At 71.7% G+C, this 56466-nt stretch carries 52 protein-coding genes, 1 rRNA gene and 1 pseudogene (1 of these 54 only partly in view); 25 read left to right on the top strand and 29 right to left on the bottom strand.

Annotated elements, in window-relative coordinates; all coding sequences use genetic code 11:
- Both ABZ806_RS14910 and ABZ806_RS14905 read right to left on the bottom strand, forming a co-directional pair.
- A protein-coding gene (locus ABZ806_RS14910) for a histidine phosphatase family protein (RefSeq protein ID WP_500217822.1) crosses the window boundary here: on the bottom strand, positions 1-170 show its 5' end (the start). 526 nt of this gene lie to the left of the window's left edge; 170 of the gene's 696 nt are visible here — the first part of the coding sequence; it begins with the start codon at positions 168-170; its stop codon lies off the left edge, out of view.
- A gap of 94 nt (positions 171-264) precedes the next feature.
- Entirely contained in the window at positions 265-2814 is a 2550-nt protein-coding gene (locus tag ABZ806_RS14905) for an AAA family ATPase (protein WP_500217821.1), read from the bottom strand.
- A 184-nt stretch (positions 2815-2998) separates the two neighbouring features.
- Here ABZ806_RS14905 and ABZ806_RS14900 point away from each other — a divergent pair, with 184 nt between their 5' ends.
- From ABZ806_RS14900 to ABZ806_RS14870, 7 genes are all read left to right on the top strand, one after another.
- A complete protein-coding gene (locus tag ABZ806_RS14900; RefSeq protein WP_500217820.1) occupies positions 2999-3934 on the top strand; it encodes an ABC transporter ATP-binding protein in 936 nt (311 codons plus the stop codon).
- Complete coding sequence (locus ABZ806_RS14895) at positions 3931-4659, top strand: ABC transporter permease (protein WP_500217819.1); 729 nt, start codon at positions 3931-3933, stop codon at positions 4657-4659. The genes ABZ806_RS14900 and ABZ806_RS14895 overlap by 4 nt, the downstream gene beginning before the upstream one ends.
- Positions 4660-4754: 95 nt before the next feature.
- Positions 4755-5954 carry a sensor histidine kinase gene (locus ABZ806_RS14890; protein ID WP_500217818.1) on the top strand — a complete coding sequence of 400 codons (1200 nt, stop codon included), beginning with the start codon at positions 4755-4757 and terminating at the stop codon, positions 5952-5954.
- Between the two features lie 5 nt (positions 5955-5959).
- Positions 5960-6565 (top strand): response regulator transcription factor, encoded by a 606-nt coding sequence (locus ABZ806_RS14885; RefSeq protein ID WP_500217817.1) that lies wholly within the window; start codon positions 5960-5962, stop codon positions 6563-6565.
- 33 nt (positions 6566-6598) lie between these two features.
- On the top strand, positions 6599-7507 hold the full coding sequence (locus ABZ806_RS14880; protein ID WP_500217816.1) for a haloalkane dehalogenase: 909 nt from the start codon (positions 6599-6601) through the stop codon (positions 7505-7507).
- Between the two features lie 48 nt (positions 7508-7555).
- The gene (gene rnhB / locus ABZ806_RS14875) at positions 7556-8299 is read left to right on the top strand and encodes a ribonuclease HII (RefSeq protein WP_500217889.1); all 744 of its coding nucleotides are present in this window, start codon (positions 7556-7558) and stop codon (positions 8297-8299) included.
- Between the two features lie 63 nt (positions 8300-8362).
- Entirely contained in the window at positions 8363-8995 is a 633-nt protein-coding gene (locus tag ABZ806_RS14870) for an HhH-GDP family DNA glycosylase (RefSeq protein ID WP_500217815.1), read from the top strand.
- Positions 8996-9002: 7 nt separating this feature from the next.
- Here the strand turns inward: ABZ806_RS14870 and ABZ806_RS14865 are convergent, their stop codons facing one another.
- The 3 genes from ABZ806_RS14865 to lplAB form a co-directional block, all read right to left on the bottom strand.
- Entirely contained in the window at positions 9003-9665 is a 663-nt protein-coding gene (locus ABZ806_RS14865; RefSeq protein ID WP_500217814.1) for a nitroreductase family protein, read from the bottom strand.
- A 98-nt stretch (positions 9666-9763) separates the two neighbouring features.
- Positions 9764-11248 (bottom strand): TerD family protein, encoded by a 1485-nt coding sequence (locus ABZ806_RS14860; protein ID WP_500217813.1) that lies wholly within the window; start codon positions 11246-11248, stop codon positions 9764-9766.
- Positions 11249-11364: 116 nt separating this feature from the next.
- Positions 11365-12414, bottom strand: coding sequence for a lipoate-protein ligase LplAB (lplAB, locus tag ABZ806_RS14855; RefSeq protein ID WP_500217812.1), 1050 nt, complete (start codon positions 12412-12414; stop codon positions 11365-11367).
- A 104-nt stretch (positions 12415-12518) separates the two neighbouring features.
- Here lplAB and ABZ806_RS14850 point away from each other — a divergent pair, with 104 nt between their 5' ends.
- The gene (locus tag ABZ806_RS14850; protein ID WP_500217811.1) at positions 12519-13484 is read left to right on the top strand and encodes a pirin family protein; all 966 of its coding nucleotides are present in this window, start codon (positions 12519-12521) and stop codon (positions 13482-13484) included.
- Position 13485: 1 nt separating this feature from the next.
- Here ABZ806_RS14850 and ABZ806_RS14845 read toward each other — a convergent pair whose 3' ends face one another.
- Entirely contained in the window at positions 13486-13947 is a 462-nt protein-coding gene (locus tag ABZ806_RS14845; RefSeq protein WP_500217810.1) for an OsmC family protein, read from the bottom strand.
- 104 nt (positions 13948-14051) lie between these two features.
- Between ABZ806_RS14845 and ABZ806_RS14840 the strand changes: the two genes are divergently transcribed.
- A complete protein-coding gene (locus ABZ806_RS14840) occupies positions 14052-14729 on the top strand; it encodes a DoxX family protein (protein ID WP_500217809.1) in 678 nt (225 codons plus the stop codon).
- A gap of 14 nt (positions 14730-14743) precedes the next feature.
- On the opposite strand, the gene ABZ806_RS14835 is transcribed toward ABZ806_RS14840, so the two are convergent.
- The 4 genes from ABZ806_RS14835 to ABZ806_RS14820 form a co-directional block, all read right to left on the bottom strand.
- Entirely contained in the window at positions 14744-15490 is a 747-nt protein-coding gene (locus tag ABZ806_RS14835; RefSeq protein ID WP_500217808.1) for an Imm10 family immunity protein, read from the bottom strand.
- A gap of 123 nt (positions 15491-15613) precedes the next feature.
- Positions 15614-19498, bottom strand: coding sequence for a vitamin B12-dependent ribonucleotide reductase (locus ABZ806_RS14830; protein ID WP_500217807.1), 3885 nt, complete (start codon positions 19496-19498; stop codon positions 15614-15616).
- Positions 19499-19615: 117 nt separating this feature from the next.
- Positions 19616-20089, bottom strand: a complete 474-nt coding sequence (gene nrdR, locus ABZ806_RS14825; protein WP_067636063.1) for a transcriptional regulator NrdR — start codon at positions 20087-20089, stop codon at positions 19616-19618.
- 286 nt (positions 20090-20375) lie between these two features.
- Positions 20376-20708: a LysM peptidoglycan-binding domain-containing protein gene (locus ABZ806_RS14820; RefSeq protein ID WP_500217806.1), complete on the bottom strand. Its 333-nt coding sequence runs from the start codon at positions 20706-20708 to the stop codon at positions 20376-20378.
- 172 nt (positions 20709-20880) lie between these two features.
- On the opposite strand from ABZ806_RS14820, the gene lexA reads away from it, so the two are divergent.
- Positions 20881-21579: a transcriptional repressor LexA gene (gene lexA, locus ABZ806_RS14815; RefSeq protein WP_346049241.1), complete on the top strand. Its 699-nt coding sequence runs from the start codon at positions 20881-20883 to the stop codon at positions 21577-21579.
- Positions 21580-21722: 143 nt separating this feature from the next.
- Here lexA and leuS read toward each other — a convergent pair whose 3' ends face one another.
- The gene (gene leuS, locus ABZ806_RS14810; protein ID WP_500217805.1) at positions 21723-24191 is read right to left on the bottom strand and encodes a leucine--tRNA ligase; all 2469 of its coding nucleotides are present in this window, start codon (positions 24189-24191) and stop codon (positions 21723-21725) included.
- 363 nt (positions 24192-24554) lie between these two features.
- On the opposite strand from leuS, the gene ABZ806_RS14805 reads away from it, so the two are divergent.
- Positions 24555-26099, top strand: a complete 1545-nt coding sequence (locus ABZ806_RS14805) for a long-chain-fatty-acid--CoA ligase (protein ID WP_500217804.1) — start codon at positions 24555-24557, stop codon at positions 26097-26099.
- A gap of 22 nt (positions 26100-26121) precedes the next feature.
- On the opposite strand, the gene ABZ806_RS14800 is transcribed toward ABZ806_RS14805, so the two are convergent.
- Positions 26122-26964, bottom strand: coding sequence for a helix-turn-helix transcriptional regulator (locus ABZ806_RS14800; protein ID WP_500217803.1), 843 nt, complete (start codon positions 26962-26964; stop codon positions 26122-26124).
- Between the two features lie 114 nt (positions 26965-27078).
- Here ABZ806_RS14800 and ABZ806_RS14795 point away from each other — a divergent pair, with 114 nt between their 5' ends.
- Positions 27079-27822: an SDR family oxidoreductase gene (locus tag ABZ806_RS14795; protein WP_500217802.1), complete on the top strand. Its 744-nt coding sequence runs from the start codon at positions 27079-27081 to the stop codon at positions 27820-27822.
- An 8-nt stretch (positions 27823-27830) separates the two neighbouring features.
- Here the strand turns inward: ABZ806_RS14795 and ABZ806_RS14790 are convergent, their stop codons facing one another.
- Together ABZ806_RS14790 and ABZ806_RS14785 are read right to left on the bottom strand one after the other, a co-directional pair.
- On the bottom strand, positions 27831-29078 hold the full coding sequence (locus ABZ806_RS14790) for a cytochrome P450 (RefSeq protein WP_500217801.1): 1248 nt from the start codon (positions 29076-29078) through the stop codon (positions 27831-27833).
- 148 nt (positions 29079-29226) lie between these two features.
- Positions 29227-30615, bottom strand: a complete 1389-nt coding sequence (locus ABZ806_RS14785) for an aspartate aminotransferase family protein (protein ID WP_500217888.1) — start codon at positions 30613-30615, stop codon at positions 29227-29229.
- A 167-nt stretch (positions 30616-30782) separates the two neighbouring features.
- On the opposite strand from ABZ806_RS14785, the gene ABZ806_RS14780 reads away from it, so the two are divergent.
- Complete coding sequence (locus ABZ806_RS14780) at positions 30783-31661, top strand: alpha/beta fold hydrolase (protein WP_500217800.1); 879 nt, start codon at positions 30783-30785, stop codon at positions 31659-31661.
- 127 nt (positions 31662-31788) lie between these two features.
- Here ABZ806_RS14780 and ABZ806_RS14775 read toward each other — a convergent pair whose 3' ends face one another.
- Complete coding sequence (locus ABZ806_RS14775) at positions 31789-32796, bottom strand: ATP-dependent DNA ligase (RefSeq protein WP_500217799.1); 1008 nt, start codon at positions 32794-32796, stop codon at positions 31789-31791.
- A gap of 285 nt (positions 32797-33081) precedes the next feature.
- Here ABZ806_RS14775 and ABZ806_RS14770 point away from each other — a divergent pair, with 285 nt between their 5' ends.
- On the top strand, positions 33082-33453 hold the full coding sequence (locus ABZ806_RS14770) for a DUF4267 domain-containing protein (RefSeq protein WP_500217798.1): 372 nt from the start codon (positions 33082-33084) through the stop codon (positions 33451-33453).
- 118 nt (positions 33454-33571) lie between these two features.
- On the top strand, positions 33572-34066 hold the full coding sequence (locus ABZ806_RS14765) for a cupin domain-containing protein (RefSeq protein ID WP_500217797.1): 495 nt from the start codon (positions 33572-33574) through the stop codon (positions 34064-34066).
- A gap of 166 nt (positions 34067-34232) precedes the next feature.
- Here the strand turns inward: ABZ806_RS14765 and ABZ806_RS14760 are convergent, their stop codons facing one another.
- The 4 genes from ABZ806_RS14760 to ABZ806_RS14745 all read right to left on the bottom strand — a co-directional run bounded on the left by ABZ806_RS14760 (position 34233) and on the right by ABZ806_RS14745 (position 38322).
- Positions 34233-35498 (bottom strand): class I SAM-dependent methyltransferase, encoded by a 1266-nt coding sequence (locus tag ABZ806_RS14760; RefSeq protein WP_500217796.1) that lies wholly within the window; start codon positions 35496-35498, stop codon positions 34233-34235.
- Positions 35499-35574: 76 nt separating this feature from the next.
- The gene (locus tag ABZ806_RS14755) at positions 35575-36942 is read right to left on the bottom strand and encodes an FAD-binding oxidoreductase (RefSeq protein WP_500217795.1); all 1368 of its coding nucleotides are present in this window, start codon (positions 36940-36942) and stop codon (positions 35575-35577) included.
- Between the two features lie 199 nt (positions 36943-37141).
- Positions 37142-37651, bottom strand: coding sequence for a DUF1707 and DUF4870 domain-containing protein (locus tag ABZ806_RS14750; protein ID WP_500217794.1), 510 nt, complete (start codon positions 37649-37651; stop codon positions 37142-37144).
- A gap of 35 nt (positions 37652-37686) precedes the next feature.
- Positions 37687-38322 carry a polysaccharide deacetylase family protein gene (locus tag ABZ806_RS14745; RefSeq protein WP_500217793.1) on the bottom strand — a complete coding sequence of 212 codons (636 nt, stop codon included), beginning with the start codon at positions 38320-38322 and terminating at the stop codon, positions 37687-37689.
- Positions 38323-38681: 359 nt separating this feature from the next.
- On the opposite strand from ABZ806_RS14745, the gene ABZ806_RS14740 reads away from it, so the two are divergent.
- On the top strand, positions 38682-39053 hold the full coding sequence (locus ABZ806_RS14740) for a hypothetical protein (protein ID WP_500217791.1): 372 nt from the start codon (positions 38682-38684) through the stop codon (positions 39051-39053).
- Between the two features lie 112 nt (positions 39054-39165).
- Here ABZ806_RS14740 and ABZ806_RS14735 read toward each other — a convergent pair whose 3' ends face one another.
- Positions 39166-40143, bottom strand: a complete 978-nt coding sequence (locus ABZ806_RS14735) for a DUF4192 domain-containing protein (protein WP_500217789.1) — start codon at positions 40141-40143, stop codon at positions 39166-39168.
- Between the two features lie 190 nt (positions 40144-40333).
- On the opposite strand from ABZ806_RS14735, the gene ABZ806_RS14730 reads away from it, so the two are divergent.
- On the top strand, positions 40334-42409 hold the full coding sequence (locus tag ABZ806_RS14730; protein WP_500217887.1) for an ATP-dependent DNA helicase: 2076 nt from the start codon (positions 40334-40336) through the stop codon (positions 42407-42409).
- A 45-nt stretch (positions 42410-42454) separates the two neighbouring features.
- Here the strand turns inward: ABZ806_RS14730 and ABZ806_RS14725 are convergent, their stop codons facing one another.
- The 3 genes from ABZ806_RS14725 to ABZ806_RS14715 form a co-directional block, all read right to left on the bottom strand.
- Positions 42455-43666 (bottom strand): pyridoxal phosphate-dependent aminotransferase, encoded by a 1212-nt coding sequence (locus ABZ806_RS14725; RefSeq protein ID WP_500217787.1) that lies wholly within the window; start codon positions 43664-43666, stop codon positions 42455-42457.
- 177 nt (positions 43667-43843) lie between these two features.
- Entirely contained in the window at positions 43844-46354 is a 2511-nt protein-coding gene (locus tag ABZ806_RS14720; protein WP_500217785.1) for an ABC transporter permease, read from the bottom strand.
- Entirely contained in the window at positions 46351-47121 is a 771-nt protein-coding gene (locus tag ABZ806_RS14715; protein WP_500217783.1) for an ABC transporter ATP-binding protein, read from the bottom strand. The genes ABZ806_RS14720 and ABZ806_RS14715 overlap by 4 nt, the downstream gene beginning before the upstream one ends.
- Positions 47122-47324: 203 nt before the next feature.
- On the opposite strand from ABZ806_RS14715, the gene ABZ806_RS14710 reads away from it, so the two are divergent.
- The 4 genes from ABZ806_RS14710 to ABZ806_RS14695 all read left to right on the top strand — a co-directional run bounded on the left by ABZ806_RS14710 (position 47325) and on the right by ABZ806_RS14695 (position 51618).
- Positions 47325-48038, top strand: a complete 714-nt coding sequence (locus ABZ806_RS14710) for a TetR/AcrR family transcriptional regulator (protein WP_500217781.1) — start codon at positions 47325-47327, stop codon at positions 48036-48038.
- Between the two features lie 82 nt (positions 48039-48120).
- Positions 48121-49122, top strand: a complete 1002-nt coding sequence (locus ABZ806_RS14705) for an AurF N-oxygenase family protein (protein WP_500217779.1) — start codon at positions 48121-48123, stop codon at positions 49120-49122.
- 2 nt (positions 49123-49124) lie between these two features.
- Positions 49125-50726, top strand: a complete 1602-nt coding sequence (locus ABZ806_RS14700) for a flavin-containing monooxygenase (RefSeq protein WP_500217777.1) — start codon at positions 49125-49127, stop codon at positions 50724-50726.
- A 73-nt stretch (positions 50727-50799) separates the two neighbouring features.
- Entirely contained in the window at positions 50800-51618 is an 819-nt protein-coding gene (locus tag ABZ806_RS14695; RefSeq protein WP_500217775.1) for an SDR family NAD(P)-dependent oxidoreductase, read from the top strand.
- 20 nt (positions 51619-51638) lie between these two features.
- On the opposite strand, the gene ABZ806_RS14690 is transcribed toward ABZ806_RS14695, so the two are convergent.
- Positions 51639-52835 (bottom strand): PP2C family protein-serine/threonine phosphatase, encoded by a 1197-nt coding sequence (locus ABZ806_RS14690; protein ID WP_500217773.1) that lies wholly within the window; start codon positions 52833-52835, stop codon positions 51639-51641.
- Between the two features lie 145 nt (positions 52836-52980).
- Here ABZ806_RS14690 and ABZ806_RS14685 point away from each other — a divergent pair, with 145 nt between their 5' ends.
- From ABZ806_RS14685 to ABZ806_RS14675, 3 genes are all read left to right on the top strand, one after another.
- Positions 52981-53478 carry a 2-thiouracil desulfurase family protein gene (locus ABZ806_RS14685; RefSeq protein ID WP_500217771.1) on the top strand — a complete coding sequence of 166 codons (498 nt, stop codon included), beginning with the start codon at positions 52981-52983 and terminating at the stop codon, positions 53476-53478.
- A gap of 409 nt (positions 53479-53887) precedes the next feature.
- Entirely contained in the window at positions 53888-54112 is a 225-nt protein-coding gene (locus ABZ806_RS14680; protein WP_500217770.1) for a hypothetical protein, read from the top strand.
- Positions 54112-54306: a hypothetical protein gene (locus tag ABZ806_RS14675; RefSeq protein ID WP_500217768.1), complete on the top strand. Its 195-nt coding sequence runs from the start codon at positions 54112-54114 to the stop codon at positions 54304-54306. The genes ABZ806_RS14680 and ABZ806_RS14675 overlap by 1 nt, the downstream gene beginning before the upstream one ends.
- 197 nt (positions 54307-54503) lie before the next feature.
- Here ABZ806_RS14675 and ABZ806_RS14670 read toward each other — a convergent pair whose 3' ends face one another.
- From ABZ806_RS14670 to ABZ806_RS14655, 4 genes and pseudogenes are all read right to left on the bottom strand, one after another.
- Positions 54504-54710, bottom strand: coding sequence for a DUF397 domain-containing protein (locus ABZ806_RS14670; RefSeq protein ID WP_500217766.1), 207 nt, complete (start codon positions 54708-54710; stop codon positions 54504-54506).
- Positions 54711-54842: 132 nt separating this feature from the next.
- Positions 54843-55283 (bottom strand): zinc-binding dehydrogenase, encoded by a 441-nt coding sequence (locus ABZ806_RS14665; protein WP_500217765.1) that lies wholly within the window; start codon positions 55281-55283, stop codon positions 54843-54845.
- A 42-nt stretch (positions 55284-55325) separates the two neighbouring features.
- The gene (locus ABZ806_RS14660; protein WP_500217763.1) at positions 55326-55478 is read right to left on the bottom strand and encodes a hypothetical protein; all 153 of its coding nucleotides are present in this window, start codon (positions 55476-55478) and stop codon (positions 55326-55328) included.
- Positions 55479-55498: 20 nt separating this feature from the next.
- Positions 55499-55693: pseudogene (locus ABZ806_RS14655) on the bottom strand (hypothetical protein); the annotation flags it as partial.
- Positions 55694-55846: 153 nt separating this feature from the next.
- Here ABZ806_RS14655 and ABZ806_RS14650 point away from each other — a divergent pair.
- Complete coding sequence (locus ABZ806_RS14650; RefSeq protein ID WP_500217761.1) at positions 55847-56194, top strand: hypothetical protein; 348 nt, start codon at positions 55847-55849, stop codon at positions 56192-56194.
- Positions 56195-56389: 195 nt separating this feature from the next.
- Here the strand turns inward: ABZ806_RS14650 and rrf are convergent.
- Positions 56390-56466, bottom strand: a 5S ribosomal RNA gene (rrf, locus tag ABZ806_RS14645); the annotation flags it as partial.

The following is a 56466-nucleotide window of genomic DNA, read 5'->3' as shown; positions in this document are numbered from 1 at the left end:
CGCCCTTCGGGGGCGAGGTCGGGGTCGGCCTGGCCGTCCACGGCCGGGAACGGCCGGTCGGCCCGCGCCGGTGCCGAGGCGCCGTGCCTGACCAGAAGGATCTCGGTCGCGCCGTCCGGTGCCTTGTACCGCGTCTGCCGGTACTCGACCGGCTCATCCCGCTCGTCCACGGACCGCACCCTAGACGACCGATCCGACGCCGCGGCGAACGGCCCTCGCCCTGCCGCCGAAGACCATCGCAACGGCGGCGGCCGGACGGGGTCGTCAGGCCAGGCGGTGGGCCAGGTCGGCGAACGCGTCGCGCACGTCGTCCGCGGTGAGGAGCGTGAGGTCGTCGGCGGTGGCCCGGTCGCCCAGCCCGGCCGCCCGCAGCGCGCGGCACGCGCACGCCTTCTCGTACATGGAGCGGGCGAAGCGGCCGTTGCCGAACTCGTCGATGCGGCCCGTCCCGCAGGCGCGCTGGAAGACGAGGGCGAGGTCGTCCAGGGCGCCGTCCTCCCAGCGGTCACCGCCCTGCTCGGCGATGAGCTGGGCGATGCGGAGCAGCTCGTCCGGCCCGTAGGACGGGAAGTCGACGCGCACGTCGAACCGGGACGCGAGCCCCGGGTTGGACGCGAGGAAGCGGTCCATGTCGGCCTCGTAGCCCGCGAGGACGACGACGAGCCGGTCGCGGTCGTCCTCGGCGCGCTTGAGCAGGGTCTGCACGGCCTCGGCGCCGAACGCGTCGCCGCCGGCGTATCCGGCGTTGCTCAGGGCGTACGCCTCGTCCACGAACAGGACGCCGCCGAGCGCCGAATCCACGACCTTGTTCGTCTTGAGCGCCGTCGCCCCGAGGTGCTCGCCGACGAGGTCGGCGCGCTGTGCCTCGACCACCTCGGGACGGGCGAGCAGCCCCGCCGCGGCGAAGATGCGGCCGAGCACGCGCGCGACGGTGGTCTTGCCCGTCCCCGGCGGGCCGGTGAAGACGAAGTGGCGGGTCGGCGGGCGGGTGACCAGGCCCTGCTCCTGCCGCATCCGGGCCACCTGGAGCTGCGCGGCGATCTCCCGTACCTGCCGCTTCACCGGTTCCAGCCCGATCATCGCGTCGAGCGAGCCGAGCGCCTCGTCCAGCGTCGGCGTCTCGGCGTAGCCGCGGTACCGCTCGGTGACCTCCGCGAAGGCGGCCTCCACGTCCTCGGCGCGGAGGGTGACGAGGTCGTCGGCGCTGGGCGTGGCCGGTCCCCCGGACGCGGCGGCGGCGTCCACCACGCGGACGTCCCGCGCGCGCGCCGCCGCCTCGGTCAGCGAGCGGACGAACCGCCCGTTGCCCAGTTCGTCGACGATGCCGCGCCGTTCGGCCTCGTCGAAGCGCACGGCGAGGCGCCGCCGGGCCTCCGGGTCGAGCCGGTCTTCGCGGAGGCCCGTGTGGTAGTCGGCGATCAGCAGCAGCTCGGCCGGACGGTAGGAGGGAAAGTGCACGCGCGTCCCGAAGCGCGAGGCCAGCCCGGGGTTGGAGTCGAGGAACTCGGCCATCTGCGCGTCGTATCCGGCGAGGATGACGACCAGGTTGTCGCGGTCGTCCTCGGCGCGCTTGAGCAGCGTCTGGACGGCCTCGTCACCGAAGCGGTCGGGCTGCCCTTCGGCGGAGTTGACCAGGCTGTACGCCTCGTCGATGAACAGCACGCCGCCCAGGGCCGAGTCGACGAGCCGGTTGGTCTTGAGGGCGGTCGCGCCGAGGAACTCGCCGACGAGGTCCGCCCGGTGGGCCTCGACCAGGGCCGGCTCCGGCAGCAGCCCGAAGGCGTAGAAGATCTTGGCCAGCACGCGCGCGACGGTGGTCTTGCCCGTCCCCGACGGGCCGACGAACACGAAGTGCCGCATCGGCTTCTCGGTGGGCACGCCGGCGGCGGCCCGCATGTGCGCGGCCTCGATGGACGCGGCGATCGAGCGGACCTGCCGCTTGACCGGCTCCAGCCCGATCATGTTCTCCAGTTCGGCGAGCGCCTCGGCGACGGAGATGTCCGGCGCCGCGTCCGCCCGCCGCTCCGGCGGCGGGGCGGGCGGCGGGGCGGGCACGGCCTCGGCGGCCTGCGCGGCGGCGCGCTGCTCGTGCGCAGCCTGCGCGGCCGCCCCGGCGGCTGCGGCCGGGCGGTCGGGCCGGGGCCGGTCCCGCTTGTCCGGTTTATCGAGGTTGGGCGGGTTCTTTCGCGGCCCGGTCATGGCGTCCCCCTTCGGGCTCGCCTGCTCCTGCACCCAGCCGGTCTCGTACGCCTCGGCGGGGACCGTGCGGCGGGCCCGGTCCCAGCGGTAGGCCAGGACCGCCAGGGCGGCGGCCCAGCCGGGCGCCGCGTTCGCCTCCGGCAGCGACCGGGCGGTCGCCGCCGTCGCCACCCCCGCGGCGGCCAGGGCGAGCAGGGTCGTGCTCCACGGCGCGTAGCCGCGCAGCCGGAACGCGACCACCGCCACGGGCAGGGCGAGCACGGCCAGCAGGAGTGCCGGGCTCAGGCGGGACAGGTCGTCGCCGTCCGGGAAGAGCCCGCCCAAGGGCACCGACAGCGCGAGCCAGGACCCGATGACCGCGACGACCGCCATCCCCGTGGGCGAGCGCAGCGTCAGGTGGACGACGACCAGCAGGACCACCGCGCACGCCGCCGCGCCCAGGACCGGCCCGTCGGCGACCACCGCGGCGGCCAGCACGACGGCGGTCAGGAACAGCCCGCCGAGGAACCTCAGCCCCGGCGTGATCTGGAAGTAGCGCACCCGCAGGCGCTCGAAGAGATCCCGCGTCGCGGCGTCCTTCGCCGGGCGGGAGCGGGACCTGCCGAACAAAGCCATCAGAAGCGAGTAAAGCGCAGGACCGCCCGGAACGGGACTCCCCGCACGCGGTTCGTTGCCGCCCGCCCGGCCCGCCTGGTGCGGAGCGCGGCGCCACCGGTCCCGGGACCAGGACATTTGTACTGTCCAGAAGTGGAGGTTCGGATCTGCTGCCGGCACCGGCCGGATACGTAACGTCCCGACCATGGAAGGCAGAACGAGGGAGGCGGCCGCCGAAGCCGCCGTGGTGTTCACCGGCGCGGTCAAGGACTACGGGACGGTCAGGGCGGTCGACGGGCTCGGCCTGCGCCTCGACCGGGGGACGTCCGTGGCGCTGCTCGGCCCGAACGGCGCGGGCAAGTCCACGACGATCGCGATGCTGCTCGGGCTCGTCCCGCCCGACGCGGGGACCGTGCGGGTGCTCGGCACGACGCCGCAGCGTGCCGTGCGGGACGGCCGCGTCGGCGCCATGCCGCAGAGCGGGCGGCTGATCGGCGGGGTGACCGTCCGGGAGCTGCTCGGCTTCGTCCTCCGCTCCTACGCCGCCAAGGCGCGCGGCCGGGCCGTCCCACCGCTGGCGGAGACGATGGAGATCGCGCACATCACGGACCTGGCGGGGCGGCGGGCCGACCGGCTGTCGGGCGGGCAGGCGCAGCGCGTCAGGTTCGCGATCGCGGTGGCGGGCGCACCCGAACTCCTCGTCCTGGACGAGCCCACCACCGGCCTCGACATCGAGGCGAGGCGCGAACTGTGGGCGAGCGTGCGCTCCTACGCCGAACTCGGGCGGACGATCCTGTTCTCCACCCACTACCTGGAGGAGGCCGACGACTACGCGGACCGGATCGTCGTGATCGACCGGGGCCGCGTCATCGCCGACGGCACCAGCGAGGCCATCAAGCGGCGGGTCCCCGGCCGGACCGTCGGCTTCGACCTGGACGGCCCGATGACCGTGCTGGACGGCCTGCCGGGCGTGGTCGGCAGCGAGGTGCGCGGCGGCCGCGTCCGGCTGCACACCACCGACTCGGACGCGACGGTCCTGGCGCTGGCCGAGGCCGGGATGGTCCGCAACCTGGAGGTGGCGGGGGCGGGCCTGGAGGAGGCGTTCCTCGCCCTCACCGAACGGAAGGAGGCAGTGCGATGATCCTGCGCTACGTCCGGCTCGAAATGGTGCGGCTGCTGCGCGACCCCGGCTACCTGGTCATGAGCCTGATCTCGCCGCTCACCATGTACCTGGTCTTCACCAGCCTCGACATCACCGGACGGTCCGGGGACGCGGGCGCGGTGTACGCGATGGTGGGCATGGCGGGGTTCGGCGCGGTCGGCGCCGTGCTGAACAACGGCGTGTCCATCGCCGAGGACAAGCCGCTCGGGTGGATACGGCAGCTGCGGCTGCTGCCGCTGCGGCCGTCCGAGGTGGTCGTCGGCAGGACGCTGTGCGCGATGGCCGTCACGCTGCCGCCGATCGTCTCCATCTGCCTGGCCGGCGGCCTCGTGAACGATGTGGCGCTCGGCGCGGGCCAGTGGGCGGCCGTGTTCGTGCTGCTCTGGGCGGGCATCGCGCCGATGGCGGTCCTCGGGATCGGCCTCGGCTACCTGCTCTCCGCGCAGCAGGCGCAGATGGCGGCGCTGACCTGCTACATGGGCCTGTCCCTGCTGGGCGGCCTGTGGGTGCCGATCGCCCGGTTCCCCGAGTGGCTGCAGCACATCGCCGCCGCCACGCCGATCAACCGGTACGGGGAGCTGTCCTGGCGCGTCACCGACGGGCACGCCCCGACGATCACCGGTGCCGCGCTCCTCCTGGCGTGGGCCGCCGTGTTCGCCGTGTTCGCCGCCTACTGCTACCGGCGCTCGGCCCGCACCCCGTGAACGGCGGCCCTGGGCACGGCGGCCCTGGGCACGGCGGCCCTGGGCACGGCGGCACCGTCATACCGTGGTTTCGTGAGGATGATGGAGAACGACGGGTGATCTCCTGGAAGGGCGCTCCGCACCGGCGTGTTCCCGACCTCGACCTGGAGAAGGTCGACCGCGACGGGCCGGGCGGCCACGCCTTCGTGTTCTGGCTCATCGTCCTGGTGTGGCCCCTGTGGGACGTCGCCGACGGCGGCGCGCACCCCGTGTGGCTCGCCGTCGCCGCGCTGCTGGGCTTCGCGCTCCTGCACGTCGCCGTGATCCGGACCTCGTTCGACGGGCGCGTCCCGATACGGGTGCCGATCGTGCTGCTGGTCGCCGAAGCGGGCGTCGCGTCCGCCGCGTCACTGGCCTTCCACGGCCACTGGTTCACGATGTTCCCGCTGCTCGGGCTCGCCGCCGGCGTCCTCGTCGGGCACATGCCGCGGAACGGGCGCGGGCCGGAGCTTCCGATGCTCATCGGCATCGGCGGCGTGTCGGCCCTCGGCGTCCTGGTGGGCTGGGCGGGCGGCGAGGACGCCGGCGCCCTCGTCGCGAACTGGTACGGCACCGCGACAGCGGGCGTGGTGACCGCGGTCATCCTGCGGCTGTTCACCGTCATCGGCATGCTCCGCGACGCCCGCGAGGAGCTCGCCGAGGCGGCCGTGGCCCGCGAGCGGCTGCGCTTCTCCCGCGACCTGCACGACCTGCTCGGCCACACGCTGTCGCTCATGGTGGTCAAGGCCCAGGCGGTGCGCCGCGTCGCCGCGCGCGACCCGGCGGTGGCCGCCGAGCAGGCCGCCGACATCGAGACCGTCGGACGCCGGGCGCTGGACGAGGTGCGGCAGGCGGTCGGCGGCTACCGCGGCCGCGGCCTGGCCGGCGAGCTGGACGCCGCCCGGACGGCGCTGTCGGACGCCGGTGTCGACGCCGCCGTCCGGCGCACCGGGCCCGCGCCGCCGCCCGACGCGGACGCGCTGCTCGGCTGGGCCGTGCGCGAGGGGGTCACGAACGTGATCCGGCACAGCGGCGCCGCGCACTGCGAGATCACGGTCCGCGCCGACGAGCGGACGGCCGCCCTGACGGTGCTGGACGACGGAGCGGGCAAGGGCGCGACGAGCGGCGGCAGTGGCGGCGGCGGTGGCCTCGGGCTGCGCGGCCTCGCCGAACGGCTGGCGGCGGCCGAAGGGACCGTCGAGGCCGGTCCCGCGCCCGGCGGCGGCTTCCGGCTCGTGGTCGAGGTCCCCCTGCGGACGGGCGCGGGTGGACAATGAGCGGTGTGATCAGGGTTCTGCTCGCCGAGGACCAGGGCATGATGCGGGGCGCGCTCGCCCTGCTGCTCGGCCTGGAGGAGGACGTCGAGGTCGTCGCCGAGGTCGGCGACGGCGCGCGGGTGCTGCCGGAGGCGCTGCGGACCGTCCCCGACGTCGCCGTGCTCGACATCGAGATGCCCGGCCGCAGCGGCCTCGACGTGGCCGCCGACCTGCGCCGCGAGCTGCCCGCCTGCAAGGTGCTGATCGTCACAACGTTCGGGCGACCCGGCTACCTGCGCCGCGCCATGGACGCCGGGGCGAGCGGGTTCCTGGTCAAGGACGGCCCCATCGAGGACCTGGTCGCGGCCCTGCGGCGCATCCTGGCCGGGGAGCGGGTCGTCGACCCGGCGCTGGCGGCGGCGGCGCTGTCGGTGGGCCCGAACCCGCTGACCGGCCGGGAGCGGGACGTGCTGGCGGCCGCGGCCGACGGGTCGACCATCGCCGACATCGCCGGGCGCCTGCACCTGTCGGAGAGCACCGTCCGCAACTACCTGTCCGCCGCGATCGGCAAGACCGGGACGCGCAACCGCATCGAGGCGGTCGGCACCGCGCGGCGCAACGGCTGGCTCTGACCCGCGCCCGCGGGCCGCTGCCATGATGGGCCGATGCGGATCCTGCGTACGCCCGACGAACGCTTCGGCGACCTCCCGGACTTCCCCTACGAACCGCGCTACGCCGACGTCCCGTCCCAGGATGGCGGCGGAACCCTGCGGATGGCCTACGTCGAGGCGGGCCCGCCGGACGGCCCCGTCGTCCTGTGCCTGCACGGCGAGCCGAGCTGGTCGTTCCTCTACCGCCGCGTGATGCGCGTCCTGGCCGGCGCGGGGCTGCGCGTCATCGTGCCCGACCTGGTCGGTTTCGGCCGTTCGGACAAGCCCGCCGAGATGACCGACCACACCTACGCGCGCCACATCGAGTGGACGCGCTCGCTGGTGTTCGACGCCCTCGGCCTGCGGGACGTGACCCTCGTCGGGCAGGACTGGGGCGGCCTCATCGGCCTGCGCCTGGTGACCGCGCACCAGGACCGGTTCTCCCGCGTCGTCGCCGCCAACACCGGACTGCCCACGGGCGACTTCCCGATGCCGGAGACGTGGCTGAAGTTCCGCCAGTCCGTCCGCACCGCGCCCGAGTTCGACATCGCCCGCAACATCGCCTCCGGATGCCGCACCACCCTGTCCGGCGACGTGCGCGCCGCCTACGACGCGCCGTTCCCCGACGAGTCGTTCAAGGCGGGGCCGCGCGCCATGCCCGCGCTCGTCCCGGCCGAGCCCGGCGACCCGGAGGCGCAGCCCAACCGCGACGCCTGGGACGTCCTGCGCGCGTGGGACAAGCCGTTCCTGGTGGCGTTCAGCGACAAGGACCCCATCACCGGAGCGATGGCCCCGCTGTTCGAGCAGCTGGTTCCCGGCGCGCGGGGCATCGAGCACCCTACGATCGACGGCGCGGGCCACTTCCTCCAGGAGGACGACGGGGAACGGCTCGGCCACGCGATCGCCGCGTTCGTCCGTCCCTGAGGAGCCTCCTTGACCCACCCGAGCGACCCGACCGGCCCCACCGACGCCCTGCCGGGACTCGGCGCCGCCCCCGCCCGTTCCGCGGGGACATCCCGTGCCGCGGGCTACGAGATCGAGGATGAGCTCCACGCGGCGCGTCCGGTCACGATCGCCGGGGTGGACGAGGTCGGCCGCGGCGCCTGGGCGGGCCCCGTCGTGGTGTGCGCCGCGGTCACCGACCTGACCCCGCCGCCCGTCCTGCAGGGGCGCGGTAAGAGGACCGTCGCGCTCACGGACTCCAAACTCCTCACCCAGGCGCACCGCGAATCGTTCGCCGGCGTGCTTCCCGGATGGCTCACCGGGCACGCCATCGGCGCGTCGTCCCCTGAGGAGATCGACGAGGTCGGCATGACGGAGGCGCTGCGGCGCGCCGCCGTCCGCGCGCTGGAGTCGCTGCCCGTCCAGCCCGATGTGGTCATCCTGGACGGCAAGCACGATTTCCTGGGCCGTCCCTGGCGCGTGCGGTGCGAGGTCAAGGCCGACCAGAGGTCGGTCACGGTCGCGGCCGCCTCCGTCCTGGCGAAAGTCCACCGCGACCGGCTGATGGCAGGGCTGGACGGCGAATTCCCCGGATACGCGTTCGCCGACAGTGCCGGGTATCCGTCGCCCGTCCACCAGAAGGCCCTCGAAGAGCAGGGGCCCACACCCCACCACCGGATGTCCTGGTCGTACCTGGACGACCTTCCGCGCTGGCGGCACCTGAAGAAGCACCGCGACCCCCTCGCCGGGGAAGGCCAGCTCAGCCTTCTGTGAATCGGCCTCCCGTGAGTCATCGCCCGCCGGCCGGGTAGGCGCCATCCACGGGAGGTACATGCCATGGATGCCGTCGTGAGGAAGCTGCTGCGCGAGTCCGGCCGGACGTTCGCCGAGGAGGCCGGCATAACGCTCAAGGACCAGCCGGCCGCACTGTTCAAGCTGCTCGTCCTGGCCAACCTGCTGAGCGCGCGCATCTCGGCGGAGATCGCGGTCTCCGCCGCCCGCGAGCTCTTCGAGGCCGGCGGCGGAACGGCGCGCGGCATGGGCAGACTGTCCTGGCAGGACCGGGTGGACGCGCTCGGGCGCGGCCACTACGTCCGCTACGACGAGTCCACCGCGTCACGGCTGGGCGACACCGCCGAGATCGTCCAGGACAGGTACAAGGGCGACCTGCGGCGCCTCGCCATCGAATCGGGGCGCGACACCGGGAAGGCCGCCGGCCTGCTCCAGGAGTTCCCCGGCATCGGCCCCACCGGCGCGGACATCTTCTGCCGCGAGGCCCAGGCCATCTGGCCGTGGCTCCGCCCCTACATCGACGACCAGGTGAAGAAGGGCGCCGACCGGCTCGGCCTTTCGACCGACGCCGGCCAACTCGCCAAGGAGGTCCCGGACAAGGACCTCGCCCGGTTCACCGCCGCCCTGGTGCGGGTCGCCCACGACAAGAAGCTGGCCGACCAGCTCAAGGCCGCGTGAACGCCGGTCATATGCGGACGATGACCTCGTCCACCGGCTTGCGGGTGATGTCGGGCACCATCGCCTCGTCCGCCGGATAGCCGACGGGGATCACGACGTAGGCGCGTTCCTCCTGCGGGCGCTCGCACACCTCGTTCAGGAACCGCATGGGGCTCGGCGTGTGCGTGAGGGTCGCGAGCCCGGCCTGGTGGAGCCCGGCCAGCAGGAAACCGACGGCGATGCCGACGGACTCCTTCACGTAGTACGGACGCGGTGTCTCCGGGCCCTTGTGTACTTCGAAGACGACGATGACCGCCGGGGCGTCCTCCAGGAACGGCTTGCGCCAGTCGGTGCCCAGCGGGGCCAGCGCGTCCAGCCATTCCGGGGAGGCGCGCCGCTCGTAGAACTCGCGCTCCGCGTCCTCGGCCGCCCTTCTGAGCCGCCTCTTGCGCTCGGGATCGGTGACGACCACGAACCGCCACGGCTGCAGGTTCGCGCCGCTCGGCGCGGTCGCCGCCGCCCGGATCGCGTGCTCGATGACGTCCGGCGGCACCGGGCGGCCGGCGAAGTCCCGCACCGTGCGGCGCAGCGCCATCGTGTCGGCGAACGCCTCGGCGCGCCGTGCCGCCTCCGCCGCCGGGACGTCGAAACGGGGTGCCGGGACGACCGGATACTGCCGCTGAGTGCTCATGCGATCGTTCCTACCGCCCCCGCCGGGCCCGGGACAATCGGCATGATCAGCCAACATTCCGGGCCCGTCGCGAGCACATGCGCGAACCGGCGGGTCGGTCAGTCCTTGCCGCGCGAGGCGACCCACTCCAGGTTCCAGGCGTAGGCCTGGTCGACGGCCATCTTGCCCCAGCGCGGGCGGCCGGGCGGTGGCAGGACGAACCGGCCCTCGCGGCGGACGACCAGCTCGCCGTTCACGTTCTCGATGAGCGCCAGGACCGCGTCGCGGGAGGCGTCCATGCAGTCGTCCATCCGCATCTCGATCGGCGGCGCGCCCACCGGGAACAGCGTGGCGATCGCGTCCAGGCCGCGGAAGTCGTCGGCGCCCTCGTAGATCTCGGCGAACACCAGGATCCGCTTGAAGTCCCTGGTGTGGTCGAGGTTGATGTGGAGGTTCTCGCCCGACTCGATGGCGCCGGTGCGGTCGTCCTTGTCGAGCTGGACGAACGGCGCGCGGTCCAGCGCGCCCATGTCGCCGATCGCGTGGATGATGCCCTTGCGGCCGTCCTGCAGCTCCCACAGGCAGCACAGGTCGAGGTCGAGGTCGACGCCGCGGCGGCGCTTGCCGAGGCGCCCCTTCGCGGCGCCCTCGCGCGCCGTCCAGTTGAGGTTGACGCGCATGTGGCCGCCCGTCGCGCCGTGCTTGGTGAGCGACACCGACGGCGCGTTCTTCGTCAGCGAGATCTTGCCGCCCTGCTGCTGCGGCTGCTGCGGCTGCTGCGGCCCCGGCGGGGGCGCGTACTGGCCGGGCGGGGGCGGCGGAGCGTACTGGCCGCCGGGCGGAGGCGGCGGCGCGAACTGGCCACCGGGCGGAGGCGGCGTGTACTGCCCGCCGGGCGGCGGCGGGGGCGGGGCGTACTGGCCGGGAGGGGGCGGGGGCGCGTACTGGCCGCCCGGGGGCGGCGGGGGCGGCGCGTACTGGCCGGGAGGCGGCGGCGCGTACTGCGGCTGCGGCTGCGGCGGCGCCGGCGGGACCGGTGCCTGCGGCTGCGCGGGCGGGGGCGGCGGCGCCGCCTGACCCGGGTCGTCGACCGAGATGCCGAAGTCGGTGGCCAGGCCGCCGAGCCCCGAGTCGTAGCCCTGGCCGATCGCGCGGAACTTCCAGGCGCCCTGCCGCCGGTACAGCTCGCCGAGGACGAAGGCGGTCTCGGTGGTGGCGCCCTGGCTGTCGAACCGGGCGACCTCCGCGCCGCCGGCCGCGTCCACCACCCGCACGTACAGGCCCTGGAACTGGCCGAACGTCCCGCCGTCCGAGGACGCCGCGATGACGATCTTCTCGATGGCGGGCTCGACCCGGTTCAGGTCCACGCCCAGGACGTCCAGCACGGTCGGCCCCTGCTGCTTGCCCTCGTGCCGCACCGCGCCGGACGCGTGCCCCGGCTGGTTGTAGAAGACGAAGTCGTCGTCCGAGCGCACCCGGCCGCTCTCGGTCACCAGGAGCGCCGACGCGTCCGCGTCGGGCACGCCGGGACCGGCCTGCCAGCCCAGCTCGACCCGCACCGCGGGAACCGGCACCGCGGTGTTGGCGCCCTTCTGCATCGACATGAACGCTCCTCATCATCGGCCGACGTGACCCAACCTACGGCGTGCCGCACCACCCCCGCGACCTGCCCTGAGGGGAGGACGCACGGCGGCGCCCCATGGTTCCGGCCCGATGCCCGTCAGGGGATGCGGGCCGTCCACGCCGGGGTGGCGAACTTGTCGGCGACGTACTTGCCGGCCAGCCGCAGCTCGTCCTCGCGCACCCGGTCCCCGGTCAGACCGTACCGGGTCCGGAAGTGGGCGATCATCCGGTCGATGATCTCCTCGCGGGGCAGGCCGGTCTGCCGCCGCAGCGGGTCCACCCGCTTGACCGCGCTCACGATGCCCTTGTCGGAGATCTTCTCCCGGCCGATCCGCAGGACCTGCGTCATCTTCGCGGCGTCGATGTCGTAGGCCATCGTGACGTGGTGCAGCACCGCGCCGGACGCGAGCCGCTTCTGCGCCGCGCCCGCGATCTTGCCGTTGTCGGAGGTGATGTCGTTCAGCGGCTGGTACCAGGCCCGGATCCCGAGCTCGCCGAGCGCGCCGAGCACCCAGTCGTCCAGGAACGCGTAACTCTCCGCGAACGACATGCCCGCCACCAGCGTCTGCGGCGCGTACAGCGAGTAGGTGATCGTGTTGCCGGGTTCGATGAACATGGCGCCGCCGCCGCTGATGCGCCGCACCACCTCCACCCCGTGCCTCCCGGCCGCCGCGGCGTCGACCTCGTTGCGCAGCGACTGGAAGCTGCCGATGACCACCGCGGGCGACGCCCACTCCCACACCCGCAGCGTCGGCGGACGGCGCCCCGCGCCGACCTCCTCGGCGAGCACCTGGTCGAGCGCCATGTGCAGGGCCGGTTCCTGCGGCGGCTCGTGGATCAGCCGCCAGTCGTGGTCGCGCCAGTCCGACGCCCGGGTGATGGCCCGCCGCACCGCGATCCCCACCGCCTCCGCGGTGAGGCCGAGCATCACCGTGCCGCGCGGCAGCGCCGCCTGGACGCGGACGCCGATCGCCCTGGCGTCCAGCGCGGCGGGCAGCCCGTCGAGGACGCCGTTGATCGCGTCCAGGGCCTCGTCGGGTTCCAGGAAGAAGTCGCCGCTGATCCGGGGCTCGCGCAGAAGGCCGTCCACGACGTCGACGTCGGCGACCACGAGCTTGCCGCCGGGGACCTTGTACTCACCGTGCATCACAATCATGTGAACCCGGCGCGCGCACGGGCCATTCCGTGAGGTTCGACGGCGCGGCCGGTAGGGCATCGTTAAGGGACGGTGTCGCGGGGAGGGTGGTTCCGGTGAGCAATCTCGATGTCCGGCCGAAGCCGGTCGCGTGCGGCGGGCGCGACGACGTGGCGGGAGGACCCGTCCACGAGCTGCTGCCGCCGCGGCGGGTCCCGCTGGGCGAGAGCACGTTCGTCCGGCGGCTGCTGCCCAGCCTGGGGCGGCGGATGGTGGGCGCGTGGTGCTTCGTCGACCACTACGGGCCGGACGACATCACCGACCGGCCCGGCATGCAGGTGCCGCCGCATCCGCACATCGGGCTGCAGACGGTGAGCTGGCTGCACGGCGGCGAGGTCCTGCACCGCGACAGCCTCGGCAGCCTGCAGACCATCCGCCCGAGGCAGCTCGGGCTGATGACCGCCGGACGCGCCATCTCCCACTCGGAGGAGTCGCCGCGCGATCACTCCTCGATCCTGCACGGCGCCCAGTTGTGGGTCGCGCTCCCCGACGTCCACCGGCACACCGACCCCGGCTGGGAGTTCCACGCCGACCTGCCGGTGGTGGCCGCGCCCGGCTTCACCGCCACCCTGCTCCTGGGCGAACTGGACGGGGCCGCGTCCCCCGGCACGACGTTCACGCCCATCATGGGCGCCGACATCGCGCTGGACGACGGCGCCGACGTGCGCGTACCGGTCGAGCCGGACTTCGAGTACGCGGCGCTCACCATGTCCGGCGTCCTCGACATCGACGGCGAGCGGGTGGAGCCCGGCTCGATGCTCTACCTCGGCTGCGGCCGCCGCGAGCTGCGGGTACGGGCCGACGAGGCGGGCGGCTTCCTCCTCCTCGGCGGCGAACCGTTCGAGGAGAAGCTCGTGATGTGGTGGAACTTCATCGCCCGCGCCGGCGAGGAGATCGCCCAGGCCCGCGAGGACTGGGCGACGGGCGACCGCTTCGGCGCGGTGCACGGCTACCACGGCGACCGCCTCGCCGCGCCCGCCATGCCGCCGACGCCGCTGAAGCCCCGCGGCCGGACCCGCTGACCTACTCCCAGACCGCCTCGAGGCGGACGGGAAAATTGACCGAGTTGGCGATGAAGCAGAGCTCATGCGCCTTCTCGTGCAACTCGGCCGCCCGCTCGGCCTGCCCGGGGTCGGCCAGCGTCACCCGAGGCCGCAGGACGACCTCTTCAAAACGTCCGCCGCCATCCGGCGTCTCGACCATGACGCCCTGCGGACGGTCCTCATAACCGGTCACCACGAGCTTCTCGACGGCGCACAGATGAAGGAACCACAGCATGTGGCACTGCGACAGCGAGGCGACGAGCAGTTCCTCGGGATTCCACCGCGCGGGGTCACCGCGGAAACCGGGATCGGAACTGCCCGCGATGGGCGGCTTGCCCTCCGCGCGGACCTCATGCGCCCGCTCGTACGCGCGGTAGGAACTCGTCCCCGACCCGGTGTCCCCCGTCCAGGCGACCGACACTTCGTACTTGTGCCTTTTCACCCACCGACCATAGCCCCCACCTGCGACGTTCGCGATATCTCCCGCCCTGCCGTCATACTCTCCGTCTGATCGGGCCCCATCCCCGTGTTGAAGGAGTCGACGGCATGCGCTCTCGGCCGCTCTACGACGTCGTGGCAGTCCTCGCGCGGCTCGGCGTCGGCATCGTGTTCATGGCGCACGGCTGGCAGAAGATCGAGGCGGGCATCACCGCGACCGGCCGCACGTTCGACGACCTCGGCGTGCCGCTGCCCACCGCCGCCGCCGTCTACTCCGCGTTCGTCGAACTGCTCGGCGGCGCGGCCCTCATCGCCGGGCTCGGCCTGCCCGTCGCCGGCGCCCTGCTGTTCCTCGACATGGCCGGCGCGTTCATCTTCGTCCACGCCGACCAGGGCCTGTTCGTGGTGGACGGCGGGACGCTCCGCAACGGCTACGAACTCGTCCTGGCCCTCGGCATGGCGAGCCTCGTGTTCGCCGCGGGCGGCGGCGGCCGCCTCACCCTCGACCAGTGGATCATCGGCAAGCGAGGCCGAGTCCCCGACGACGAGGAAGACACCGCAAGCTTCGTCGAATCCCTCCGCCAGGCCGAACTGAAGCCCCCGAAAAAGCCCCGCCGCACCCCAAAACCCTCAGTCCCGGAACCGGCCGAGACCCCGGAGAAGCCGGCACCCGAAGCCTCCGACAACGATCTCCTGGTAGCCGGCCGCCGCAAATCCCCGCGCCGCCGCGCCTCAACCACCCAGCCCATCAAGCCCGCCGCCAACGACAAACCCGACACCCCCTGACCTCACCGCCGTCGTCAGACCTCCAGCTTCTTCGGCCGGTCCCGGCGGGGCCCTGTAGTCAGCACTCTCCGAAGACCGCCGCGAAGTTCGTCCAGCGCCCCGTCCTCGAATTCGAGCGCGATGGTGAGGTCTGGGCCGATCTCCAGATCGCGGGCCGCCGCGCGGGTCAGCCTGAGCCGCAGCGTCCGCCCCTCCAGGACGCACTCGCGCACCCCTCCGTAGTGGACGGCTCCGGAGTCGGTTGACAAGCAGTAGGTCTCAGCATCACGGCGGCTCTCCGATTCGGGGGCCGCCCGGCACATGAACAGCAGTGCTTGACCGGTGCCATCGGGGTGCTCGGCCAGCCCGATGACGAACGTCCCTGCTTCCGCGTCTTCAACGGCGCTGGCCAGCCGCATCGTGGGCGTGTCCGACGCCGGTTCCGGATCGTCGAGTTGCCATCGGACCTTGCTCCAGAAGGCTCCGAGCGGGTCCTCCGCGGGTGGAACTGGCCCAAGGTGGTCCCCTTGGGCGAAGAACTGGCCCTCAGCCTCAACGTCAAGGCCGCCGTAGAGATACTTCAGCCGGGTCGGGCTGGTCAGCCAGATCAGAGCATTGGCGGGAACGTCCGTCCGGGCCGTGAAGTACCGCTGTAGCTCGAACTCCTCGGCGTGTTCCACGCGCAGGGCGGCCAGCTCGGCCGCCGCGGCGGCGCACACGGCGGCACCGTCGCTGAACCTGACTTTGAGGGCGTTGAGAACGTAGTACTCATCCGAGACCATGCCCAATGATCACCCGAACGCGCATGAGGGGGAGCCGATAGGTATCGGCTCCCCCTCATGACCTGCTGTTTCAGTCGCGTCCGATCAAGCGGAATGCTGCGTCGGATGCGATTCCGTCCTGGATCAGCTGCAGCCGCTGGTGGAGCCGCAGCCTTCGCAGACGTAGCAGCTGCCCGCGGGGCGCATCTTCGTGCCGCAGGTCAGGCACAGCGGCGCGTCGGCGGTGCGGCCCTGGCGGCTCTCGATGGCCTCCACGGACGAGTGCGCCTCGTGTGCCGGGGCCGGCGCCGGGGCGGCCGGCGGCGTGATCGCGGCGGACTGGGCGAGCGACTCGTGGTCGACCTCGTCCTCGCCGTGCAGGGCGGCCGGGTCCTCGCCGTTGGCCTGCATCGCGCGCTCGCCGGCGGTGAAGATGCCGAGGCCCGCGCGCTCCTCGTAGGGGAGGTGGTCCAGCGCCAGGCGGCGGAAGATGTAGTCCATCACCGAGGTCGCCATGCGGATGTCGGGGTCGTCGGTCATGCCGGCGGGCTCGAACCGCATGTTGGTGAACTTCTCCACCCACGTCTCCAGCGGGACGCCGTACTGCAGGCTGATGGAGATCGCCATGGAGAAGGCGTCCATCACGCCGGCGAGGGTGGAGCCCTGCTTGCCGAGCTTGAGGAAGACCTCGCCGACGCCGTCGTCCGGGTAGGACGAGGCGGTCATGTAGCCCTCGGCGCCGGCGACGGAGAAGCGGGTGACGGTCGCGGGGCGCTGCTTCGGCAGCCGCCGCCGGACCGGGCGCGGCACCAGCGTCTCGGCCGGCTCCTCCTTCTCCTTCTTGCCAGCGGCCGACAGGGGCTGGCCGACCTTGCAGTTGTCGCGGTAGATCGCCAGGGCCTTCAGGCCGAGCCGCCAGCCCTCGAAGTACACCTTCTCGATGTCCTCGATGGTGGCCTTCTCCGGCATGTTGACCGTCTTGGAGATCGCGCCGGACAGGAACGGCTGGACGGCCGCCATCATCCGGACGTGGCCCATCGGGCTGATCGCCCGCTCGCCCATCGCGCAGTCGAACACCTCGTAGTGATCGGGGCGCAGGCCGGGCGCGTCCACCACGTGGCCGTGCTCGGCGATGTACTCGACGATCGCCTCGATCTGCTCCTGCTGGTAGCCGAGCTTCTCCAGGGCGCGCGGCACCGTGTGGTTGACGATCTGCATGGACCCGCCGCCGACGAGCTTCTTGAACTTCATCAGCGCGAGGTCGGGCTCGATGCCGGTGGTGTCGCAGTCCATCATCAGGCCGATCGTGCCGGTCGGCGCGAGGAGGCTGGCCTGGGCGTTGCGGTAGCCGTGCTTCTCGCCGGCCTTCAGGCAGTCCGCCCACTGCTTGGCGGCGGCGGTGTGGAGCGCCTTGTCCATCTCGTCCAGCGTGCGGATGCCGTCGTTGGCGGCGGCGTGCTTGCGCATGACGCGCTTGTGCGCCTCGGCGTTGCGCGCGTAGCCGGCGTACGGGCCGACGACGCCGGCGAGCTCCGCCGACCGCTTGTAGGCGACGCCCGTCATCAGCGACGTGATCGCGGCGGCGATGGTCCGGCCGCCCTCGGAGTCGTAGGCGTGCCCCGTCGCCATCAGCAGCGCGCCCAGGTTGGCGTAGCCGATGCCGAGCTGCCGGTAGTCGCGGGTCGTCTCGGCGATCTTCGTCGTCGGGAAGTCGGCGAAGGTGATCGAGATGTCCATCGCCGTGATGATCAGCTCGGTGAGCTTCACGAACCTGGCGACGTCGAACGTGCCCGCGTCCGTGAGGAACTTGAGCAGGTTGATGCTCGCGAGGTTGCAGGACGAGTTGTCCAGGCTCATGTACTCCGAGCACGGGTTGGACGCGGTGATGCGGCCGGTCTCGGGGTTGGTGTGCCAGTCGTTGATCGTGTCGTCGTACTGGATGCCGGGGTCGGCGCACTCCCAGGCGGCCTTCGCCATGAGCCGGAACAGCTCCTTGGCCTTGACGGTCTCGATGACCTCGCCGGTCATCCGGGCGCGCAGCCCGAACTCGCCGCCGGACTCCACGGCCTGCATGAACTCGTCCGACACGCGGACGGAGTTGTTGGCGTTCTGGTACTGGACGCTGCCGATGTCCTTGCCGCCGAGGTCCATGTCGAACCCGGCGTCGCGCAGCGCGCGGATCTTGTCCTCCTCGCGCGCCTTGGTCGCGATGAACTCCTCGACGTCGGGGTGGTCGACGTCGAGCACGACCATCTTCGCGGCGCGGCGGGTCGCGCCGCCCGACTTGATCGTCCCGGCGGACGCGTCGGCGCCGCGCATGAAGGAGACGGGGCCGCTCGCGGTGCCGCCGGAGGAGAGCAGTTCCTTGCTGGAGCGGATGCGGGAGAGGTTCAGGCCGGCGCCGGAGCCGCCCTTGAAGATGACGCCCTCTTCCTTGTACCAGTCGAGAATCGACTCCATCGTGTCGTCCACCGACAGGATGAAGCAGTTGTGCACCCGGATGTTGTCGCAGAGGAACTCGCCGCTCTCGGTCTGGATGTCATAGACGTCCATCGCGCCGAGCTTCTCGATCTTGGCGATCTCCAGCCGCTTGACCGGATGGGCCGGGCGTCCCGGCTTCTCGAAGCCCTGGTGCATCTTGAGCGCCTTGGCCGGGTCGATGAAGCCGATCTCGTCCGCGAAGATCCGGCGGTCCCCCGCGTTCTGAATGCGGAGCGTCCAGCAGGGCTTCTGGTCCGGGCGGTTCGGCTTCTTGACCCCCACCCGGGAGAAGATGCCGAAGCGCAGCAGGAGACGCTGCATACCCCGGATCAGCTGCTCCGAGATCATGTCGACCTCGATGACCGTGGAGGACTCGCGCGCGGACACGAACCCCTCGGCCTGGAAGATGCTGCGGAGGTAGCAGGCGACGGTCGGGAGTGGTGCGGTGAAGAGGCGCTCGGGGACGGCCATGTCGACGCCTCGCGCCATGAGCCCCCATTCGCGGACGTAGTCCTCCAGAACCTTGCCGTAGAGCCGAGTACGACGGCAGTCGAGGGCGGGGTCCTGCGTCTCGACGCTGCGCTCGTGGCGGTGGACACCGGGGAAGACAACGTCGAGGTGACCTGCTACCCACTCCAGTTCGGCGTCGGTCACGGTCATGGCCTCGACGGTCAGCGAACGGTTCGTGCCGGTCTCGTAACGTCCCACGAAGCCGTCGGACTGCAACCACCCCGCCAGGGCGGCCTCCGACATCTCGCGTGGGGAGATCTCCGCCTCGCCGAAGGCGTCGCGCCGGTGCCATTCGAGCTGGTCGCCGACCTTCAGCTCTCCCGCCTCGGCAAAACGGCCCGTGCCCTCGCCAGAGGCCCTCCACACGAGGTGGTCGGGAGTGACGTCAAGGGTGTAGCCGGCCTTGGTGTGGATTCGCAGGACGTCCCGAACGCCGTTGGCCTTGGTGGCGACGATGCGGGTGAGGCCGGATGCGTCGTACACCTTGGTGCCGACGGCGTCGTCCTCGACCAGCTTTCCGATCGGAATGAGGCCGGCAGGGGTGCTGACCAACGAATCGTACGTAAGACACGCAGAGACTTGCTGCGGGCTCTTCGTGCCGACGTTGAACCAGACCGGCGAGTTGAAGCTGAAGAGCTGGTGCGCGAGGGCGTACTTCAGTTCGTGGTCGAAGATCTCGGCGTCCTCGTCGGAGGCGAAGTACCCCTCCTTGAGGCCGGTCTCGGTGTAGACCCGCACCACGCGGTCGACGAGCTGCTTCAGGCTCCATTCCCGCTGCGGGGTGCCGATCGCGCCCCGGAAGTACTTGGACGTGACGATGTTGACGGCGTTCAGCGACCAGAAGTCGGGGAACTCGACGCCGCGCTGCTCGAAGTTGACCGAGCCGTCCCGCCAGTTGGTCATGACGACGTCACGACGCTCCCAGCGCATCTCGTCGTACGGATGCACGCCGGGCGTGGTGAAGATGCGCTCGACCTTCACCCCTTTGCGGCCCCCCTTGCCGCGCCGCGCCGCCGAACCGCTCACCGTCTCCGTCATGGCCTACCCCCTTCTCGGGCTCCGCCGGGCCCTGTTCAGGAACAACTCCGCCGCCGCACGGGACATGCCCGCGCGGAGGCGCCTTCAATGTGCTGATGTGTAGTGCTGGATCCGTCCCTACCGGGACGGGCCGGGCTCCCCCGAGGAACCGGCCTTCCGCAGTGCTTCGATCTCCTTGGCGAAGTCGTCCAGCGACTCGAAGCTCCGGTAGACCGAGGCGAATCGCAGATAGGCGACCTCATCGAGTTCGCCGAGGGGCCCCAGGATGGCGAGGCCGATCTCGTGCGAGGGGATTTCCGCGGATCCGGACGACCTGATCGCCTCTTCGACCCGCTGCCCCAGCTTCGCGAGCGCATCCTCGTCGACCGGACGGCCCTGGCAGGCCCTGCGCACCCCGGCGATGATCTTTTCGCGGGAGAACGGCTCGGTGACCCCGCTGCGCTTGGCCACCATCACGAGCACATTCTCCTGTGTCGTGAATCGCTTGCCGCATTCCGCGCACGAGCGGCGCCGCCTAATGGCGCCGCCGTCGTCGGTGGAACGGCTGTCGATCACTTTGGTGTCGGGGTTGCGGCAGAACGGGCAGTGCACGTTCGCCCTCCTCCCCTGACGTCAACGACTTACACCGATGTAGGCGCCATATATAGGGAACTACATCGGTGTCACTACTAGATGTTGTGGTCAACCGTACGGCTCGACGCAGGGCTTCGCAACCTGATCGGACGCCTCGCGCGTCACATCCGGCACGTCCGCGCAGGTCATCTCGCGCGTCCTCGATTTCGTCCCGGGCGTGTCGTCACGCAGCGTCCCAGGCGATCACAGAACGCCTGGTCGGAGGCACCGCGGGCCCGGCGCACCGCCCCGCCTAGGACGGGCGTCAGCCCGCGGGGAGGCGGATCTCCTGGCCGGGCCGGACGACGGGGTCGCCGCCGAGGCCGTTGAGGTCCATGATGCGCTGGACGGTCCGCCGCGGATCGGTGCCCGGGTCGGCGGCGGACGCGATGCCCCACAGCGTGTCGCCAGGCCCGACGACCACGGTGCGGGCCGGACCGGGCGGGCCGCCGTGCCCGCCGTCGCCGGCGAAGGCGCCGGGGCCGACGGTGAGCCACAGGGCGACGAGAGTGACGGTGGCGGCGAGGCCGACCAGGACGGCGCGCCCGCGGCGGGTCAGGCGGATCGGTGCGCGGTCACGGTGCGGCGAACCGGACATCTCTCCCCTCCTCGACGTCGAATGGATTTTCGATCGAACGTCTGTACGATGGTGTACCAGGCGGCCCGAAAAAGCGAGCACATCTTCGAACAATTGTTTGATCATTAGGCCCGGACGCGATAGCGTTCATGACAAGGAGTGACCGATCGAGGCGCCCGGGAGGCGACGAGCGATGAGCAAGGTCCGGGAGCTGCCCGACGGCCCGATGGACGAGACGGGCCTGACGCAGCGGCAGCGCATGGTGCTGGAGGTGATCCGCGACTCCGTCCAGCGCCGGGGCTATCCGCCCTCGATGCGCGAGATCGGCGAGGCCGTGGGGCTGACCAGCACCTCCAGCGTGTCCCATCAGCTCCGGTCGCTCCAGCGCAAGGGATTCCTGCGGCGCGACCCCAACCGGCCGCGCGCGGTCGAGGTGCGGGTGCCGGGCGCGACGCCGGTGCGCACCGAGGAGGAGGCCTTCGAGGCGGCGGGCGGCCAGCCGGCCTCGGCGCAGCCCGCGCCCGCCTACGTGCCGCTCGTCGGCCGGATCGCCGCCGGTGGCCCGATCCTCGCCGAGGAGGCCGTCGAGGACGTGTTCACGCTGCCGAAGCAGCTCGTCGGCGAGGGCACGCACTTCCTGCTGAAGGTCACCGGTGACTCGATGATCGAGGCCGCGATCGCGGACGGCGACTGGGTGGTCGTCCGGCAGCAGCCGGTGGCCGAGCAGGGCGACATCGTGGCCGCCATGATCGACGGCGAGGCCACGGTGAAGACGTTCAAGCGCCGCGACGGCCACATCTGGCTGATGCCGCAGAACTCCGCCTACGAGCCGATCCCCGGCGACGAGGCGTCCGTTCTGGGGCGCGTCGTCGCCGTCCTCCGCAAGATGTAGCACGCGCCCGAACGGCCGCCGGGATGCCCCGGCGGCCGTTCGGCATGCCCGCCGCCGCCGTCACGTCAGTCAGGCAGCGGTGCCGCGCGGGCGGGGCAGATCCCGGCCCCGCGCCCCCTGGGCGGAGGCGCGGGAACGGACCGTCAGCGCTTGGGGACGATGTTGACGATCTTGGGGGCGCGGACGATGATCTTGATGATCTCGGCGCCGCCCAGCGCGTCCTGGACCTTGGGCGAGGCCAGCGCCCTGCGCTCCAGCTCCTCGTCGGCGATGCCGGGCGCGACCTCCAGCCGGTCGCGGACCTTGCCGGCGACCTGCACGACGCAGGTGACCGCCTCCTCCACCAGCAGCGCCGGGTCGGCGGACGGCCAGCCCGCGCGGATCACCGGGGCGGTGCGGCCCAGCAGCTCCCACGCCTCGTCGGCGGTGTAGGGCGCGAACAGCGACAGCAGGACCGCGATCGTCTCGGCGGCCTCCCGGACGGCCGGGTCGGCGGCGCCGGGCCCGGAGTCGATGGCCTTGCGGGTCGCGGTGACCAGCTCCATGATCCGCGCGATCGCGACGTTGAACCGTTCCGTCTCGACCAGCGTGGTGGCCTCGTCGACGGTGTGCGCCGTGACCCGGCGCAGCGCCGTGTCGCCGGTGGTGACATCGGCGTCCACCGGCGAGGACACCTCGGTCGCGATGCGGTGCACGCGGGACAGGAACTTCGACATGCCGTGCGGGGACACGTCCGCCCAGTCGATGTCGTCCTCGGGCGGGCCGGAGAACAGGATCGCCAGCCGGACGACGTCCACCCCGAACTCGCCGATCTGCTCGCCCAGGTCGACGCCGTTGCCCAGCGACTTCGACATCGCCTTGCCCTGGTTGATCACCTGGCCCTGGTTCAGCAGCCGGCGGAACGGCTCGGTGAACTCGATCATGCCCATGTCGTACAGGACCTTGGTGAAGAACCGGCTGTACAGCAGGTGCAGGATCGCGTGCTCGACACCGCCGGTGTACTGGTCGACGGGCATCCAGCGGCGGACCTGCTCGACGTCGAACGGGCCGTCCTGGTAGCCGGGCGAGCAGTACCGGAAGTAGTACCAGGACGAGTCGACGAACGTGTCCATCGTGTCGGTGTCGCGCTTGGCGGCGCCGCCGCACTTGGGGCACTCGGTGTTGACCCAGTCGGACGCGGCGGCCAGCGGCGAGGTGCCCTTGGGCGCCAGGTCGGTGCCGCGCAGCCCCTCGGGCAGCCGCACCGGCAGCTGCTCGTCCGGGACGGGGACCTCCCCGCACGACGCGCAGTGGACGATCGGGATCGGGCAGCCCCAGAACCGCTGCCGGGACACCAGCCAGTCGCGCAGCCGGAAGTTCACCGAGGCGCGGCCGGTGCCGCGCTCGTCCAGGACCTCGATGATGCGGGCGATGCCGTCGGCCTTGGTCAGCCCGTCGATCGGCCCGGAGTTGACGATCGCGCCGTCGCCGGGGGTGGCGACGCCGGTCTCGGCGGGGTCGGGCAGCCCGGTCTCGACGACGACGCGGACGGGCAGGCCGAACTTCAGCGCGAAGTCCAGGTCGCGCTGGTCGTGCGCCGGGACGGCCATGATCGCGCCGTGCCCGTACTCGGCCAGCACGTAGTCCGACGCCCAGACGGGCAGCCGCTCGCCGTTGACCGGGTTGACCGCGTAGCGGCCCAGGAACACGCCGGTCTTCTCGCGCTCGGTGGACAGCCGCTCGATCTCGCTCTCCCGCGAGACCTCCTCGCGGTAGCCCTCGAACGCGGCCCGGTGGTCGGGGTGGCAGATCTCCTCGGCCAGCGCCGCGTCGGCCGCCACGACCATGAACGTGGCGCCGAACAGCGTGTCGGGACGGGTGGTGTAGACGGTGACGGGCTCGTCGCGGCCCTCGACGGCGAAGTCGACGTCGGCGCCGGTGGAGCGGCCGATCCAGTTGCGCTGCATCAGCAGGACCCGCTCGGGCCACTTGCCCTCCAGCTGCGCCATGTCCGCCAGCAGCCGGTCGGCGTAGTCGGTGATCTTGAAGTACCACTGGGTCAGCACGCGCTTCTCGACCAGCGCGCCGCAGCGCTCGCAGTGCCCGCCGACGACCTGCTCGTTGGCCAGGACGGTCTGGTCCTTCGGGCACCAGTTGACGTGCCCGCCCTTGCGGTAGGCCAGGCCCCGCTCGTAGAAGCGCAGGAACAGCCACTGCGTCCACTTGTAGTACTCGGGGTCGGAGGTGTGCAGGCGCCGCGACCAGTCGAAGGACGGCGCGTACCGCTGGAAGGAGGCCGCCTGCGTCTCGATGTTGGCGTACGTCCATTCGGCGGGGTGCGAGTCGCGCTGGATGGCGGCGTTCTCGGCGGGCAGGCCGAAGGAGTCCCACCCGATGGGGTGCAGGACGTTGTAGCCGCGCTGCGACCAGTAGCGCGCGGGGACGTCGCCGATGGCGAACGCCTCCGCGTGCCCCATGTGCAGGTCGCCGCTGGGGTAGGGGAACATGTCCAGCGCGTAGCGCCGCTCGGTGCCGGTGTCCTTCTCATCGGCCGCGAACGGGTCGAGCTCCGCCCAGCGGGCCTGCCACTTGTCCTGAACCGCCCGGGGGTCGTACTGCTCGTCGCTGCTCACGCTTACAGACTCCGCTTCGTGCTGCTGGACTTCGTGCTTCTGGGTCGTGGGCCGTCCGCCGACATGAAAGGGCCCCTCGCACAGGAGGGGCCACCACGCTGACGTCAGTGCGTCAACGTGGTCATTCGAGGAGCAGCCTGGTCGACATACATCAAGAATAGCGCAGCCGCAAGCCCTCGCGCCGGTGGTCAGGGCCCTGACTCGCCGGGTTCGCGGTGCCGGAGCGGGCGTGTGATCCGAAACAGCACGTCAAAGCGCAGGAAAGGGTGGCCTTCCCGCGACCCCGTGGAGCAGGATGTGCGGAACCGTTCGTAGACTCGGCGGTAACTAACCTGCCGGTCACCTTCCCGCGCGAGGAGTGCCATGCTCAACCTGTCCGTGCTGCTGGAGGACGCCGCCGGGGAGACCCCCGACCGGGACGCCGTCGTGTTCGGCGACCTGCGGCTCTCCTACGCGTTCATCGACTCGGTCGCGAACCAGGTCGCGAACCTGCTGCGATCGCGCGGTATCGGACCGGGCGACAAGGTGGCGCTGTCCAGCCCGAACCTGCCGTACTTCCCGATGGTGTACTTCGGGGCGCTCAAGGCGGGCGCGGTGGTCGTCCCGCTGAACGTCCTGCTCAAGCCGCGGGAGATCGCCTACCACCTGGGCGACTCCGACGCGAAGGCGTTCTTCTGCTTCGAGGGGACGCCGGAGCTGCCGCTCGGCGAGATGGGGTACGCCGGCTTCGAGCAGGCCGACGGCTGCGAGCACTTCGTCCTGCTGCCCGCGAACCCGGCGGCGACCGAGTCCCCGATCGAGGGCGCGGAGCTGTTCTGGGCCTCGCTCGCCGGGCAGCCGAGCACGTTCGACACGGTGCAGACCGGCCCGGACGACACCGCCGTGATCATCTACACCAGTGGGACGACGGGCCAGCCGAAGGGCGCCGAGCTCACGCACAGCAACCTGCTGTCGAACGCCATGGTGGACGACACGCTCTTCTACCGGACGCTGCACGACACCTCGCTCGTGACGCTGCCGCTGTTCCACATCTTCGGGCAGACGTGCGTGATGAACGTCGGCTTCTACCGGCGCGCGACCCTCGTCATGCAGCCGCGGTTCGACGCCAAGCAGGCCGTCGAGCTGATGGTGAAGGAGAAGGTGAACATCTTCGCCGGCGTCCCGACGATGTACTGGGGATTGCTGACCGACGACACGTCCGCCGAGGACATCGCCTCCATCAAGGAGAACCTGCGGGTCGCGGTGTCGGGCGGGTCGGCGCTGCCGATGGAGGTCCTCAAGGGGATCAAGCAGAAGTTCGACGTGGACGTCCTGGAGGGCTACGGCCTGTCGGAGACGTCGCCGGTGGCCTCGTTCAACCGCCCGGACCGTCCGACCAAGCCCGGTTCGATCGGCCTGCCCGTCTGGGGCGTCGCGATGAAGCTGATCGACGACGACTGGAAGGAGATCGAGGGCGAGGGGCCCGGCGAGATCGCCATCCGCGGGCACAACATCATGAAGGGCTACTACGGCCGCCCCGAGGCGACCGAGTCGTCCATCAGGGACGGCTGGTTCCGCACCGGCGACGTGGCCCGCCGCGACGAGGACGGCTACTACTACATCATCGACCGCTCCAAGGACATGATCATCCGAGGCGGGTACAACGTGTACCCGCGGGAGCTCGAAGAGGTCCTGCTGACGCACCCGGACGTGTCGCTGGCCGCGGTCGTGGGCGTCGAGCACCCCTCGCACGGCGAGGAGATCAAGGCGTACGTGATCCGCAAGCCGGGCGCGTCCGTGACCGAGGACGAGCTGGTCGCGTGGGGCAAGGAGCAGTTCGCCAACTACAAGTACCCGCGGATCGTGGAGTTCCGGGACGAGTTGCCGATGACCGCCACGGGCAAGATCCTCAAGCGCGAACTGCGCTGACCGCCCGCCGGTGCCCGGGGCCTCAGCGCGTGCTGAGGTCCTGGGTGCCGACGACCCGCAGCAGCCTCATCGCCTCGTGGGACGGCGTGCCGGGCGTCGTCGTGTAGAGGACGACCCGCTGGTCGCGTTCGGGGACGTACAGGACGTCGCAGTGCATCTCCAGCTCGCCGACGACCGGATGCGTCATGAGCTTGCGGCCGCCGCGCCTGATCCCGACCTCCCCCTCGTCCCACAGCCGGGCGAACAGCGCGCTGCGGCCGGCGACGTCGGCGACCAGCCCGGCGATGCCGGGGTCGGCGGGATAGCGGCCGGACGACGCCCGCAGGTCGGCGACCAGCTCGCGGGCGAGCTGCGTCACGTACGCGTCGGTGCCGTACCGTTCGGCGGCGGGGCCGGTGAACAGCCAGCGGAGGACGTTGCGGTCGCGGGGCGCCATCGCGGCGAAGTCGGTCAGGAGCGCCGCGGCGAGGGGGTTCCAGGCGAGGATGTCCTGCCGGGCGTTCAGGACATAGGCGGGCATGTCGTCCAGCCGTTCGAGCAGGTGCATGATGCCCGGCGGGACGTCCCGCGACGGCCCGTTCGGCGGCTCGGGCGGCTCCCCCGCCAGGTGGTGGAGGTGGCCGCGCTCGTCGTCGTCGAGTCTCAGCGCGCGCGCCACCGCGCCGAGGATCTGCCTGGACGGGCGGGGCCCGCGCCCCTGTTCCAGCCGGATGTAGTAGTCGACCGACATCCCGGCCAGCTGGGCGACCTCTTCCCGGCGCAGTCCGGGGGTGCGGCGCCGCGGCCCCGCGGGGAGCCCGACGTCGGCGGGCCTGATGCGTGCGCGGCGGGAACGCAGGAACGCCGCCATCGCCTGCCTGTCCATGTCCTCCAGGATGTCCGACGCGGCGGAGGCGGCGCCAGGGCGAGGGTGGTACGGCCGATCCCAGCCTCGGCCGGTCTCTCCTCACCGCCGGCCCCGCCGGGAACGCTGGACGGCATGACGACACAGATCGCACTCATCACCGGAGCCAACAAGGGCATCGGCTTCGAGACGTCCCGCATCCTCGGCGGCGAGGGCATCACCGTCCTGCTCGGGGCCCGTTCGGCCGAGCGCGGCGAGCAGGCGGCGGCCGCGCTGCGGGCCGAGGGGAGCGACGCCCGTTTCGTCCGGCTGGACGTCACCGACGCGCGAACCGTCGAAGCCGCCGCCGCGCTGGTCGACGCCGAGTTCGGGCGGCTCGACATCCTGATCAACAACGCCGCGATCACGACGACGGACGCCGCCGACCGCGGCCGCTCGTGCCCGCCGAGCCGCACGTCCCCCGACCTGGTCCGGAGCGCGTTCGAGACCAACGTGTTCGGCGTCGTCGCGGTCACCAACGCGATGCTCCCGCTGCTGCGCCGCTCCCCCGCCGGGCGGATCGTCAACGTCTCCAGCGGGCTCGGCTCGCTGGCCATGCACAGCGACCCGTCCAGCATCGTCCACGACGTCAACCTGCTGCCCTACAACGCGTCCAAGACCGCGCTGAACGCCGTCACCGTGGCCTACGCCAAGGAACTGGCCGGCACCACGATCACGGTGAACGCCGCCACGCCCGGGTACTGCGCGACGGACCTGAACGACCACGCCGGGGACCGGACGCCGGCGGAGGGGGCGTCGGTGATCGCGGGGGCGGCCGTGCTCGGCGGCGACGGCCCGACGGGCGCGTTCCTCGCCGAGGACGGCCGGCTGCCCTGGTAGCCCTCGCGTCAGAACGTGTACGGCAGGCGCTTGATCCCGTTGATGAAGTTGGACTCCAGCCGGTCGGGCTCGGCGGCGGCGCGGATGTCCGGCGTCCGGCGCAGCAGCTCGCGGAACATCACGGTGATCTCGCGCCGGGCCAGGTGCGCGCCGAGGCAGAAGTGCGGCCCGGGCCCGCCGAACCCGACGTGCGGGTTCGGGTCGCGCAGGATGTCGAACTTCTCCGGGTCGGTGAAGACGGACTCGTCGCGGTTGGCCGCCGCGTAGTAGAGGACGAGCTTGTCGCCCTCCTTGATCTCGTGCCCGTTGAGCGTGGTGTCGCGGGTGGCGGTGCGGCGCATCCAGATGACCGGCGACACGTACCGGACGATCTCCTCGATCGCGCCCGCGATGCGGCCGTCGAAGTCCTCGGTGAGCAGCGCCCGCTGGTCGGGGTTGCGGGTGAACAGGTCGAGGCCGTGCGCGATGGCGTTGCGGGTGGTCTCGTTGCCGGCGACGACCAGCAGGATGAAGAACGAGCCGAGTTCCTGGTCGGTGAGCGACTCGCCGTCGACGTTGGCGTTCACCAGCGCGGAGATGAGGTCGTCGGTGGGGTTCTCGCGGCGCTGCCGGCCGAGGGCCTCGACGATGCCCTTGAGGGTCTCCCCCGCGCCGAGCAGCGCCATCGCCAGTTCCTCGGCGTTCCCGGCCGGGACGAACTCGGAGTCGTTCCCGGCGAGGATGACGTTCGTGGAGTCCAGGACGGTCTGGTAGTGCTCCTCGCCGATGCCCATCATGTCGCAGATGATCCGCAGCGGGAGCCGCGCGGCGACGTCCGCGACGAAGTCGCCGGTGCCGCCGCCCGCGGCCATGTTCTCCACGATCTGCCCGGCGACGGCCTCGACCTGGTCCTCGAACCGCTGGATCATGCGCGGGGAGAACGCCCGGGACACGATCCGGCGGATCTTGGCGTGCCGGGGGTCGTCCATGCTGATCATCGAGCCGAAGTACTCGTGCATGTCGCCGGGCATGTCCGGGATGCTGATGGCGCCCCTGCCGGAGCAGAAGTCCTGCGCGCGGCGGGACGCCTCGATGATGTCGGCGTGCCGGGTGAGCGCGTAGTAGCCGGGCCCCTGCGGCGCGATGATGATGTCGGGTTCCTCGAAATGGACCAGCTCCGAGTGCCGGCGGAGGACCTGGAAGGCCTCGTGCCGGTACTCGTGCGGCCGCCGCCAGAACTCCCAGTCGGTCAGGTTGATGTCCTCGACCTTGAGCACGCGCCCACCACCTCAGCAAATTCCGAACCAGATTCGGTTTACAGGCAGCCTCTCAAAGTAAAGCTGCACGTGCACACTGGTTCCGGCGGTGACGCGCCTCACATTAGCCCTGCCGGGCCCGGAACGCCGTCCGGACCCGGCAGCGCGCTCACAACCGCGCCCACGCCTCGGTGAGGACCGAGCGGAGGATCTGCTCGATCTCGTCGAAGTGCGCCTGGTCGCAGATCAGCGGCGGCGCCAGCTGGACGACGGGGTCGCCGCGGTCGTCGGCGCGGCAGTACAGGCCCGCCTCGTAGAGCGCCTTGTCGAGGAACCCGCGCAGCAGCCGCTCGCACTCGTCGTCGTCGAACGTCTCCCGGGTGTCCTTGTCCTTCACCAGCTCGATGCCGTAGAAGAAGCCCTCGCCGCGGACGTCCCCGACGATCGGCAGGTCGAGGAGGCGCTCCAGCGTGCCGCGGAACGCGTCCCGGTTGCGCATGACGTGGCCGTTCAGATCCTCGCGCTCGAAGAGGTCGAGGTTGGCCAGCGCCACGGCCGCCGCGACCGGGTGGCCGCCGAAGGTGTAGCCGTGCGCGAACATCTCCGTCCCGTGCCGGAACGGCTCGAAGAGGCGGTCGGCGACGAGCATGCCGCCGAGCGGCGCGTACCCGGACGTCACGCCCTTGGCGAAGGTGATGATGTCGGGCGTGTAGCCGAAGCGCTGCGCGCCGAACATCGTGCCGAGGCGGCCGAACGCGCAGATCACCTCGTCCGACACCAGCAGGACGTCGTGCCGGTCGCAGATCTCCCGGACGCGCTCGAAGTAGCCGGGCGGCGGCGGGAAGCACCCGCCGGCGTTCTGCACCGGCTCCAGGAAGACGGCCGCGACCGTGTCGGCGCCCTCGAACTCGATGACCTCCTCGATGCGGTCGGCGGCCCACCGGCCGAACGCCTCCGGGTCGCCCGCGTGCTCGGCGGCCCGGTAGATGTTGGTGTTGGGCACCCGGAACGCGCTCGGCACCAGCGGCTCGAACGGCGCCTTGAGGCCGGGCAGCCCGGTCAGCGACAGGGCGCCGTGCGGCGTGCCGTGGTAGGCGACCGCGCGGCTGATCACCTTGTGCTTGGCGGGCCGTCCGGTCATCTTGAAGTACTGCTTGGCGAGCTTCCACGCGCTCTCGATGGCGTCCCCGCCGCCGGTGGTGAAGAAGACCCGGTTCAGCTCGGCGGGCGCGAGGCCGGCGAGCCGCTCGGCCAGTTCCACCGCCTTCGGGTGCGCGTAGGACCAGATCGGGAAGTAGGCCAGCTCGGCGGCCTGCTTGGCGGCGGCCTGCGCCAGCTCCTCGCGCCCGTGCCCGGCCTGGACGGTGAACAGCCCGGACAGCCCGTCCAGGTAGCGGCGGCCGGCCGAGTCGTACACGTAGGCGCCGTCACCGCGGACGATCATGGGGATCTCGCCGCCGCCCTGGGATCCCGAGTGGCGCGCGAAGTGCATCCACAGATGGTCGCGCGCCGCCCTCTGCATCGCGTCGTGCTGCTGGCTGGTCACGTCCGGCTCCATCATCACGCTTCCCTCAATGCGATCGATCCAGTCGTCTTGATGCTAAGTGAGTACGGATTCCGCTGTAAATAGCTAGTCATACACCGATATCCGAAGGATAACCGACCCGCCCTCCCGCGTCCGGGCGGCCGCCGGGTAGCGTGCGCCGCGAACCGAGGAGGCTGGACATGGGCGACATCACGACCGGATCGGTCACGGCGAACGGGCTCGACTTCGGATACCTCGCGGCGGGCCCCGCGGACGGCCCGCTGGCGCTGCTCCTGCACGGCTTCCCCGACTCGCCGCACACCTGGCGGCACCTCATGCCCGGACTCGCCGCCGCCGGGTACCGCGCGGTGGCCCCGTTCATGCGCGGCTACGCGCCCACGCCCGTCCCGGCGGACGGCGCCTTCCAGACCGGCGCGCTCGCCGCCGACGCCGTCGCCCTGCACGAGGCCCTCGGCGGCGGCCCGGACGCAGTCCTCATCGGCCACGACTGGGGCGCCTTCACCACCTACGGCGCCGCCAACGTCGCGCCGGACCGGTGGCGGAAGGTCGTCGCGATGTCGGTCCCGCCGATGTCGGTGATGGGGACCGCCTTCTTTGACTACGAGCAGCTCAAGCGCTCGTTCTACATCTTCGTCTTCCAGACGCCGCTGGCCGGGATGGCGCTGAACCGCGCGTTCGTCGAGGGCCTGTGGCGCGACTGGTCGCCGGCGGACGGCCGCGACCACACCGAAGACGTCGACCACGTCATGGACTGCCTCGCCACTCCCGCCAACATCGAGGCGGCGATCGGCTACTACCGGGCCATGCTCGACCCGTCCCGGCTGATCGACCGCTACGCCACCGAGCAGGCGGCGGCCTCCGCGGTCGGCGAGTTGCCCGTCCTCTACCTGCACGGCGCCGAAGACGGCTGCCTCGGCGCGGACGTGATCGACCTCGACGCCGTCCGCGCCGCCCTCCCGCCGGGTTCACGCGCCGAGTCCGTCCCGGACGCCGGCCACTTCCTCCAACTGGACCGCCCGAAGGACGTCAACACGCGCATCCTCGACTGGCTGCGCTGACCGGTGCGAGGCGCCCGCCGGGGCCGCGCCGCCCCCTCCCCGGCTCCGGCCGGACCCGGCGCCGCCCTCCCCGGCTCCGGCCGCACCGGGTCCGGCCGCACCGGGTCCGGTTGCGCTGGGTCCGCGATCAGGGCGGTGCGCCGAACGGCGCGATCTGGGCCGGTGACAGGTCCGCCCGGATGCGGACGTAGCGGACGGCGTGCCGCCACCGGCCGCCCTCCACGGCGGCGTCCCCGCTGAACTCCACGACGACCTCCGGCTCCGTCCGGACGTAGCGGATCGGCGGGTGCGCCCCGTACAGCCCGCCGGCGAACCCGGCGGGCAGTTCGGGCGGCCACGGATGGTCCGGCCCGGCGTGCCGCAGCACCCCGGCAAGGACGGCGCGGGCGGACGGCGCGAGCGGCGCCGTCCGCGCGACCACCCGGAGCCGGCCGCCGGCATCGTAGCGGCCGAGGATCAGCGACTCGGGCGCCTGCCGGGTGCCGGTCACCCCGCCGACGACCGCCTCGGCGGTGACGCGCCGCTTCACCTTCCACCAGCGGCGCCCGCCCTCCAGGTAGGGGCCGTCGGCGTCCTTCACGACCAGGCCCTCGATCCCCTGGCGGGCGAGGGCGTCGAACCAGAGCCGCGCCTCCTCGACGTCGGCCGTCTGCGGTGTGCCGATCACCCGGGCGTCGGGCGGCGCGTCGCCGAGGAGGGCCTCCAGGACGGCGCGCCGTTCGCGCAGCGGCCGCGGGCGCAGGTCGGCGCCGTCCGCTTCGAGGACGTCGAACACGACGTAGTGGCACGGTTCGCTGCGGGCGAGGTCGGTGCGGCGGCGCCCCGCGACGTGGCGGCGCTGCAGCGCGCCGAAGTCCAGGCGCCCGTCCGGCCCCCAGCGGACGATCTCGCCGTCGACGACCGTACCGGGCGGGATCTGCGCGCGGAGGGCGGCGACGACCTCGGGGAACGCCTCGTTGAAGGCGATCCGGCGGCGGGACCACAGCCGCACTGCGCCGGCCTCGTCCACCATCGCGACGGCGCGGAACCCGTCGAACTTCGGCTCGTACCGGCAGCCGCCCGGACATGCCTGCGGAGGCGGGATGCGGTCGACCGTCACGGCCAGCATCGGCTTGACCGGGGACCGGATGTGCATGGCCTCCCGTCCCCCCGAGCTCGCTGGTCGTGATCACGGCCTACCCATGCCGACCTGCGGCGATATCACCTCAGGCCGAATGTTGACCGGCGGGAGATCAGTTCGGGAGGCGCCCCGGGTCGGCGGGCGCCGCCCCTGCCGCCCGCGGCCCGTCCCGCCATCACCGGGGCCGCCCCCGGCCCGGCCGTCTCGACATGGCAGCGTTTCTAGCGTCGCTAGCGAACATGTCACCACTATGCTAGCGTTGTCCTTGTTCCTAGCACCGCTAGTACTTTGGAGTTCCTCATGCTGACCACCACCGCCTATGTCCTGGCCACCGTCCTCGCCCTCTTCGTCACCTTCATCGGCGCGCGGTTCCTGATCGCGCCGCGGGCGGCGGCCGCCGGCTACGGCGTCCCCGCCGAACCGGAGGGCGGCCTGGCCTACCAGGAGATCAAGGGGCTGCGCGACCTGACGTTCGGCCTCCTCGGCCTCGCCCTGATCGCCTTCGCCGGCGCGCACGCCGCGGGCTGGTACATGCTGGTCGTCGCGCTCTCGCCGCTCGGCGACACCCTCATCGTCCTGCGCCACGGCGGCACCAAGGCCACCGCGTTCGGCATCCACTTCGCCACCGCCGTCGTCGTCCTGCTCAGCGCCGCCCTCCTCTTCGCCGTCTAGCCCGCTTGTCCACTAACGCCAACCGCTTCGCCACTTGTTGATCTGCGGCGTGTTGTTGTTTACGACACGCTCATAACAACAACACGCCGCAGGTCAACGCACCCAGACTGGAGTGAGCATGTCCTTGATCTCGCAGGGCTTCGACGAGTCCGTGATCGTTCGTTCCGCCGAGGCCGAGGTGGTCGGGCGGGCGCCCACCACCATCCGGCTGCTGGCCGATGCCAGCTCGACGGGCGGGGCGCTGTCCACGCAGCGGGTCACCCTGAACGCCGGCGCGGACGGGGCGAAGCCGCACCGCCACGACGGGTCCGCCGAGCTGTTCTACATGCTGGACGGGACCGCGCAGCTGCTGTCCGGCGAGCAGGTCGTCACCGCCGAGCGCGGCGACCTCGTCGTCGTCCCGCCGGGGCTCGCGCACGCCTTCGCCGCCGCGCCCGGCGAGGACGCCGACATCCTCATCGTCATCACACCGGGCGTCGAACGGTTCGAGTACTTCCGGCACCTGGAGCGCATCGCCTACGGAAAGGTGCCGCCCGAAAGCCTCCTGGACGTCCAGGACCTGTACGACACCTACTTCCTCAACAGCCAGGCATGGGACAACGCCAGAGGCTGAGACCCGCTGCCGGCGGTGAACCGGCGCCGGGGGCGAACCGCCGCCGGGAGGTGAACCGGCGCCGGGAGGTGAACCGGCGCGGGGGGTGAAAGGCGCCGGGATGAAAGGCGACGAGCCGACCGGGGCGTCCGGTCGGCTCGTCTTCGTGGCGGGAGCGGTTCCGCCGTCACGATCCCCAGTCGGGGCGCAGCGGCATGTCGCTCGTGCCGTCGTCGTGCGGCTTGACGCCGAGCGTCTGGTGCAGCTGGATCCAGTTCTGCTTGAAGCCGAGCACGCAGCCCGCCATGTAGACGCGCCACACGCGGGCGGTGCCCTCGCCGACCTCGGCGACGGCCTCGTCCCAGTGCTCGTCGAGGTTCCTGGACCAGGCGGTCAGTGTGCGGGCGTAGTGCTCGCGCAGGTTCTCCTGGTGGCGGATCTCGAAGCCCGCGTCGTTCATCTGGCTCTGGACGTAGCCGGGCCCCTCCAGCTCACCGTCCGGGAACACGTACCGGTTGATGAACCCGTTCTCCTTGCGGGACGGGGCCCTGTTGTCCGGACGGGTGATGGTGTGGTTCAGCATCCGCCCGCCCTTGCGCAGCTTCCCGTGAAGGAACGAGAAGTAGGACGGCAGGTTCGCCTTGCCGATGTGCTCGGTGAGCCCGATGGAGCTGATCGCGTCGAAGCCGGTCTCGGTCACGTCCCGGTAGTCCATGTGCCGGACCTCGGCGAGGTCGGACAGGCCCCGGTCGGCGATCGCCTTCTGCGCCCACTCGGCCTGCTGCTTGGACAGCGTGACGCCGAGCGCCTTGACGCCGTACTCCTTCGCGGCGTGCATCACCATGCCGCCCCAGCCGCAGCCCACGTCCAGCAGCCGCATCCCGGGCTTCAGCGCGATCTTCTTGGCGACCAGGTCGTGCTTGTTGAACTGGGCCTCCTCCAGCGTCGCGCCCTCGTGCGGATAGCACGAGCACGTGTACGCCATGGAGGGCCCGAGCACCCACTCGTAGAAGGTGTTGGACACGTCGTAGTGGTGCGAGATGGCCTTCGCGTCCCGCTTCTTGGAGTGCCGCAGCCACGACGGGATGCGGCTGAACGGCGCCTCCTGCGGGGGCGGGTCCAGCCTGCGGGAAACCGCGCCGCGCAGCAGCGGGTCGCGCAGGACCGAGGCGCTGATCCGCGCCTTGTCCGCCGGTGTGACATCGCTCAGCACCTGCTGCATCGTCGTCAGGGCGTCGATCATGTCGCCGTCGACGTCGACCATGCCGGTCACGTAGGCGCGGGCGAGGCCCAGGGCACCCGGCGAGTGCAGCAGGTACGACACCGCGTACGGCGAACGGACATCGAACCGGATTCCGGCGCCGGGCACTCCCGCCCGCGATCCGTCGTACGCCGTGAACTCCACCGGCGCCTCGGCCCCGGCGAGCCGCTCGAAGACGCTGGCCAGCGTCATCTTGATCCCTCCTGTCTCTCCGCCCGGACCGGCGCTGGCCGGCCCGTTGGGCTCCCCCGATACCGCGGACGCGTCATCAGCGCCCGCGGACGCACTTGTCATAGAGGTCCAGCAGCCGCTCGCCGGCGTCGTACCTGCCCTTGAGCCGCCGGTAGGTCTCCCCGTCGTAGTAGCGCCAGAACTCGTCGCGGCCGTAGAAGGCCGTCGAGTAGAGGGACTTGTGCCCGTCGAGGGCCGCGACCTTCCGCTCGATGAGCCGGTTGTGGTACTCGGGGATCTGGCCGGGCGGGATCCGGACCGTCCCCCAGAAGCCGGCGTTCATGTAGGTGCGGCCCGTCTCCAGCGGGTACAGCGGCCACCGCTCCCTGGCGCGCAGCGGGCACAGCCAGATGGGGCTCATGCCGACCTTGTCGTGGAAGAACTCCAGGAACTCGGGCAGCCGCTCGACGGGCACCTCGATGTCCTGGATGACGTCCTCGCGCGGACGCAGCCCGCGCCACCGCTCCGCGCGCGCGACGATGTGGTAGCGGCGGTCGTAGGCGACCAGCCTGCGGTACACGTCCGAGCGCTTGTACTTGTCGGGCCACAGCCGCCGGACCGTCGGGTTCTGGACGCCGAACGCGCCCGAGCACCAGAACCAGTCGGTGTCCCAGCGCCAGATGTAGTCGCGGATCGTCAGGAAGTCGACCGACCGCTCCTGGATCGACCTGTAGTAGATCTGCCGGCCGGTGTAGTCGGACGTGTACGGCGCCGAGTCGGCGAAGAAGCCGAGCGTGATGTACTGCTCGCCGGCGCTGAAGACCGTCCCGTCCATGAAGTCGACGGACTCGCCCTCGAACGTCCCCGACTCGGTGATCTCGCCCATCGCCTTGGCCAGTTCCACCGCGTCGCCGAACCGCAGGTGGCGGAGCCGGACGTACGGGCGGACCGGCCGCAGCTCGATCTTCAGCCGCAGCGAGTAGCCGAGCGTCCCGTAGGAGTTGGGGAACCCGAAGAACAGGTCGGCGTGCTCGTTGTCGCGGGTCGCCGTGACGATCTCGCCGTCCCCGGTGAGGACCTCCATCTCCAGGACGCCCTCGTGCGGCAGCCCGTCGCGGAACGACGTCGACTCGATGCCGAGCCCCGTCACCGCCCCGCCCAGCGTGATCGTCTTCAGCTGCGGGACGACCGTCGGCATCAGCCCGTGCGGGAGCGTCGCGTCGACGAGGGCCTCGTAGGTCGTCATGCCCTGGACCTGGGCCGTGCGCTCCCCGGCGTCGACGCTCAGCACCCTGTCGAACCCGGACACGTCCAGGCCCGGCGCGTCCGAGGGGTCGCGCCACCGGAACAGGTTCGAGGTCCGCTTCGCCAGCCGCACCGGCGTGCCCGCCGGGATCGCCTCGTAGGAACGTCTGAGGGCGTCCACCGCCCGCTGGTGGTCGCCCTCGACCGCAAGCTCCGTCATCTACCCCTCCCGGACCATAGTTAAATCGATCATCCCATGTACGGTCCACATAATTTGGACGTCGGGGGAGTCACAGGTCGAGAGGGGAATAAACCCACAGCTACGTACATCGGCGTCGTTTCGTCTCCTGGAGGCGACAGCACCGCTACAAGGCGGCCACGTCCAGCTTTCCCCAAAGCCGCACGCCGACAAACCCCGGTCACTTCACCAGACGCAGAATCCACGGGTAGCGGAACGTCTGGCCGGTCAGCGCGAACACCGCGGCGATCGCCGACAGCACCCACGCCGCCGCGTACACGACGCCGCCGAGGCCGAAGGTGACGATCGTGAGCAGCAGCAGCGTCACCTGGAAGTTGACCGCCTCCGCCGCCTGCCGCCGGACGTACTCCGACCGCTTGCCGCTGACCAGCATCAGGACGAGCGGGCCGACGAACAGCGTCGGGACGGCGACCGCGTGCGCCGCGGCGGCGAGCATCCGGTCCTCGCCCGTCTCGCCCGTGGCGAGCTGCGCCCGCCGCACGGGTTCCAGGTCGCGGGTGACGGCCCCGAGCTCGCTGCGCGTCTTGGCCGTGATGGCCAGTTGCACGCGCATGTCGAACTCGTCCTCATCGAGCCGTCCCTCGGCGTACGCGTCCTGGAGCCGCTGGATGACCGGTTCGCGCTCGGCGTCCGAGACCCTCAGATCCCCCACCGCGTGGCTGCTGTCCATACCTCCATGCTGGACGGGCCCGCGCCCCGGGACCATCAGGGAAGACCCTGAGCCGCCCCTGAATCGTCCTGGTGCACCATCGTGCGGCCGGTCTGCCCGTACTCCTTCCCGGGGACGAGCCGCCCGCCGTACAGCTCCGACACGGTCACGAAGGCGTACCCCTTCGCGGCGAGCCGGTCGATGATCTTCGGAACCGCCCGCACCGTCGTCGGGTGGATGTCATGCATCAGCACGACATAGCCGGGCTTCACGGCCTTGAGCACCCGCTTCTCCACGTACCGGGTGTCGCGGTGCTCCCAGTCGAGCGGATCGACCGTCCACAGCACCTGCGCCAGGCCCATCTCCCGCGTGATCTTCGTGAGCCGCTCGGACATCGACCCGTACGGCGGCCGGAGCAGCACCGGCGTGACGCCCGACGCCCGCCGGACCGCGTCCTGCGTCCGCATCAGCTCCTCCATGACCTTCTTCTTGGACGCCCTCCCGAGGTCGGCGTGCGTGTAACTGTGGTCGCCGAGTTCGTGCCCGGCCTCGTGCTCGCGCCGGACGAGCTCCGGGTGCTTCGCCACGTTCTCCCCCACCAGGAAGAACGTCGCCCGCACACGCCGCGCCGCGAGGATGCCCAGCAGCTCCCCGGTGCTCTCCGCCGGCCCGTCGTCGAACGTCAGCGCCACGCACTTCACCCGCGAGCAGTCCGGCGGCGGTGGCGGCGGCGGTTCGGGTTTCGGTTCGGGTTTCGATTCCGGCTTCGGCTTCGCGGAGACCGAACTCGGCGCGGCGGCCGTCACCTCCCCGGAGGCCGGGGCCAACGTGCTCAATCCCCCGAAAACCGCGGCCGTGAGCAGGGCCGCGGCCCCCTTCCGGACGCGGTCAAGCCCGTCCATCAACACCCCCGCTGCTGGTCCCCCAAGCCCGCCAGTCTAGGGCTCGGCCCCTTCCCCGCCGGGGATGCCGCCGCCTGTGTCGGGAACCAGCGCACCCGAGATGTCGTTATCGTCGTACACCGCATCCGCACCAGACGACGGGGTAGGCGATGAGGTTCCGGGACCGATTCGGGATCCGCAAGAACCGCGGGTCCACGGTGACCAGGCTCGACCGCGAGGCGAACGACGGCGACATCGAGGCACTGATCGCCTTCGCGCGATCCCGCCGCGGCGTCGAGTTCTTCGTCGAGCCGGAGACGTTCGCCACCGACACCACCGCCGTCGCCGTCGCCCACGACGGCGAATGGACCCGCCGCCGCGTGGGCTCCCCCAAGGTCATCGGCAAGGTGGCCCGCGACCTCGGCCTGCCCATCTACGACGTCCAGATCGTCGGCTACCCGCCCCGCATGCGCGCCTGGAACGCCCGCAACCCCGACCGCCGCCTGGACCCCGGCACCCCCGGCCAAGCAGTAGCCCCCTGACCCACCCCGACGCCCGCACCGGTGGCCGCTACGCCGTGATGCCGGGGCGGTGCTGCCCGGGGCGTGGCGGCCGCGCGTCGGCGCCTGCCGCGCGGGGCGTCGGGGCGGCGGGTCAGCCGGCTTTTCGGGGGTGGTCGTAGGCGGCGGCCAGGTCGTCGGAGGTCATGCGGAGGCGGAGTTGCGAGGGCGGAATGCCCACGTTGATCACCTCGCGGAGGATGACGGCCATCGAGTAGGCGGGGTCGGCGTCCAGGGCGCGTTCTAGGGCCACGTTGGCGAGGCCGCCGTCGCCCGCGGAGTAGGCGGCGAAGGCCAGAAGGGACGCGGGGGCGGGGGCGCAGGGGGGCGCTACGCGGCGCACTATGTCGCGCCAGAAGGCGATGTCGGCGGCCGGGGCCTCCTCGTCGATGCGGATCCATGCCTCGTCGCGCAGGCGCAGGTCGGTGAGGAGGAAGCCGAGCCGGGCGACCTCGTCGTCGGTGGGTCTGATGCCGGTGTGGACGTGGGCGAGCAGGGTCAGGACGAAGGCGAGGTCCTCCTCGGTGGTACGGCCCCGGGCGAGGTGGCGCCTTTCGGCTCTGGCGGTGGCTTCGCCCACGGCGGTGCGGGCGGGGCCCTCCAGGGGCTGGACGGAGCGGACGAGTTCGGCGCGGTCGGCGAGGGCGACGTGCCCCGCATAGGTCGCCTGGGCGGCGAGGACGCTGCCGGAGATGTCGTACGGGGTGCCCTCGGGCGGGCAGCAGTCGGCACGGCAGGTGAGCGACCACCAGCGGCCGTCGGCGACGCGGATCGCCTCGACCGCGGGAACGCCGGCGGCGGCGAGCGCGTCCCGCGCGGGCCCGGCCGATTCCTCGACCTCGGCCGCCGGGCCGTAGCCGAGGAGCAGGGAGCGGGCGAAGCCGTTGGCGGCGAGGAGCGCGGCCACCCTGTCGGCGGCGCCGGCGGCCGGTAAGTCGAGCCGGATCGCGCATGTGCCGCGGTCGCGGCCCTCGAAGCCGATGACGACGAGGCTGCGGGACGGGTGGAAGCCGAGCAGGTACGGGACGGCCGCGATGGCGTCCTGGGCGGTGCGGATCACGAGAGGTGCCATGACGTCGACGTTCGCAGCCCCGCCGGGCGGCCGGCCGCAGGTCCAGGAACTGTGGATAACTCCGGGAAGGACTCCCGGCTGACGCGGCCTCTTGGCCGAGCCGGGACGCGGGTGTCGGCCGGGGGCGGTAGCGTTGGGCGGCGTGCCCACCCCTGATCTGCTGACCGGCAGCGATACCCAGATTCCGGATATGGCGACCCTCCTCGCCGCGGCCGTGGCGTCCATCGGGGGTGCCGAGCGCCCGGGGCAGGTGGAGATGGCGCTGGCGGTGGAGAAGGCGATCGACGCCGGAGAGCATCTCGCCGCGCAGGCCGGCACGGGGACGGGCAAGTCGCTCGCTTATCTCGTGCCCGCGATCCGGCACGCGGTGGAGAAGCAGACGACGGTCGTGGTGTCGACCGCGACGATCGCGCTGCAGCGGCAGCTCGTCGACCGGGACCTGCCCCGCCTGGCGGAGGCCCTCGGGCCGATGCTCGGGACGGAACTGAAGTTCGCGATCCTGAAGGGCCGCCGGAACTACCTGTGCCTGCACCGCGTGCAGACCGGGGCCCCCGAGGACGAGGACGGGCCGGGTCTCTTCGACACGCAGCAGCTCTCGACGCTGGGACGGCAGGTCAAGCGGCTCAACGAGTGGGCCGAGGAGACCCGGACCGGCGACCGGGACGAGCTGGTGCCGGGGGTCGGCGAGCAGGCGTGGCGGCAGGTGGCCGTGACGGCGAAGGAGTGCCTGGGCGCGCAGCGGTGCCCGCAGGGCACCGAGTGCTTCGCCGAGCTCGCCAGGGCGGAGGCCGGCGAGGCGCACATCGTGGTCACCAACCACGCGCTGCTGGCCATCGACGCCCTGGAGGAGTTCCAGGTCCTTCCCGAGCACGATGTCGTCATCGTGGACGAGGCCCATGAGCTGGTCGACCGGGTGACGTCGGTGGCCACGGGAGACCTGAGCGCGGCCGGCGTGGAGACCACCGCCCGGCGCTGCGGGCGGTTGATCGAAGAGGCCGTCGCGGACCGGTTGAAAGAGGCCGCGGAGGGTCTCGGCATCCTGCTCGAGGATCTGCCCCAGGGGCGCATGGACGTCCTCCCGTCCGCTCTGGGCACCACCCTCGCGGTGGTACGGGACGCCGCGCACGCCTGCATCACGGCGATCGGGCCCGAGAAGAAGGACGCGGATCCCGGTGACATGGCCGCGCGCAAGGCGGCGCGGTCGTCGCTGGAGGAACTGCACGACACGGCCGTGCGGATGCTGGATGCGTTCAAGCCCGAGATGGCGCAGCGCTTCGACGTGGTGTGGGTGGAGAAGCCGTTCGTGCAGGACGGCCGTCCGAAGCGTCCGCCGGCGCTGCACGTGGCGCCGATCGGGGTCGGCGGCCTGCTGCGGGCGACGCTGTTCGAGCAGCGCACCGCGATCCTGACGTCGGCGACGCTGACGCTCGGCGGGTCGTTCGAGCCGCTCGCGCGCCAGTGGGGCCTGCCGCCGCTGGACGAGAAGGGCTCCAGGGACGCCAAGACCGCAGCCGAAGGGCTCGCGCGGACCGCGACGGAGAAGGGCGAGGAGACCGAGGTCGTGTGGTCGGGGCTGGACGTCGGCTCGCCGTTCGACCATCCGAAGGCCGGCATCCTGTACGTCGCGCGGCACCTGCCGCAGCCGGGCCGGGACGGCCTCGCCGACGCCTACCTCACCGAGATCACCGAGCTGATCGAGGCGGCGGGCGGGCGCACGCTGGGCCTGTTCTCCTCGATGCGGGCGGCGCGGCAGGCCGCCGACGAGCTGAAGGACCACCTGACGCATCCGCTGCTGTGCCAGGGCGAGGACTCGACGTCCCTGCTGGTGAGGCAGTTCGCCGAGGACGAGCGGACCTGCCTGTTCGGCACCCTGTCGCTCTGGCAGGGCGTGGACGTGCCCGGCCCGTCGCTGCGGCTCGTCATCATGGACCGCATCCCGTTCCCGCGCCCGGACGACCCGGTGTCGTCGGCGCGGTCGCGGGCGGTCGCGGCGCGCGGCGGCAACGGGTTCATGGCGGTCGCCGCGACGCATGCCGCGCTGCTGCTCGCGCAGGGCGCGGGCCGGCTGCTGCGGTCGATGGACGACCGCGGCGTCGTCGCCGTCCTCGACCCGCGGCTCGCCACGGCCCGCTACGGCGGCTTCCTGAAGAGCTCGCTGCCGCCGTTCTGGGCGACGACCGACCCGGACGTGGTCCGCGGCGCCCTCCGCCGCCTCGACGCCGCGGCCTCCGAACCGGCCTCCGAACCGGTGTCCGAACCGTCCTGACGGCTCGGGCGCCGGCCCGGCCGCGGTCGCGCCGTCGAAGGCGGGTCAGCGGCGGTACGTGTGCAGGAACTCGCCGATGCGGCCGACGGCGTCCTCCAGGTCGTCGGCGTACTGGAGGGTGACGACGCGGAAGTGGTCGGTGGCCGGCCAGTTGAAGCCCGTCCCCTGGACGACGAGGAGCTTCTGCTGTTCGAGCAGGTCGAGGGCGAAGCGCATGTCGTCCTCGATCGGATACATCTCCGGGTCCAGGCGCGGGAAGACGTACAGGGCGCCCTGCGGTTTGACGCAGCTGACGCCCGGCAGGTCGTTCAGCAGCTTCCACGCGCGGTCGCGCTGCTCGCCGAGCCGGCCGGCCGGCAGGACGAGGTCGTCGATGCTCTGGTAGCCGAAGAGCGCGGCCTGGATGGCGTGTTGGCCGGGGACGTTCGGGCAGAGCCGCATGTTGGCGAGGATGTCGAGGCCCTCGATGTAGGACTCGGCGTGCTCCTTCGGCCCGGACAGCACGACCCAGCCCGACCGGAACCCGGCGACCCGGTAGTTCTTCGACAGCCCGCCGAAGGTCAGGCAGAGCAGGTCGGGCGCCAGGGACGCGATGGGCACGTGCTCGGCGTCGTCGTAGAGGATCCGGTCGTAGATCTCGTCGGCGAAGATGAGCAGGTTGCGGCGGCGCGCGACCTCGACGATGCGGGTCAGGGCCTCGCGCGAGTAGACGGCGCCGGTCGGGTTGTTCGGGTTGATGATGACGATGGCGCGGGTCCGGTCGCCGATCTTCGCCTCGATGTCGTCGAGGCTCGGCTGCCAGCCGTCGTCCTCATCGCACAGGTAGTGGACGGGGGTGCCGCCGCAGAGCGAGACCGACGCCGTCCACAGCGGGTAGTCGGGCGTGGGGATGAGGACTTCGTCGCCGTCGTTGAGCAGCGCCTGCAGGGTCATGACGATGAGCTCGGACACGCCGTTGCCGAGGTAGACGTCCTCGACGTCGATGCCGGACACGCCGTTGGCCTCGAAGCGCTGCACGATGGCGCGGCGCGCGGCGAGGATGCCCTTGGAGTCGCTGTAGCCGTGCGCCTCCGGCAGGTTGCGGATCATGTCCTGGAGCAGTTCGGGCGGCGCCTCGAACCCGAACGGCGCCGGGTTGCCGATGTGCAGCTTGAGGATCTTGCTGCCCTCGGCCTCCAGCTGCTTGGCGCGCTTCAGCACCGGCCCGCGGATGTCGTAACAGACGTTGGTCAGCTTGCCCGACTGGTTGACCTGCATGGATTCACCATAACCGCGGACCGCCCGCGACACGCGCGCCACCCCGCCGCCGCGCCGCACCCGTGACCGGAGCCGGACGCCGCGAGAACCGAACGCCCTGGCCGGAAGGCGCGCGCCCGCCGGACGCCCCGTCCCCCGGCCGCTGAGGGGCCGGGGGAACGGCGGCGGGCGGAGGCGTCACGGTGCGGCGATCGCGGAGAGGATCGCCAGCCGCGCGGCGCGCCGGGCCGGGCGGATCGCCGCGAGGGCCCCGGCGATCGCGCCGACGACCGCGATGACCGCCATGGTGGCGGCGGACGGCGCGAACGGGTTGCCGAGGGCCGTGCCGAGCCCCCACCCGAGGAACAGGCCGAGGCCGAGCCCTCCGCCGGTGCCGAACAGCGCCACGATCACCGATTCCCACCGGACCATGGATCTGATCTGCGGGCGGGTCGCGCCGACCGCGCGGAGCAGCCCGAGCTCGCGGGTCCGCTCGTGGACGGCGAGCGACAGCGTGTTCGTGATGCCGAGCAGGGCGACGACGATGGCGAGGACGAGCATCCCGTAGACGACCGTGATGAAGCCGGCCATCTCCTCGGTCTGCGCGGCGACGAACGCGTCCCGCGACTGGACCTCGGGGGCGCCGTAGGGCTTGGCGAGCGCCGTCAGGGCCTCCCGGGCGGACGCGGCCGACGCGCCGGGGTTCAGTCCGACGAAGGCACGCGTGTCCAGGGCCTGCTCGGTGTGCACGTCCCATACGGCGCGCGGGACGAGGTAGTCACCGGTCAGGTCGGTGTTCTTGTAGACGGCCCCTACGGTGAGCCGCTGCGAGGCGCCGTCCGCGAACGTCACGGCTACCGGGGTGCCCACGTGCCAGTCGTTGTCGTCTGCGGCCTTGGCGGAGACGGCGAACGTACCGGCGCCGGCCAGGCCGCCTTCCCTGACGTCCAGGTCGAGGACGCGCCCCAGGCTGGACGGGTCGGCCACGCTCACGGTGGACGGCGAGCCGGCCACGCGCATGCTGCCCGTGCCGAGCCCCGCGACCTCGCTGACCTGCGGCAGTTTCGCCGCGTCCCGGACGAGCGCGGTACTGAACCCGCCGGTCTCGTTGTTCCCGGCGTTCACGACGATCGGGCCCTTGAACGATCCGGCGACGCCGTCCTCCAGGGACGCGCGCAGCGACCCGATGAACACCGTCATGAGCGTGACGACGCCGACGCCGATCATCAGCGCGGTCGCGGCGCCCGCGGTGCGGGCCGGGCTGCGGGAGGCGTTGTCGCGGGCGAGCGCGCCCGGCACGCCGCGCAGCCGCGCCGCGGGCCCGCCGAGGAGCGCCGCGACCGGGCGGGCGGCGACCGGCCCCAGCACGACCATCGCGGCGACGGTGACCAGCGCGCCCGCGGCCGCCATCGCCATCTGCCCGGTGACCGCGCCGAACACGACGGTCCCGACGGCGACCGCCGCGAACACGGCGCCGACGATGATCCGGGTCTCCGACGGGCGGGACGCCTCGGCCGCGACCTCCCGCAGCGCGGCGAGCGGCGGCACCCGCGACGCCTTCAGCGCGGGGCCGAGCGCCGCGACCAGGGTGACCAGCAGCCCGACCGGCACCGCGATGAGGATCGAGGTGCCGGCGACCGTGAGCCCTTCCATCGCGATCCCGATCCTGAACCGCATGAACAGCTCCCGGAGGAGGGCCGCGAAGCCGAGCCCGCCGGCGAGCCCGGCGAGGGTGGCGGCGCCGCCGACGGCGAGGGCCTCGAACCCGACGATCGCGACGACCTGCCGGCGGCCGGCGCCGAGGGCGCGCAGCAGCGCCGACTCGCGGGTCCGCTGCGCCATCGTGATCGCGAACGTGTTGTGGATGGAGAACGCGGCGACGAGCAGCGCGACCCCGCCGAACGCGGCGAGCACGATCCGGAACACGCGCAGGAACCCGCTCTCGACGAGGCTCATGCCCTCCTCGACCTGCGCCTCGTTCGTGACGGCCTCCACCCCGGCGGGCAGGACCGGCGCGATCCGCGACGCCAGTTCCGCCTGGCTGACGCCGTCCTGCGCCCGGACGGCGGCGCCGCCGATGCGGCCGGTGCCCTTGGCGACGTACTCGCGGGCCCCGGCGAGGGAGAACGCGGTGAACGACGTCTCGCCGAACGCGTCCTCGTCGCCGAACTTGCTGATCCCGACGACGGTCACCGGGATCTTCTGCGGCGTGAGCACCGCCGTCCGGTCCCCGACCTTCAGGTCCCCCTCGACGGCGAACATCTTGTTGATGACGACCTCGTTCGGTGCGCGCGGCGCCCGCCCCGACACGAGGTGGTACGGGTTGAGCTCTGGATCGGTCAGCCAGTTGCCGGCGATCCGCGGGCCGCGCGACTGGATCGTGGTGCCGTCCTTGGCGAGCAGCTGCCCCGATCCCTGGATGGTGGGTTCGGCACCGGCGACACCGTCCACCTGACGCACCCGTTCCAGGACGGACCCGTCGATCTGCCCGCGCGAGCCCCACGGCGCATCGCTGACCTTGGTCGCGTTCCGCACGGTCACGTCCGTGTTGCCGTACGCCTTGGAGAAGTACCCGTCGATGCTCGCCGCGAGCGTGTCGCCCAGGACGAGCGTTCCGGTCAGGAACGTCACGCCCAGGAAGACGGCCACCAGGGAGCCGGCCATGCGGCGCTTGCGTCCCCACAGTTCCTTGAAGACGAGCCCGATCATGAGTGGTCTCCCAGCCCTCGCATGCGGTCCAGCACCCGGTCGGGCGTGGGGGCGTCCATGACGTCGACGACCCTGCCGTCGGCGAGGAACACGACCGCGTCGGCGTGCCCCGCGGCGACCGGGTCGTGGGTGACCATCGCGACGGTCTGGCCGAGGTCGTCGACGGCGTTGCGGAGCAGCGCCAGGACCTCGGCGCCGGTGCGGGAGTCGAGGTTGCCGGTCGGCTCGTCCGCGAACACGATCTGCGGGCGGGTGACCAGCGCGCGGGCGAGCGCCACCCGCTGCTGCTGCCCGCCGGACATCTCCGCCGGCCGGTGCGACAGCCGGTCCCCCAGCCGCAGGACGCGGACGACGGTGTCCAGCCACTCCCCGTCCGGCCTCGTCCCCGCGAGCGTGAGGGGCAGGAGGATGTTGTCGCGCGCCGTCAGCGTCGGGATCAGGTTGAACGCCTGGAACACGAACCCGATGCGCTCGCGCCGGAGCCGGGTGAGCCGCCGGTCCGACAGCGCGCCGAGTTCCTCGCCGCCGACGTAGACCTTGCCGGACGTGGCGTCCTCCAGCCCCGCCACGCAGTGCATGAGCGTGGACTTCCCGGCGCCGGACGGGCCCATGATCGCGGTGAACCGGCCGCCCGGGAACTCCGCGGTCACGTCGTCGAGCGCGCGCACCGCCGTGTCCCCCGACCCGTACACCTTGCCGAGGCGGACGGTGCGCGCACCGCCGCCGACCTCATTGACCGCTCGTCTTGCCTCTGCTGCGTTTCCCATGTCCGGGATCGTGGCCGCGCGCCATGCCGCCCGTCGTCGGGCCAGGAGAGGCACCCCGCCTGCTCCCCCGGACGCACCGCGCGCCGCCCGGCTACGTCCGCCGCGGTACGCACGAAGATCAATAAGACGCGATGTCCAATTGTGATGCGGGCAACATACATGCAGGCTTGCTTGCTTGTTTGTTCGCTCGTACCGTCTCAGCCATGGCAGTCAGCAGCCGCAGGCGTCACCGGCACGGCTCGTCCGGCCGGCGCACGCAGCAGGAACGCCGGTCGCGCACGCAGGCCAGACTCCTGGAGGCGACCATGGAGTGCCTGGTCGACCTCGGCTGGTCCGGGACGTCCACCACGGAGGTGGCCCGCCGCGCCGGCGTCTCGCGCGGCGCGCAGCAGCACCACTACCCGACGAAGATGGTGCTCGTCGCGGCGGCGCTGGAGCATCTGCTCGAGGCGCAGCGGCTGGCGTACGAGACGGCGTTCGCCGTACTGCCGCCGGAGCACCGCAACGTCTCGGGCGCCCTCGACCTGCTGTGGGAGGTGTTCCGCGGCCGTCCGGCCAAGGCCCTCATGGAGCTGGCCGTGGCCGCCCGCACCGACGACGAGCTGCGGCCGCTGTGCATCGACCTGAACGAGCGGATCCTCCAGGTGATCCTGGAGACGTTCGAGCGGCTGTTCCCGCAGAACACGCTCGCCCCCGGCTTCGCCCCGACGATGCTGCGCGCCCTGTTCGCGATGTTCGTCGGGCTCTCCATACAGAACGCCCTGGACGACGACGCCGAAGGCCACCAGGCCGCGGTGCTGCGCCAGGTCAAGGACGTCGCGCTGCTGATCGTCCCCCAGCGGGGGACGCCGCCGGGCACCCCCATGCCCGACACCCCGGCGCAGGCCGGCACGCCCGCGCCCACAACCGAACAGTGACCCACCCCCGACACCTCCGGTAACACCGCCGGCCCGGCGTCCCGCCCGAGGCCGGCCGCAGCCCCCCGAGGGAGCGCCCCACATGCCGAAAGCCCCCACCGACCTCGCCAGCGAACTCCGCGAGCAGGTCAAGGACAAGAAGTCGTACCTCGGTGTCATCGACCGCCTGAACAAGGCGTCGGTGGACAAGCACTGGGAGGCCTACGCCGACATCCCCTGGGACGACCCCGAGTTCACGGTCGACAAGACCGACCCGCGCTGGGTCCTGCCGGAGTTCGACCGGCTCGGCGAGACGGCCTGGTACCGGGCGCAGCCGCCGGAGATCCAGGCGCAGATCGGGCTGTGGCGCGTCGCCACCGCGATGAAGATCGGCCTGCAGTTCGAGAACCTGCTGAAGCGCGGACTGCTCAACTACGCCTACCGGCTGCCGAACGGGCGGCCCGAATTCCGGTACGTCTACCACGAGACGACCGAGGAATGTCACCACGGGATGATGTTCCAGGAGTTCGTGAACCGGACGAAGATGCCGATCCGCGGCATGCCGCGGGCGCTCAGCCTCATAGCCCAGGCCGCGCCGTGGATCCCGCTGGTCAGCACCGAGATGTTCTTCGTGTTCGTGCTCGGCGGCGAGGACCCGATCGACTACGTGCAGCGCAAGTCGCTCAAGGGCGGGCACATCAAGCACCCGCTCGAAGAGACCATCATGAAGATCCACATCGCGGAGGAGGCCCGGCACATCTCGTTCGCCCGGCACTACCTCAAGCACCGGGTGCCGAACATGACCCCGGCGCGCCGCCGCATCCTCGGCGTCGCGACCCCGGTCGTGCTCGGCGTGATGGCGCGGATCATGCTGTCCCCGCCCGGGCCGATGGTGCGGCACTTCAACATCCCGAAGGACGTCGTCCGCGCCGCCTACCGGAACCCGGCGTCGCAGGCGGAGATCTCCAACTCGGTCGGCAAGATCCGCGACCTGATGGCCGAGCTCGGTGTGATCGGCCCGGTGAACAGGCGGGTCTGGAAGGCGTTCGGCATCTGGGACGAGCCGGGCACGCGCCGCCCCCTCGACGCCGCCAAGGCCACCTGAGCATGGCCGACGTTCAGGCGGGCCCCGCCGTGGTGAGCAACGCCGTGGTGACGCCGGCGGCGGGACCGGGCGGCCCGTACAAGGTCGTCATCATCGGCACCGGTTTCTCCGGCCTCGGCATGGCGATCGGGCTGAAGAAGGCCGGCGTGCACGACTTCGTCATCCTGGAGAAGGCGGACGAGGTCGGCGGCACATGGCGGGAGAACACCTACCCGGGCTGCGCGTGCGACATCATGTCGCTGCTGTACTCGTACTCGTTCGAGCCCAAGGCCGACTGGTCGCGGATGTTCCCCAGGCAGGCGGAACTCCTGCAGTACATCAAGGACATCGTCGGCAAGTACGAGCTGGGGCAGCACATCCGGTTCAACGCCGAGGCGACCGGGACGGAGTACGACGACGCCACCGACACCTGGCGGGTGACCGTCAACGGCGGCGAGGTCGTCCGGGGGCGGGCGCTGGTCGCCGGGATGGGGCCGCTGCACCGTCCGAGCATCCCGGACCTGCCCGGCCTCGCCGCCTTCGAGGGGAGGACGTTCCACTCGGCCGAGTGGGACCACTCCTACGACCTGGCCGGCAAGCGGGTGGCGGTGGTCGGGACGGGCGCGTCCGCGATCCAGTTCGTCCCGCAGATCGCGAAGCGGGCCGGGCACCTGACGGTGTTCCAGCGGACCCCGCCGTGGATCATCCCGAAGCCCGACCGCCGCGTCACCGGGCTGGAGCGGACGCTGTTCCGGCGCGTCCCGCTCGTGCAGCGCGGGTACCGCAACGGCATCTACCTGATGCAGGAGAGCTTCGTCCTCGGATTCAAGAACCCGAAGCTGCTGAAGGCGGCCAGTTCGCTCGCGCGGCTGCACCTCGCCCGGCAGGTCCCCGACCCGGACCTGCGCCGCAAGCTGACGCCCGACTACACGATGGGCTGCAAGCGGACGCTCGTGTCCAGCGACTACTACCCGGCGCTGATGCGGCCCGACGTCGAGTTGACGACGGAGGGCATCGCGGAGGTCCGCGAGCACTCGATCGTCACCCGGGACGGTCGCGAGCACGAGGTCGACGCGATCATCTTCGGCACCGGGTTCCACGTCACCGACGCGTTCGACGGCGCGCACATCGTCGGACGGAACGGGCTGAAGATCCAGGACGCGTGGAAGGACGGCATCGAGGCGCACCTCGGCGTCGCGGTCGCGGGCTTCCCGAACCTGTTCCTGCTGCTCGGCCCGAACTCCGGGCTCGGCCACAATTCGATGATCTTCATGATCGAGGCGCAGGTCCGCTACGTCCTGCAGTGCCTGGCGATGCTGGACGCGGCGGGCGGCGCGCGGATCTCGGTGAAGCCGTCCGTCCAGGACCGCTTCAACCGGTGGGTGCAGCGCAGATCCGAGGGCGCCGTCTGGGTCGCCGGGGGCTGCGACAGCTGGTACCTGGACCGCGACGGCGTGAACCGGGCGGCGTGGCCGGCGTCGACGCTGAACTACTGGCTGCGCACCCGCCGGCTGAACCCCGCCGACTTCCAGGTCGAACGGCGGGACGACGAGCACGGTTTCATCGGCGCCCGACTATCGGCGGGGTCGGCGCACCCCTTAGAATCCCCCGTAATTGAACAATGAATCCAATTAGCCACCGCGGGCCGGGCCACTCCCCCACGGGCCCGGACCCGCGGTTCATCGAGCGGAGCGCGCAATGAGCATCGCGATCGTGACCGGAGGCGCATCCGGCATCGGCCGTGCGATCGCCACGTCCCTGGTGGCGCGCGGCGACACCGTCGTGGTCACCGACATCAACGCCGACGGCGCCGCCAAGGTCGCCGAGAAGCTGAACACCCTCGGCAGGGGCAAGGCGGCCTCCGCCGCGCTCGACGTCACCGACGCCGGCGCCGTCGCCGACCTCTACCAGGGCGTGAAGGCCGACCACGGACGGCTCGACATCGTGTTCAACAACGCCGGCATCGCGATCGGCGGCCTGGCCGAGGAACTCACCCTCGACCACTGGAACCGCGCCATCGACATCAACCTCAAGGGCGTCGTCCACGGCGTCCACGCCGCCTACCCGATCATGCTGGAGCAGCGCGCCGGCCACATCGTCAACACCGCGTCGCTGGCCGGGCTCGTCCCGATGCCGATCGGCATCCCCTACACCGCCACCAAGCACGCCGTCGTCGGCCTGTCCCTCGGGCTGCGCGCGGAGGCCGCCGGACGCGGTGTCAAGGTCAGCGTCGTCTGCCCGTCCTTCGTCGACACCCCGCTCCTGCACAACGTCAACCCGGACCTGCCCGAGACGCCGATGAGCGGCGACGCGACCGGCGACATCGCCAAGGCGTCCCCGCGCCTCTACACGGCGGAGAAGCTGGCCCGCGACATCATGCGCGGCGTCGCGAAGAACCAGGCGCTCATCGTCGCCCCCGCGCACGGCCGGCTCGCCTGGCGCGGCGTCCGCCTCAACCCGGGCGCCGCCGTCCGCGTCGCGCAGATCGCCGTGGACCGGATCCGCGCCGGGAAGTGACCGCGGAGGCGTGCGCCCGGTCAGGCGGGGGCGCGGCGGACGATCAGCAGCGCGACGTCGTCCTCGGCCTGCCACCGGCCGATGAGCGCGCTCATCACCGTCGCGCCGACCGTCTCCGGCGGGCCCGCCGACACCGCCGCGCACAGCCGGTCGATGCCGGTGTTCAGCGAGTTGTCCCGCCGCTCGATCAGCCCGTCGGTGTAGAAGCACAGCAGGCCGCCCGGCGGGAGGTCGATGGTCACCGTCCGGCGGGGGATCTCGTCGCCCATGCCGATCAGGACGTCGGGCTTGGCGTCGACGGTGCACGCGGGCCGCCCGGGCACGGCGATCACCGGCGGGAGGTGGCCGGCCGACGACATCCGGACCCGCGCCATCCCCGGCTCGAAGATCGCGTACAGCACGGTCGCGGTCGCGTCGGGCTCGAAATGCTGCATCTTCCGGTCGAGCCTGCGCAGGGCCTCCGCCGGATCGTCGGTCTCCAGCGCGTAGGCCCGCAGCGCGCTGCGCATCCGCCCCATCACCACGGCGGCCGCGAACCCGTGCCCGGCGACGTCCCCCATGACGATGCCGATCTCCCCGGACGGGAGCGTGAACACGTCGTACCAGTCCCCGCCGACGTCGGCCTTGCCGGGACGGTAGCGCGCGGACAGTTCGGCGCCGGGGATGTCCGGCAGCGCGGACGGCACCAGGCTGCGCTGCAGTTCCAGCGCCCCGGAGCGCTCCGCCCGGTTCTGCAACCCCTGCACGGCCATCGCGGCGCGCGAGGCCGCGAGCTGGAGGAACTCGGTGTCGTCCGCGGTGAACCGGCGGGCGGTCAGCGTCCCGACGTGCAGCACGCCGACGAGCCGCCCGCCGCCGATGAGCGGCACGCCGAGCAGGGAGCGCAGCCCCCGCTGGACGAGCAGCGGGTTGAACACCCCCGCGGTCGGCACGTCCGCGATGTACACGGGCTGCCGCTCGGCCGCGACACGACCGGCGAACCCCTGCCCCACCGGGACGTGGGCGGCCTGGCTTACCTCCTCCTCGATGCCCTTCGCGGCCGCCGCAACGAGGAACCGCCGCTGCCGGTCGAGGAGCAGCACCACGGCGGTGTCCACGTCCAGGATCTGGCGCACGCGTTCGAGCAGCGTGTCGAGGAATTCGTCCACGCCCATATGGGCGAACGCCTCGTCGGTGATCGCCCGGATGTTCGCGAGCTTGCGATCCGCGCCCGTCATGGCATCCGCCGTGTTCTTCTACCTGCCGCCTATATATGGCATATCAACTGATCTGCCACTGTTACCCCGCGCCCGGACGCCGACCCCGACGGTGACGCAGATCACACGTCATGATCCGCCGGGGCGTCGGCATAGGCTGGACGGCGTGGAACGCATTCTGGTCAGCTCCTGCCTGGCGGGGCGGCCCGTCCGCTACGACGGCGCAGCCAAGCCGGTGGAAGCCGACCTCTTCGAGCGCTGGCGCACTGAAGGACGCCTCGTACCATTTTGCCCTGAACTATCGGGTGGGCTCACCGTGCCGCGCCCACCCGCCGAGATCGTCGGCGGCGACGGAGGCGACGTCCTCGACGGCACGGCCCGCGTCCTCACCGGCACCGGCGAGGACGTGACCGGTGAGTTCCTGCGCGGCGCCCGCCTCGCCCTCGAAGCGGCCCGCCGCTCCGGCGCCCGCACGGCCCTCCTCAAGGAGGGCAGCCCGTCCTGCGGCACCCACCGCGTCTACGACGGCACCTTCACGGGAACCCCCGCCCCCGGCACCGGCGTGACGACGGCCCTCCTGGAACGCGCCGGGATCAAGGTCTTCCCCGAAACCGACCTGCTCCCCGTCCAAGCCCACCTGGCCGCCCTGGAACGAACCCCCTGAGCGACCCCGCCCGCAGCCCGAACGCCCGGCGCGGCCCCGACCCGACCGGCGCTGCGACAGGGCTTCGACGCGGGGTGGACGGCGCGTCCATATGGGCGCGGCACGGTCGGCGGCATGACGCTGCTTCAGCCAGCCGGAGTCGCCGGGACGACGGACCGCAGGGCGCATCTGCCCGCGCTGGCGCCCATACTCACCGTGGCGCCAATGCTGACCGTGGTGGTCTGGTCGGCGTGACCGCCGGACACGGTGCGGACGCCCCTCGCCGACGGCCCGTGGGTGCAGGTGAACCTGGTCAACTGGCACCTGGTCACCGAAGCGGCCGGCTACTGGGACCGGTTCGGGCCGGGCCGCGTCTTCGAGCACCTGTGGAGCATCGCGGTCCAGGAGCAGTTTCTACCTCGCGTGGCCGGTGCTCCTGCTCATCGCACGGTTCGGTCGGCGGGTCGACCACCGGGTCCTGGCGGTCGCGACCCTGATCTCCGTCGCCTCGTCGGTGCTGATGGCCGCGCCGGTCAGCCCCGCAGACCCGGCGCGGGTCTACACGAGCACCGACACGCGGGCCTGCTCGCTGCTGCTCGGCGCCATGGTCGCCACTCGGCCGGTACGCGGCATGCTCGCCCGCGTCTCCGCCTGATGGGTGGCAGCCGCGCTCGTGCCGCCGGCGGCATCGGCGCGATGTGGCTGCTCGCGGACGGGGCAGATCCGCCGTGGCTGTTCAGCGGCGGGCTCTTCCTCCACTCGCTGGCGTCCGCGCTACTGATCAGGATGTGCACACAGGCGCCGCAGGCATCCGCTGCCAAGGTCCTCGCCTGGCGGCCGCTGCCGTGACTGGGCCTCGCCTCCTACAGCCCGCACCTGTGGCACTGGCCCATCATCGTGCGGCTCTCCCCACAGCGGACGGGCCTCGCGGTGCTCATGGCCGCCCTCGCCATGCTGTGCTCCGCACCGCCCGCCACCGCAGGCCGCGCCCGCCCGCCGATGCCGAACACCGGCGGACGAGCGCGGCGATGGGCCCGACCGCCCGGTCAGCTCAGATCGTGCTCTCCCGCTCTGACGGCATCGATGAACGTCCTCCAATACCCCGGATCGATGACGAGCGCGGGTTCCGCCGGTGCCTTACTGTCCCGGATGCCGATGCCGGCCTCCAGACCGGCGACTTCTACGCAGTTGCTTGATCCGTTACTCCTGGAACTTTTGCGCCACGCGATCCGGTCGCGAGCGGGACGGTCCATCCGAATCCTCCCTGGGTTCGCGAAGCACTTACCCTCGACACGAAACTCATTCGGGAATCCCTTTTTCGGTCGCGCGAAACCCGACTACCGGAATGCCCGTAGCCGTCCGCGGCCCCAAGCCGCTGCCCGGACTCAGCCAGCCGACGTTCCAGCGGAACCGACCCTGACGAGTTGCTTGCCGATGTTCGCCCCATCGAAAAGCCGCTGCAGCGCCGCGGGGGCGTTGTGGAGCCTCTCGATCACGTCCGCCGCCCAGCGCAGTTCGCCCGCCGACACCCAGCCGACGAGACGGGAAAGCACCTCGGGGAAATGGGGCTGGTGATCGAAGAAGATGAAACCCTCCATGCGCGCCCGCCGGAATGCCAGCTGCATATAGTTGGCCGGACCTGCGCCGTACCCCGCGACCGTGTAGCCGGACGAGATCGATCCACACAGTGCGACCCGCGCATAGTGGGCGAGGCGGTCGAGCGCGTTCTCCAGCAGGACACCGCCCACATTGTCGAAAACGCCGGTGAGACCATCCGGGGCGAAGTCGCGCAGCGCCTCCGGGACGCCGCCCGCGCGGTAGTCCACGCACGCGTCGAACCGCGCGACGTCCTCGACCCAGGCGGCCTTCTAGGGCGAGCCGGCGGTGCCGATGACCTGGGCGCCGCACAGCCGTACGATCTGCCCGGCCAGCGAGCCGACGCCGCCGGCCGCACCGGCGACCAGCACCGTCTCCCCCTCCGCGACCGGGTTGACGCCGAACTGGCCGCCGTCCCGCGCCACGACATACTCCTGCCACCCCAGGTCGCCGTAAACCCACTGCCCTCCGGCAGCGCACCGTTCCGGGAGGACACAACGGAGCCGACCCCGCTGCCGCGCATCACCTCACCGATACCGACCGGGGGCGTGTAGGTGGCATCGGGGTTGAGCCGCGTGCGTTGCGTCGCGACGAACGTGTGGGATGTGATGCCGCCAGCAGGGCGTTCACGGAGCAGCATCTGCCGGAAGGTCCGGACGGACATGAAGAAGGGGCCTCTCAGCGCACGGAGCGTGTCGCTCCGACGAGGTCGCGGTCAGTTCGCCGATGACGGACTCCACTGACGGACTCCACGCTGGCGCCGTGCGCCACCCGCAGCCCTTCGACATCAAGAGTGCGCCGGATCATCGACGCCATCATGACGGGATCGAAGCCGCGCACTTCACCGCTGGCGCTGCCCTTCCTCGAACAGCGCCCAAACGTCGGACAGGGACACCGCCACACGTTCGTCATAGGCGTCTGCGGCGGTCGTCGCGCGGTGAGCGACGACAGCGACCAGAGCACGGGTCTCAAGTGGCCGCCTGGCGCAGTAGAGAAGGAAGCCGCGGACATAGGACGCAAACCGGTCCAGCACACTGCCAGGACCACGCAGGACGGCGGCGAGTTCCGGTCCAAGAGTCCCCACCACGCGAGCGACGACGGCGTCCACGATCTCGTCGCAGCTCTCGAAGTTGCCGCATAGACGTCCCCACCGAACCGCGAGACGTTCGCTCGATCAGCCGGCCATCCGACGATCGGCCGCCGGAAGCCACCAACCCGGATACGGCCCAGCGACCGGTGCCACCTGTCAGCCGGCGCGGAGGGCCTGGAGGCATATATCGTCCGGTGAAATGAAGAAGGGCCCCGCCGTGTCGGCGGGGCCCTTCCTGCAATATATGTCCGGCGGCGTCCTACTCTCCCACACGGTCTCCCATGCAGTACCATCGGCGCTGAAGGGCTTAACTTCCGGGTTCG

The sequence above is a fragment of the Spirillospora sp. NPDC047418 genome (assembly GCF_040643275.1).
Classification (GTDB): domain Bacteria; phylum Actinomycetota; class Actinomycetes; order Streptosporangiales; family Streptosporangiaceae; genus Spirillospora.
This window is presented reverse-complemented; position numbering and strand designations above follow the sequence as displayed.

Coding starts and splice junctions, on each gene's coding strand:
- ABZ806_RS14880 (WP_500217816.1), top strand. CDS start 6,599: ATGCGGATCCTGCGTACGCCCGACGAACGCTTCGGCGACCTCCCGGAC.
- ABZ806_RS14725 (WP_500217787.1), bottom strand. CDS start 43,666: ATGCAGGTCAACCAGTCGGGCAAGCTGACCAACGTCTGTTACGACATC.
- ABZ806_RS14750 (WP_500217794.1), bottom strand. CDS start 37,651: ATGGACAGCAGCCACGCGGTGGGGGATCTGAGGGTCTCGGACGCCGAG.
- ABZ806_RS14720 (WP_500217785.1), bottom strand. CDS start 46,354: ATGATCGGGCTCGTCTTCAAGGAACTGTGGGGACGCAAGCGCCGCATG.
- lexA (WP_346049241.1), top strand. CDS start 20,881: ATGAGCAAGGTCCGGGAGCTGCCCGACGGCCCGATGGACGAGACGGGC.
- ABZ806_RS14715 (WP_500217783.1), bottom strand. CDS start 47,121: ATGGGAAACGCAGCAGAGGCAAGACGAGCGGTCAATGAGGTCGGCGGC.
- ABZ806_RS14675 (WP_500217768.1), top strand. CDS start 54,112: ATGGGTGGCAGCCGCGCTCGTGCCGCCGGCGGCATCGGCGCGATGTGG.
- ABZ806_RS14800 (WP_500217803.1), bottom strand. CDS start 26,964: ATGGACAGGCAGGCGATGGCGGCGTTCCTGCGTTCCCGCCGCGCACGC.
- ABZ806_RS14905 (WP_500217821.1), bottom strand. CDS start 2,814: ATGGCTTTGTTCGGCAGGTCCCGCTCCCGCCCGGCGAAGGACGCCGCG.
- ABZ806_RS14755 (WP_500217795.1), bottom strand. CDS start 36,942: ATGACGGAGCTTGCGGTCGAGGGCGACCACCAGCGGGCGGTGGACGCC.
- ABZ806_RS14785 (WP_500217888.1), bottom strand. CDS start 30,615: ATGGAGCCGGACGTGACCAGCCAGCAGCACGACGCGATGCAGAGGGCG.
- ABZ806_RS14860 (WP_500217813.1), bottom strand. CDS start 11,248: ATGTCGATGCAGAAGGGCGCCAACACCGCGGTGCCGGTTCCCGCGGTG.
- ABZ806_RS14830 (WP_500217807.1), bottom strand. CDS start 19,498: ATGACGGAGACGGTGAGCGGTTCGGCGGCGCGGCGCGGCAAGGGGGGC.
- ABZ806_RS14710 (WP_500217781.1), top strand. CDS start 47,325: ATGGCAGTCAGCAGCCGCAGGCGTCACCGGCACGGCTCGTCCGGCCGG.
- ABZ806_RS14835 (WP_500217808.1), bottom strand. CDS start 15,490: ATGGTCTCGGATGAGTACTACGTTCTCAACGCCCTCAAAGTCAGGTTC.
- ABZ806_RS14770 (WP_500217798.1), top strand. CDS start 33,082: ATGCTGACCACCACCGCCTATGTCCTGGCCACCGTCCTCGCCCTCTTC.
- ABZ806_RS14795 (WP_500217802.1), top strand. CDS start 27,079: ATGACGACACAGATCGCACTCATCACCGGAGCCAACAAGGGCATCGGC.
- ABZ806_RS14690 (WP_500217773.1), bottom strand. CDS start 52,835: ATGACGGGCGCGGATCGCAAGCTCGCGAACATCCGGGCGATCACCGAC.
- ABZ806_RS14895 (WP_500217819.1), top strand. CDS start 3,931: ATGATCCTGCGCTACGTCCGGCTCGAAATGGTGCGGCTGCTGCGCGAC.
- lplAB (WP_500217812.1), bottom strand. CDS start 12,414: ATGCACGGTGAGTACAAGGTCCCCGGCGGCAAGCTCGTGGTCGCCGAC.
- ABZ806_RS14670 (WP_500217766.1), bottom strand. CDS start 54,710: ATGGACCGTCCCGCTCGCGACCGGATCGCGTGGCGCAAAAGTTCCAGG.
- ABZ806_RS14865 (WP_500217814.1), bottom strand. CDS start 9,665: ATGAGCACTCAGCGGCAGTATCCGGTCGTCCCGGCACCCCGTTTCGAC.
- ABZ806_RS14695 (WP_500217775.1), top strand. CDS start 50,800: ATGAGCATCGCGATCGTGACCGGAGGCGCATCCGGCATCGGCCGTGCG.
- ABZ806_RS14870 (WP_500217815.1), top strand. CDS start 8,363: ATGGATGCCGTCGTGAGGAAGCTGCTGCGCGAGTCCGGCCGGACGTTC.
- ABZ806_RS14740 (WP_500217791.1), top strand. CDS start 38,682: ATGAGGTTCCGGGACCGATTCGGGATCCGCAAGAACCGCGGGTCCACG.
- ABZ806_RS14840 (WP_500217809.1), top strand. CDS start 14,052: ATGCGCTCTCGGCCGCTCTACGACGTCGTGGCAGTCCTCGCGCGGCTC.
- ABZ806_RS14805 (WP_500217804.1), top strand. CDS start 24,555: ATGCTCAACCTGTCCGTGCTGCTGGAGGACGCCGCCGGGGAGACCCCC.
- ABZ806_RS14760 (WP_500217796.1), bottom strand. CDS start 35,498: ATGACGCTGGCCAGCGTCTTCGAGCGGCTCGCCGGGGCCGAGGCGCCG.
- ABZ806_RS14700 (WP_500217777.1), top strand. CDS start 49,125: ATGGCCGACGTTCAGGCGGGCCCCGCCGTGGTGAGCAACGCCGTGGTG.
- ABZ806_RS14820 (WP_500217806.1), bottom strand. CDS start 20,708: ATGTCCGGTTCGCCGCACCGTGACCGCGCACCGATCCGCCTGACCCGC.
- ABZ806_RS14900 (WP_500217820.1), top strand. CDS start 2,999: ATGGAAGGCAGAACGAGGGAGGCGGCCGCCGAAGCCGCCGTGGTGTTC.
- ABZ806_RS14705 (WP_500217779.1), top strand. CDS start 48,121: ATGCCGAAAGCCCCCACCGACCTCGCCAGCGAACTCCGCGAGCAGGTC.
- ABZ806_RS14735 (WP_500217789.1), bottom strand. CDS start 40,143: ATGGCACCTCTCGTGATCCGCACCGCCCAGGACGCCATCGCGGCCGTC.
- ABZ806_RS14775 (WP_500217799.1), bottom strand. CDS start 32,796: ATGCACATCCGGTCCCCGGTCAAGCCGATGCTGGCCGTGACGGTCGAC.
- ABZ806_RS14780 (WP_500217800.1), top strand. CDS start 30,783: ATGGGCGACATCACGACCGGATCGGTCACGGCGAACGGGCTCGACTTC.
- ABZ806_RS14765 (WP_500217797.1), top strand. CDS start 33,572: ATGTCCTTGATCTCGCAGGGCTTCGACGAGTCCGTGATCGTTCGTTCC.
- ABZ806_RS14730 (WP_500217887.1), top strand. CDS start 40,334: ATGGCGACCCTCCTCGCCGCGGCCGTGGCGTCCATCGGGGGTGCCGAG.